This window comes from Vibrio sp. Vb0937 (assembly GCF_033338855.1).
Genome location: NZ_JAWOTK010000001.1, coordinates 342,627 through 400,297 on the forward strand (window position 1 = coordinate 342,627; position 57,671 = coordinate 400,297).

57 protein-coding genes (2 of these 57 cut by a window edge) are annotated in these 57,671 nt (G+C 44.6%); 33 read left to right on the forward strand and 24 right to left on the reverse strand.

The features are described 5' to 3' along the window. The 6 genes in view from R7P67_RS01540 to fliD are tightly spaced (at most 32 nt apart) and all read right to left on the reverse strand, a layout consistent with a single transcriptional unit that may run on beyond the window. Window positions 1-338, reverse strand: the beginning of a protein-coding gene (locus R7P67_RS01540) for a FliA/WhiG family RNA polymerase sigma factor (RefSeq protein ID WP_005375008.1). It extends 391 nt beyond the left edge of the window; only the first 338 of its 729 coding nucleotides appear in the window; its start codon is at window positions 336-338; the stop codon falls past the left edge of the window. Window positions 339-350: 12 nt separating this feature from the next. Then, window positions 351-851 carry a flagellar basal body-associated protein FliL gene (fliL, locus tag R7P67_RS01545; RefSeq protein WP_005375011.1) on the reverse strand — a complete coding sequence of 167 codons (501 nt, stop codon included), beginning with the start codon at window positions 849-851 and terminating at the stop codon, window positions 351-353. Window positions 852-873: 22 nt separating this feature from the next. Further along, window positions 874-1,947, reverse strand: coding sequence for a flagellar hook-length control protein FliK (locus R7P67_RS01550; RefSeq protein ID WP_318085860.1), 1,074 nt, complete (start codon window positions 1,945-1,947; stop codon window positions 874-876). Beyond that, entirely contained in the window at window positions 1,944-2,264 is a 321-nt protein-coding gene (locus tag R7P67_RS01555; RefSeq protein WP_005375013.1) for a hypothetical protein, read from the reverse strand. Before R7P67_RS01555 ends, R7P67_RS01550 begins: the two co-directional genes overlap by 4 nt. Beyond that, entirely contained in the window at window positions 2,248-2,634 is a 387-nt protein-coding gene (gene fliS / locus R7P67_RS01560) for a flagellar export chaperone FliS (protein WP_005375014.1), read from the reverse strand. Before fliS ends, R7P67_RS01555 begins: the two co-directional genes overlap by 17 nt. Before the next feature lie 32 nt (window positions 2,635-2,666). Further along, window positions 2,667-4,013: a flagellar filament capping protein FliD gene (gene fliD, locus R7P67_RS01565; protein WP_031781075.1), complete on the reverse strand. Its 1,347-nt coding sequence runs from the start codon at window positions 4,011-4,013 to the stop codon at window positions 2,667-2,669. A 416-nt stretch (window positions 4,014-4,429) separates the two neighbouring features. On the opposite strand from fliD, the gene R7P67_RS01570 reads away from it, so the two are divergent. Next, window positions 4,430-4,717, forward strand: a complete 288-nt coding sequence (locus R7P67_RS01570) for a hypothetical protein (RefSeq protein ID WP_005375016.1) — start codon at window positions 4,430-4,432, stop codon at window positions 4,715-4,717. A gap of 70 nt (window positions 4,718-4,787) precedes the next feature. On the opposite strand, the gene lafA is transcribed toward R7P67_RS01570, so the two are convergent. The 9 genes from lafA to R7P67_RS01615 all read right to left on the reverse strand — a co-directional run bounded on the left by lafA (window position 4,788) and on the right by R7P67_RS01615 (window position 12,997). Beyond that, a complete protein-coding gene (lafA, locus tag R7P67_RS01575) occupies window positions 4,788-5,639 on the reverse strand; it encodes a lateral flagellin LafA (protein WP_005375019.1) in 852 nt (283 codons plus the stop codon). Between the two features lie 301 nt (window positions 5,640-5,940). Continuing rightward, window positions 5,941-6,711: an EAL domain-containing protein gene (locus R7P67_RS01580; RefSeq protein WP_017633491.1), complete on the reverse strand. Its 771-nt coding sequence runs from the start codon at window positions 6,709-6,711 to the stop codon at window positions 5,941-5,943. Window positions 6,712-6,730: 19 nt separating this feature from the next. Continuing rightward, window positions 6,731-8,821, reverse strand: a complete 2,091-nt coding sequence (gene flhA, locus R7P67_RS01585) for a flagellar biosynthesis protein FlhA (protein WP_005375024.1) — start codon at window positions 8,819-8,821, stop codon at window positions 6,731-6,733. A 31-nt stretch (window positions 8,822-8,852) separates the two neighbouring features. Next, window positions 8,853-9,980 carry a flagellar biosynthesis protein FlhB gene (flhB, locus tag R7P67_RS01590; RefSeq protein ID WP_005375025.1) on the reverse strand — a complete coding sequence of 376 codons (1,128 nt, stop codon included), beginning with the start codon at window positions 9,978-9,980 and terminating at the stop codon, window positions 8,853-8,855. Then, window positions 9,977-10,753, reverse strand: a complete 777-nt coding sequence (gene fliR / locus R7P67_RS01595; RefSeq protein ID WP_005375027.1) for a flagellar biosynthetic protein FliR — start codon at window positions 10,751-10,753, stop codon at window positions 9,977-9,979. The genes flhB and fliR overlap by 4 nt, the downstream gene beginning before the upstream one ends. Further along, a complete protein-coding gene (gene fliQ / locus R7P67_RS01600; RefSeq protein WP_005375036.1) occupies window positions 10,753-11,022 on the reverse strand; it encodes a flagellar biosynthesis protein FliQ in 270 nt (89 codons plus the stop codon). The genes fliR and fliQ overlap by 1 nt, the downstream gene beginning before the upstream one ends. 12 nt (window positions 11,023-11,034) lie before the next feature. Further along, window positions 11,035-11,793 (reverse strand): flagellar type III secretion system pore protein FliP, encoded by a 759-nt coding sequence (gene fliP, locus R7P67_RS01605; RefSeq protein WP_005375037.1) that lies wholly within the window; start codon window positions 11,791-11,793, stop codon window positions 11,035-11,037. A 17-nt stretch (window positions 11,794-11,810) separates the two neighbouring features. Then, window positions 11,811-12,182, reverse strand: coding sequence for a flagellar motor switch protein FliN (gene fliN / locus R7P67_RS01610; RefSeq protein WP_005375038.1), 372 nt, complete (start codon window positions 12,180-12,182; stop codon window positions 11,811-11,813). Beyond that, a complete protein-coding gene (locus R7P67_RS01615) occupies window positions 12,179-12,997 on the reverse strand; it encodes a FliM/FliN family flagellar motor switch protein (RefSeq protein WP_005375039.1) in 819 nt (272 codons plus the stop codon). Before R7P67_RS01615 ends, fliN begins: the two co-directional genes overlap by 4 nt. 379 nt (window positions 12,998-13,376) lie before the next feature. On the opposite strand from R7P67_RS01615, the gene R7P67_RS01620 reads away from it, so the two are divergent. The 8 genes from R7P67_RS01620 to fliJ are packed head-to-tail and all read left to right on the forward strand — an operon-like array spanning window position 13,377 to window position 21,400. Continuing rightward, window positions 13,377-14,396: an OmpA family protein gene (locus R7P67_RS01620; RefSeq protein WP_213964058.1), complete on the forward strand. Its 1,020-nt coding sequence runs from the start codon at window positions 13,377-13,379 to the stop codon at window positions 14,394-14,396. Then, window positions 14,396-15,727 carry a sigma-54 interaction domain-containing protein gene (locus R7P67_RS01625; RefSeq protein WP_031778880.1) on the forward strand — a complete coding sequence of 444 codons (1,332 nt, stop codon included), beginning with the start codon at window positions 14,396-14,398 and terminating at the stop codon, window positions 15,725-15,727. The genes R7P67_RS01620 and R7P67_RS01625 overlap by 1 nt, the downstream gene beginning before the upstream one ends. 15 nt (window positions 15,728-15,742) lie before the next feature. Continuing rightward, on the forward strand, window positions 15,743-16,099 hold the full coding sequence (fliE, locus tag R7P67_RS01630; protein ID WP_213986945.1) for a flagellar hook-basal body complex protein FliE: 357 nt from the start codon (window positions 15,743-15,745) through the stop codon (window positions 16,097-16,099). A gap of 3 nt (window positions 16,100-16,102) precedes the next feature. Then, the gene (fliF, locus tag R7P67_RS01635; protein WP_005384024.1) at window positions 16,103-17,854 is read left to right on the forward strand and encodes a flagellar basal-body MS-ring/collar protein FliF; all 1,752 of its coding nucleotides are present in this window, start codon (window positions 16,103-16,105) and stop codon (window positions 17,852-17,854) included. After that, window positions 17,823-18,836, forward strand: coding sequence for a flagellar motor switch protein FliG (locus R7P67_RS01640; protein ID WP_213875863.1), 1,014 nt, complete (start codon window positions 17,823-17,825; stop codon window positions 18,834-18,836). Before fliF ends, R7P67_RS01640 begins: the two co-directional genes overlap by 32 nt. 4 nt (window positions 18,837-18,840) lie before the next feature. After that, window positions 18,841-19,596, forward strand: a complete 756-nt coding sequence (gene fliH, locus R7P67_RS01645; RefSeq protein WP_005375050.1) for a flagellar assembly protein FliH — start codon at window positions 18,841-18,843, stop codon at window positions 19,594-19,596. Further along, entirely contained in the window at window positions 19,589-20,935 is a 1,347-nt protein-coding gene (gene fliI, locus R7P67_RS01650) for a flagellar protein export ATPase FliI (RefSeq protein ID WP_005375057.1), read from the forward strand. The genes fliH and fliI overlap by 8 nt, the downstream gene beginning before the upstream one ends. 24 nt (window positions 20,936-20,959) lie before the next feature. Beyond that, window positions 20,960-21,400: a flagellar export protein FliJ gene (gene fliJ / locus R7P67_RS01655; protein ID WP_005384016.1), complete on the forward strand. Its 441-nt coding sequence runs from the start codon at window positions 20,960-20,962 to the stop codon at window positions 21,398-21,400. Window positions 21,401-21,416: 16 nt separating this feature from the next. Here fliJ and R7P67_RS01660 read toward each other — a convergent pair whose 3' ends face one another. Continuing rightward, a complete protein-coding gene (locus R7P67_RS01660; protein ID WP_158155482.1) occupies window positions 21,417-22,475 on the reverse strand; it encodes a S1 family peptidase in 1,059 nt (352 codons plus the stop codon). Window positions 22,476-22,548: 73 nt separating this feature from the next. Beyond that, entirely contained in the window at window positions 22,549-23,442 is an 894-nt protein-coding gene (locus R7P67_RS01665) for a LysR substrate-binding domain-containing protein (RefSeq protein WP_262653268.1), read from the reverse strand. Window positions 23,443-23,570: 128 nt separating this feature from the next. Here R7P67_RS01665 and R7P67_RS01670 point away from each other — a divergent pair, with 128 nt between their 5' ends. The 6 genes from R7P67_RS01670 to R7P67_RS01695 all read left to right on the forward strand — a co-directional run bounded on the left by R7P67_RS01670 (window position 23,571) and on the right by R7P67_RS01695 (window position 28,856). Next, window positions 23,571-24,494: a DMT family transporter gene (locus R7P67_RS01670; RefSeq protein WP_053307934.1), complete on the forward strand. Its 924-nt coding sequence runs from the start codon at window positions 23,571-23,573 to the stop codon at window positions 24,492-24,494. A 99-nt stretch (window positions 24,495-24,593) separates the two neighbouring features. After that, window positions 24,594-25,040, forward strand: a complete 447-nt coding sequence (locus tag R7P67_RS01675) for an SRPBCC family protein (protein WP_005375065.1) — start codon at window positions 24,594-24,596, stop codon at window positions 25,038-25,040. A gap of 83 nt (window positions 25,041-25,123) precedes the next feature. Beyond that, window positions 25,124-25,876, forward strand: a complete 753-nt coding sequence (locus R7P67_RS01680) for a phosphatase (protein WP_005375066.1) — start codon at window positions 25,124-25,126, stop codon at window positions 25,874-25,876. Between the two features lie 156 nt (window positions 25,877-26,032). Continuing rightward, window positions 26,033-26,422: a cytochrome b562 gene (locus R7P67_RS01685; protein ID WP_021035869.1), complete on the forward strand. Its 390-nt coding sequence runs from the start codon at window positions 26,033-26,035 to the stop codon at window positions 26,420-26,422. A 219-nt stretch (window positions 26,423-26,641) separates the two neighbouring features. Next, complete coding sequence (locus R7P67_RS01690; protein ID WP_080276971.1) at window positions 26,642-27,001, forward strand: hypothetical protein; 360 nt, start codon at window positions 26,642-26,644, stop codon at window positions 26,999-27,001. A 415-nt stretch (window positions 27,002-27,416) separates the two neighbouring features. Then, on the forward strand, window positions 27,417-28,856 hold the full coding sequence (locus R7P67_RS01695; protein ID WP_262653270.1) for a PepSY-associated TM helix domain-containing protein: 1,440 nt from the start codon (window positions 27,417-27,419) through the stop codon (window positions 28,854-28,856). Window positions 28,857-28,907: 51 nt separating this feature from the next. Here R7P67_RS01695 and R7P67_RS01700 read toward each other — a convergent pair whose 3' ends face one another. The 3 genes from R7P67_RS01700 to R7P67_RS01710 form a co-directional block, all read right to left on the reverse strand. Then, window positions 28,908-29,291, reverse strand: a complete 384-nt coding sequence (locus R7P67_RS01700) for a VOC family protein (protein ID WP_054824245.1) — start codon at window positions 29,289-29,291, stop codon at window positions 28,908-28,910. A gap of 11 nt (window positions 29,292-29,302) precedes the next feature. After that, a complete protein-coding gene (locus R7P67_RS01705; protein ID WP_042601221.1) occupies window positions 29,303-30,232 on the reverse strand; it encodes a LysR family transcriptional regulator in 930 nt (309 codons plus the stop codon). Window positions 30,233-30,309: 77 nt separating this feature from the next. Continuing rightward, the gene (locus R7P67_RS01710) at window positions 30,310-30,783 is read right to left on the reverse strand and encodes a hypothetical protein (protein WP_239939114.1); all 474 of its coding nucleotides are present in this window, start codon (window positions 30,781-30,783) and stop codon (window positions 30,310-30,312) included. A 288-nt stretch (window positions 30,784-31,071) separates the two neighbouring features. Here R7P67_RS01710 and R7P67_RS01715 point away from each other — a divergent pair, with 288 nt between their 5' ends. From R7P67_RS01715 to R7P67_RS01730, 4 genes are all read left to right on the forward strand, one after another. Next, a complete protein-coding gene (locus R7P67_RS01715; RefSeq protein ID WP_151515308.1) occupies window positions 31,072-31,755 on the forward strand; it encodes a spondin domain-containing protein in 684 nt (227 codons plus the stop codon). Window positions 31,756-31,764: 9 nt separating this feature from the next. After that, window positions 31,765-32,460 carry a spondin domain-containing protein gene (locus R7P67_RS01720; protein WP_005443001.1) on the forward strand — a complete coding sequence of 232 codons (696 nt, stop codon included), beginning with the start codon at window positions 31,765-31,767 and terminating at the stop codon, window positions 32,458-32,460. Window positions 32,461-32,606: 146 nt separating this feature from the next. Continuing rightward, window positions 32,607-33,338 (forward strand): response regulator transcription factor, encoded by a 732-nt coding sequence (locus R7P67_RS01725; RefSeq protein ID WP_239939113.1) that lies wholly within the window; start codon window positions 32,607-32,609, stop codon window positions 33,336-33,338. A gap of 103 nt (window positions 33,339-33,441) precedes the next feature. After that, complete coding sequence (locus tag R7P67_RS01730) at window positions 33,442-34,815, forward strand: sensor histidine kinase (RefSeq protein ID WP_064354929.1); 1,374 nt, start codon at window positions 33,442-33,444, stop codon at window positions 34,813-34,815. Between the two features lie 27 nt (window positions 34,816-34,842). Here R7P67_RS01730 and R7P67_RS01735 read toward each other — a convergent pair whose 3' ends face one another. Further along, entirely contained in the window at window positions 34,843-35,358 is a 516-nt protein-coding gene (locus R7P67_RS01735; RefSeq protein ID WP_213903429.1) for a superoxide dismutase family protein, read from the reverse strand. Window positions 35,359-35,899: 541 nt separating this feature from the next. Between R7P67_RS01735 and R7P67_RS01740 the strand changes: the two genes are divergently transcribed. The 11 genes from R7P67_RS01740 to R7P67_RS01790 all read left to right on the forward strand — a co-directional run bounded on the left by R7P67_RS01740 (window position 35,900) and on the right by R7P67_RS01790 (window position 49,613). Further along, window positions 35,900-37,309, forward strand: a complete 1,410-nt coding sequence (locus R7P67_RS01740) for an aminotransferase class V-fold PLP-dependent enzyme (RefSeq protein WP_213962325.1) — start codon at window positions 35,900-35,902, stop codon at window positions 37,307-37,309. 62 nt (window positions 37,310-37,371) lie between these two features. Next, window positions 37,372-38,304: a transporter substrate-binding domain-containing protein gene (locus R7P67_RS01745; protein WP_005375093.1), complete on the forward strand. Its 933-nt coding sequence runs from the start codon at window positions 37,372-37,374 to the stop codon at window positions 38,302-38,304. Then, window positions 38,301-40,631 carry a putative bifunctional diguanylate cyclase/phosphodiesterase gene (locus tag R7P67_RS01750; RefSeq protein WP_318085861.1) on the forward strand — a complete coding sequence of 777 codons (2,331 nt, stop codon included), beginning with the start codon at window positions 38,301-38,303 and terminating at the stop codon, window positions 40,629-40,631. Before R7P67_RS01745 ends, R7P67_RS01750 begins: the two co-directional genes overlap by 4 nt. Before the next feature lie 212 nt (window positions 40,632-40,843). Next, complete coding sequence (locus R7P67_RS01755; RefSeq protein ID WP_005375095.1) at window positions 40,844-42,037, forward strand: glycine C-acetyltransferase; 1,194 nt, start codon at window positions 40,844-40,846, stop codon at window positions 42,035-42,037. Between the two features lie 44 nt (window positions 42,038-42,081). Beyond that, the gene (gene tdh / locus R7P67_RS01760; RefSeq protein ID WP_005383983.1) at window positions 42,082-43,113 is read left to right on the forward strand and encodes an L-threonine 3-dehydrogenase; all 1,032 of its coding nucleotides are present in this window, start codon (window positions 42,082-42,084) and stop codon (window positions 43,111-43,113) included. 389 nt (window positions 43,114-43,502) lie between these two features. Further along, the gene (locus R7P67_RS01765; protein WP_005375099.1) at window positions 43,503-44,048 is read left to right on the forward strand and encodes a spore coat U domain-containing protein; all 546 of its coding nucleotides are present in this window, start codon (window positions 43,503-43,505) and stop codon (window positions 44,046-44,048) included. A 39-nt stretch (window positions 44,049-44,087) separates the two neighbouring features. Beyond that, on the forward strand, window positions 44,088-44,585 hold the full coding sequence (locus R7P67_RS01770) for a spore coat U domain-containing protein (protein WP_175413522.1): 498 nt from the start codon (window positions 44,088-44,090) through the stop codon (window positions 44,583-44,585). A 20-nt stretch (window positions 44,586-44,605) separates the two neighbouring features. Continuing rightward, complete coding sequence (locus R7P67_RS01775) at window positions 44,606-45,361, forward strand: molecular chaperone (RefSeq protein WP_025768578.1); 756 nt, start codon at window positions 44,606-44,608, stop codon at window positions 45,359-45,361. Further along, window positions 45,361-47,787 carry a fimbria/pilus outer membrane usher protein gene (locus tag R7P67_RS01780; RefSeq protein ID WP_372434491.1) on the forward strand — a complete coding sequence of 809 codons (2,427 nt, stop codon included), beginning with the start codon at window positions 45,361-45,363 and terminating at the stop codon, window positions 47,785-47,787. The genes R7P67_RS01775 and R7P67_RS01780 overlap by 1 nt, the downstream gene beginning before the upstream one ends. Next, the gene (locus R7P67_RS01785) at window positions 47,784-48,752 is read left to right on the forward strand and encodes a spore coat U domain-containing protein (RefSeq protein WP_137283031.1); all 969 of its coding nucleotides are present in this window, start codon (window positions 47,784-47,786) and stop codon (window positions 48,750-48,752) included. The genes R7P67_RS01780 and R7P67_RS01785 overlap by 4 nt, the downstream gene beginning before the upstream one ends. Window positions 48,753-48,893: 141 nt before the next feature. Then, window positions 48,894-49,613 (forward strand): carbonic anhydrase, encoded by a 720-nt coding sequence (locus tag R7P67_RS01790; RefSeq protein WP_054702580.1) that lies wholly within the window; start codon window positions 48,894-48,896, stop codon window positions 49,611-49,613. A gap of 72 nt (window positions 49,614-49,685) precedes the next feature. Here R7P67_RS01790 and R7P67_RS01795 read toward each other — a convergent pair whose 3' ends face one another. Continuing rightward, window positions 49,686-50,789: a mechanosensitive ion channel family protein gene (locus tag R7P67_RS01795; protein WP_005375107.1), complete on the reverse strand. Its 1,104-nt coding sequence runs from the start codon at window positions 50,787-50,789 to the stop codon at window positions 49,686-49,688. A gap of 301 nt (window positions 50,790-51,090) precedes the next feature. Here R7P67_RS01795 and R7P67_RS01800 point away from each other — a divergent pair, with 301 nt between their 5' ends. Continuing rightward, window positions 51,091-51,438, forward strand: coding sequence for a helix-turn-helix domain-containing protein (locus R7P67_RS01800; RefSeq protein WP_005375109.1), 348 nt, complete (start codon window positions 51,091-51,093; stop codon window positions 51,436-51,438). 90 nt (window positions 51,439-51,528) lie between these two features. Here the strand turns inward: R7P67_RS01800 and lldD are convergent, their stop codons facing one another. Next, on the reverse strand, window positions 51,529-52,668 hold the full coding sequence (gene lldD / locus R7P67_RS01805; RefSeq protein WP_005383962.1) for an FMN-dependent L-lactate dehydrogenase LldD: 1,140 nt from the start codon (window positions 52,666-52,668) through the stop codon (window positions 51,529-51,531). Between the two features lie 315 nt (window positions 52,669-52,983). Beyond that, window positions 52,984-54,675: an L-lactate permease gene (locus tag R7P67_RS01810; RefSeq protein ID WP_005375111.1), complete on the reverse strand. Its 1,692-nt coding sequence runs from the start codon at window positions 54,673-54,675 to the stop codon at window positions 52,984-52,986. A 162-nt stretch (window positions 54,676-54,837) separates the two neighbouring features. Between R7P67_RS01810 and R7P67_RS01815 the strand changes: the two genes are divergently transcribed. Together R7P67_RS01815 and R7P67_RS01820 are read left to right on the forward strand one after the other, a co-directional pair. Beyond that, the gene (locus R7P67_RS01815) at window positions 54,838-55,737 is read left to right on the forward strand and encodes a LysR family transcriptional regulator (protein ID WP_005375112.1); all 900 of its coding nucleotides are present in this window, start codon (window positions 54,838-54,840) and stop codon (window positions 55,735-55,737) included. Window positions 55,738-55,857: 120 nt separating this feature from the next. Beyond that, window positions 55,858-57,671, forward strand: the 5' portion of a protein-coding gene (locus tag R7P67_RS01820) for a prolyl oligopeptidase family serine peptidase (RefSeq protein ID WP_238967412.1). It continues 220 nt past the right edge of the window; only the first 1,814 of its 2,034 coding nucleotides appear in the window; the start codon lies at window positions 55,858-55,860; its stop codon lies off the right edge, out of view.

Genomic DNA, 57,671 nt, shown 5'->3' on the forward strand with positions numbered 1-57,671 from the left:
TTGAGCTCGTGGGCTTGTTGACGAGTCTTACGTGAACGCCAATCTAGTCGGCGTAATTCGTCTAAAATAGCTCCCCGAACTCGACAAACGGCGAAAGCAGGAAAGTGAGGATCGTCAACATCGCCATATCGGCGTCCAGCCTCGACTAGAGCGATAAGGCCTATCTGCTGCATATCTTCAATACTACAGTGAGAAGTGGCATGAACGCGCAGCTGGTTAACTACGCGTTTTACCATGACCTGATGACGTTGTAGCAATGCGTTTTCATCAATTGGTCGTGACGGTGTTGTCACTTCCTCTTCTGTGGTGTAAGTGTCTTGTACATTCATGTCTAACATGGTTGTGCTCCGTTATTGCACAACATATTTAGTCAACAAAACATCGTCGATTTCTCGGACGATGTCTGTTTTAGCAAAAGCGAGTAGAAGCGTTTGCTTTACTTCGTCTTGCAGAATATCGATGGCACCCGCTTGCTGTAACTGATCAAACGTTTTGTCGCTAAACAGTTTTAATAGAGAGTTTTGTACCATAGGCATGTATTCATCGATCTCTTTGATACGCTCTGGACGGCGTGTCTCAATTGCCAGTTCTAGCATCACAAAGTGAGTCTGTTTCTTGCCTTTAACGGTCAAAACGACTTTGTCCAAAGGATGGAAGCTAGGACCTTTACTTGTCGGTTGTTCTGTGACCAAAAAAGACAGTGGAGAGTCTTCGATCAGTGAACCAGAGTCAGGTGACTCTTGAGCGTGTTTGTTTAAGTACCAGATTCCGCCCATAATTGTGACGGCCGAAACGAGGGCACTGGTGATGATCATGGCGATAAACAGGGCGATCATTTGTTGTTTGGTCATAACCTTTTTCCTCGAAGATTCACTAAGCTTGAGTGCTTAGCCAGTGTTCTGAATAGTTAGTTGTTGTCGTGGTTTGGAATGCACCAGATTCTCGTGCGGCGAAAATATTGGCGTCTTCTTCGTTTGCATGTGGGTCATTTCGACCTTGGTTTTGATCAGAGCCAACATTGACATCGACATGAACGAAGTTTTGCTCTTGTAACTCAGTACGCAATCGTTCCGAAACTTGCATTAAAGCTTCTCGTGTTGCTGCGGCATTGGCGTTGATGTGGACACTCAATCGGTCACCTTCAACACGTACAAGTAAATCCAATTTCCCTAAGTCTGGTGGGTCTAGGCGGATTTTTGCTTCTTGTACATTTTGTTGAGCTTGGAGCGTCACGCGATCATGTAATACTTGCATCATTTGCTCCCCCCACTTTCCGGCAGTGGTATCAACACGCACCGCTGCCCACTCAGAGCCTTGAGCTTGAACATGACTCGTCGCAACCGGTGAATGTGCAGATTGTGTTGTAGGAGCTTGTGCTTGAAGTAGAGATGCGGTTGGTTGCCCTTGAACAGGTTGATTCAAAAGAGTTTGAAACTCAGCACCGGAGATAGGCAAACGCGAACTCGATGAAGTCGGCAGACTTTGCTTCACATCTTGTTTTGATGATGTGTTTAACATAGCGTTAGACGAATCTTGAGTAACAGACTTAACTTCGCTCGCAGTCATTAAAGATGACGCTTTTCCTAGTTTCTCAGCCTGCTTCTCTGCCATGGTAATCATACCCTGGGTTAAAGCTTGAGCTTGCGCTGCAAGATCAGTCGATTCTGTTAACCCTGGTGTACTGGTCAAGTTGGCATCCGGATCTGAAGCTGAGCGGTCATCAGTCTCAAAACCATGACTTTGTACTTTGTTTGCGTTGTTCAAAGTAGAGGCCGTAAGGTGAAAACTCGGTACCGCTGACGCAGAGTTAAAGTCTTGCTCACCATTCTGCTTGTTCCCTGATTTAAAACCATGAGAAAAGCCGTGTACCGAGTTCGCTTGCTTGATGTGACCCTCATTGTTAGCTGGCGAATTACCCGAGTGCTGAGTTGAAGAAGGTATGATCATTGAGTTAGCTCCATGGTCATTGCTAATTGATAGGCCATAGCGCGTTCTTGATGGTCATTGACCATGTTCATCTCTTTTTTCAACTCGTTGGTCGACTTCTCTAATACTGCGAAGGCATTAGCGTGCACTGTTTTCGCTCGCTGGATTTCAGGTGCAAGCTTAGGATCTTTCAAAAAAGGCTTGTGACTGATCAAAAGCTCTCGCAACTGCAAGTCGTACCGCTTGAGCGCATGCCAATCGGCCGTTTTTGCGGCGAACTGGATGAGCTGAGATAAATGACGGAATCGCTCTGGCGATACTTTATGCTTGTTGTCCAAAATTCATCCAACCTTCACGAATGTTACCCATTACACGCTCAACGTTAACCAAGCGATTTGCATCGTTTTGCACGCTAGCGTAATAAAGTTCGACTTGGCAGAAGTCATAAAGCTGGCGTAGGTTTTCCGCAATTTCACCGCCGTTTTCATCATCTAGAGCACTTGTTAGTCCAATCAAGATGTTCATGCATTTGTTGATTCCATTCCCTTTCTCGGCCAAACGATTTGCGGCTAGGTGGCCGCGAATACGTTCAACTTCATCGAGTAGGCCATCGATTAACATGATGACTAATTGGTGTGGATTTGCTGCTGCCGCTTGAGCGTCGAGATCGACTTGTTGGTACGAATCGTAACCAGAATCCATAAGCATGAATATTTCTCCTAAATTTGGAACCAAATGTCTTATTTTTGAGCATTAAACATGGACATGGTTTGGTTCATTTGGGTCATAATTGAATTCATTTGAGTGAATTGTTTGAGATAGCGGTTGTACGACATTTCGTACTTACGCTCTAAATTGGTTTGTTTATCTTTGATTCGGTCTAAGCTTGACTGTATTGCGTCTTTACGCGTGCTGAAGGTACCTGATGAGAACTTCAAGAAAGGCTCTACCATCGCGTCAAGAGAATCTAGCAAAGCGTCATCCCCATTAAACAACGCCTCTAAGCCTGCGCTATTTGTTTGTTGAGCTTCTTTGAACTTTTCTTGATCAACTTTCATTTTACCGTTGCGGTCTAGGCTCACGCCGATTTCGCTTAGGCGCATACCATTGTGTTCACCTCGGATTAACCCCGTTAACTGACTCTCAATAGAACGCAATGTCGAGTCGCTAGCGAGCACGCCGCGTTTCTGATCTTCACCGCCAATTTGGGTGTACTGATCGATAGTCGAAACAAGGGCATTGTAGGTTTCCACAAACTTATCTAGTTGTTCTTTAGTGCCTTCGCTATCAGCTCCGATTTTTAAGCCGATTGGCGAATCTCCCGCGGCTTGCGGTTTAGATACGGTAATGTCAACACCGTCGATGACACCTTCAAAAGTATTACTTGCGTTGGTTAGTTTCAGGCCTGAGTCTTTTGCACCTAGCCACATAACCGCATCTTGCGGAGCGTTAATTTGCTTGAGGTTGGTGAAGGCGTCTTCAAACCACGCTTGGCCAGTACCCGTTGCAGATACGTTGATCTTATTTTCGACACCAGTCTCAGTGCTCGATAGCATAAAGTGTGTTTGACCATTCGAGCGAACTAGAGTGGCGTTAACGCCAGGGTTATCCGTGTGATTGTTAATCGCACTGGCTAAATCACTGATCGTTGCAGTGCCGTCACCATTAACATCAACGGAGGACAAGTCTAGAGTCATTGTTTCACCGTTGATGGTGAATTCTAAAGATCCAGTTGTTGGTACTTCTGTCGTCGCCTCAAGGTCTGCAGGCATTCCTGTAGATACTTGATGCGCCGTTGCCACTTTTTCTACAAAAATCTGATAGTTACCCGTTAGCGCTTTAGCATCCGCGTTTGCAGTAAAGTTACCTTCTTGAGAGAGTGTCGCACTGTTTTTGATGATGCTGTTTGTGCTGTTATTCATCTCTTTCATTGCAGTACGAAAATCACGTAGTGCGCTTTCAACTTTATTAAAAGCTGACAGTTGTGACTGGTACACATTAGCTTGCGCTTGGTAACGGTTTTTGAATGGGTTTGTGTCCAATTGTGCGAATTGGGTTGCCATTTTTACTGGGTCTAAAGAACTCATGAGGTGTGCTCCTCTCATCTCTTATTGGCTTGAATACTTTGAATGCTACGCCTTAGTTTAATTATCAGTGGCAAGATGCGTGCCGTATATTAAATTCAATTAAAACAAAGGTTTAAAGCTATTTTGTTTTCTTGGGAGGAAGTGGTGTTTCCACCTTGTTTGTTCCGCCTTCCTCCATGGAAAAAGTAATTTCCTTATAAGAAAAGGCGACCTAAACAAAGAAAATATTTAATTGTATTGACGGTTCTAATTAGGAGAGATGTTTTAATTAGACGTTATATTCAGCCTTTACTTCAGCTTGATTCAGATAATTCTTACAGAGTGCATTAATTGCGTTCTGATATTATTTTTGATAGTGCGATGTGCAAGTGTTCTCACTAAAAATTAAATTTTTTACGTTTCAAAGAATGTCAGTTATGAATGAATTTGCGTTGCGATTGATGAAATGTGCTCGTGCATATGAAGAGTTCATTAACAAAAAACTATTAAGTAAACAGAGCATCAATTCTGATGAGATAGCTAGTATCTTAAAGGAAGCTAAGTTCAATTTTCCTGAACTTAGAGATAGTAAAATAGGAAGCAAATTAGAGACGATAGAATTAGAACTGTTTAATAAGGTTTTATTTAATATTATGTTGAAATTCGGATTCAGAGTGCCTGAATCTCACAAAGATAATACGAGCTCTATTTATATTCGTAGATAAAAATAAAGCCTTCCATAGGAAGGCTTTATAATTAAGACGATTTAAATTAAGCGCACTATTAACTAAGTAATTAGCGTAGTAGTGACATTGCCATGCTTGGAAGCTGGTTAGTTTGAGACAGAACAGTTGTACCTGCTTGCATCAACATTTGGTTCTTAGTCATGTTTGAAGACTCTACTGCAAAGTCTGTATCCATGATACGACCTTTAGATGCTGTAACGTTTTCTACCATGTTACCAAGGTTAGCCATAGTGTGCTCAAGACGGTTGATGTTCGCACCGAAGTCTGCACGAGAGCTACCAATTTTTTCTACTAGACCGTCAGCGCCGCTGATTTTGTCTAGTGCTGCTTTTGCTTTAGTCGCGTCATCGATACCATCTGTAATTGCTGCATCAGCAAGGATAGTAGTGATTTCACCGATACCTGCGCTTGCGCTTACAGTCAATGTTTCAGCAGAAGATGCACCGATTTGGAATGTTACGTCACCTGCACCGAAGCCGCCGCCTTTAAGAAGGTTTTGACCACCGAACTTAGTGTTGTCTACGATGTTGTTTAGTTCTGCAGTAAGCTGTGTGAACTCTTTGTTAAGAGACGCACGGTCTGTTGCACTGTTTGAACCGTTCAACGATTGTGTAGCAAGGTCGTTCATACGGTAAACGATGTTTGTCATTTCATCCATCGCACCTTCAGCAGTTTGCATCATAGAGATGCCGTCTTGTGCGTTACGCATTGCTACTGACATGCCGCGTGTTTGCGCTTCTAGACGGTTAGCAATTTGAAGACCAGCAGCGTCATCAGCAGCTGAGTTCACACGGTAGCCTGTGCTTAGACGTTCCATTGCTGTGTTTAGAAGTCCGCTTGTTGTGTTCATTGTGTTTTGAGTTACAAGCGAAGCGTAGTTAGTGTGCATTGATAAAGCCATCTTAGTCTCCTTAGTTAGTCACTATATCTTTCAGGCCTCGGGATATTCCCTTGTCACTAACTAGAGGCGGTCGGTCGGCTTTAATGATTAATTTGAAAATTAAAAAATTTCTAAAAAAGATAAAAATTGATGATTTTTAGTGATTTGTATTCCATGAAAACCGAGAAAATCATCATATAAGCCTAAATTTTTTAGTTAAGTTAAAGAAACTATTGCCCAATGATCTTGTGGTTATCCGTTATAAATAAAAAAACAGCACGAATAAATCGTGCTGTTTTAAATATAAATGGTTGAGTTTCAACTATTCCTCATCAAAAGACTGAAAGGAGAGAGAGGTTGGGATATCGCTGAAATAACCAAAATAATAACTGGCACCCAATAAACGATAGCGGTTAAGTTCCGTTTGACTCGCTACACGTCCGGCAACCCAAGTATATTTATGCTTTCTTAAGAACTTAGCAATAGGTAGGAAAGCGTGTCTTTCTTCTTTATCCTCTAGTGTGACTGACAATTTGATCATATCGGGACTAAAGTCTGCGACGCGCTCGAAGTTCACTTGCGATGTCGCGACTTCAAACCAAAGTGAATATGCATTCTCTTTTAACTTTTTGGTGAGTGTGGCGACTTTATCACTATCACATAACGTTTCATCAGCTTGAAGAGAAGGAATCACGTGTTGAAAAGCAGAAGAGTGGAATTGAATCGTCTGTTCGAGAAAATAAACCCCAGGCTCCCAAAGTAATGCATCCACGCGAATCGGCACGACAACATTACTAATCAAGTCGTGATGAAAGGCTTCTAACTGAAATTGTGTTTGTCTTAGTGCAAGGTAAAGGCTGAACAAATCCAGGCAGTACTGCATTTGTTCAGAGAGTTTGAATTGATAGACACTTTGTTCTCCACGCATACCAAATCTCAACGTCAGGTGTTGGAATTCTACTTCCCCTGATTGAGCTTCCCTAATTGCTTGGCATGCGTGTTGGACATCATTGTGTTTTAAAGCATCAAAGACTAATTGATCGTCATCCGTGACGATGTGTTGTACTGCGAGACCAACCAAATGTTCGTACATCGCATGTGTTGAAATAAGATTAACCAAGGTTTCCTACCACATTGATTTGTTTGTTTTCTGGGATTTCGTTGTAAGACAATACTGCCAGCCCTTGTGTAAATGTGCGAGCGTAACGCGCTAGAAGAGGGCGCAGCTGTGGCATAACGAGAAGGATCGGAGGTAGCCCCTGTTGTTTAAGCTGTTGTCTGATCAGTGGTAAGTTTTGTTGGAACTGACCAAGAATGTTTGGCTCAATTGGGAAGCTATCTAGTGTTACCGTACCAGAAGATTGTGCTTGTTGCAGTGAAGTTAGTAGCATTTGTTCTAGCTCATCAGACAGTGCGTAGACATTTAACTCGTTCTTTTGTCCTGCAATTAAGTTAACAAGCGTACGCTTTAGTGCACAGCGCACATCAGATGCAAGTAGGATCGGGTCCTTTGTATTTTCCGCGGATTCCAACATTGTGTTGGCAATCGTGCGAATATCTTTTAGCGGAACTTGGTCCAATAAAAGCTGACGATATACTTTCAGCTGCTGCGCTGGATTAAGTGCTGCTGCTAATGCTTCTGCTAGTTTCGGGGCTTGTTGTGTCAAACGCTGGGTTATTGCTTCCACATCGTCGTGCGTAAACAATTCTGCAAGGTTTGTCTTCATGATTTTACTAATATGAGTGGCAATAACAGTGCCATCATCGACAACTTGGTAACCCATATTAAGTGCTTTTGCTTTATCTTGATGCTCAATCCACACAGCTGGCAACTGATAAGCAGGATCGCTACCCAAAATGCCATCTACCTCACCGTAAGTTTCGCCAACCGCTATCGCCATTAAACGCTCTGGTTCAATAAAACCTTGCTCAATGACTTCGCCATTTAGAGAAATTGTGTATTGGTTTGGCTTGAGGCTTAGGTTGTCACGAATACGAACTTCAGGTAATAAAAAGCCAACTTGTTCAGAAAGGTTTCGACGCACACCGCGGATACGTTGTGATAAAGGAGCCCCTTGTTCTTTGTTGACTAGATGGACGAGTCGGTAACCAAGCGCAAGTGATAATGTTTGGACGTGAGGAATATCATCCCATGTCAGCGGTGTATCATCGTCTTGCATCGCTTGTGAAAGTGCTTCGACCTCTTCAATCTGGGAGTCTTGCACTGGCTTCTTGGTTTGACGCCACCCTGCGAACGCTAATGCGCCAGCAAACGCAAAAAAGGCTAGGTGTGGCATACCCGGTACCATACCGATTACCGCCATAATACCTGCGACAGTAAATAGCGTTGCAGGAGTTGCCAGTAATTGCTTTTGCATGGTTTCCGACATGCCATTATCGCTATCATTAATTCGCGTAACGATAATCGCGGCAGCCGTTGCCAATAGTAGTGAAGGAATTTGAGCAACTAGACCATCACCGATTGTGAGTAGGGCATAAGTTTTAAAGGCGTCAGACGCAGCGAGTCCATGCTCGAAGACACCAATACTAATACCACCAATGATATTGATAAACAGAATCAACAAACCTGCGATGGCATCGCCACGCACAAACTTTGATGCACCATCCATCGAACCATGAAAATCGGCTTCGTTGGCGACTTCTTTACGGCGTAAGCGAGCCGTTTCCTGATCGATAAGGCCAGCGTTTAAGTCGGCATCAATTGCCATTTGTTTGCCTGGTAAAGCATCCAACGTAAAGCGGGCTGAAACCTCAGAAATACGTTCACCACCTTTGGTGATTACGACGAAGTTGATGATCATCAAGATGACGAACACCACCATACCAACGACGTAGTTACCGCCAATGACGACTTCACCGAATGCTTGAATGACCTTACCCGCTGCGTCACCACCATTATGTCCTTCTAAGAGTACAATTCGCGTAGAAGCCACGTTCAATGTGAGACGTAATAATGTTGCGACCAGCAAAATAGTTGGAAAAACAGAAAAATCTAATGGTCGCTTTGCGGTTGTGCTGACCAGTAATACTAGGATTGCTAAGACGATATTAAAGGTAAACAGCGCATCCAGTAGCAGAGGAGGCAAAGGAAGAATCACCATTGCTAATATCATTAGCAAGACGATTGGAATGCCAACGTAGCCTTTGGTTGATGTTTGAAGTTGTTTTAACCGGTTAAGCATACTTTCGTGTCCTTGGATAAACGCGGGTTAATCAGTGCTGCAAATGTTTTGGAATCGAAAAATGAGGTAAAGGAATTGGCTCTTTTCCCTCACCTTTACGAAAGGCTTTCAATTGCAAAACGTAAGTAAGAATATGTGCCACTGCGATGTACAGTTGGCTTGGGATTGCTTGTTCAATCGCCGTCGTGTGATAAATCGAACGGGTAAGTGGCGGGGAGTTAATGATTTCCACTTTGTTTTCTCGGGCGATACGTTGAATGTGCATAGCAGTTTCGTCTACGCCTTTTGCGACGACAAAGGGCGCGTCAGAAAGCGAAGGCTCGTATTTCAGTGCGACTGCGTAGTGCGTTGGGTTTGTGATGATCACGTCAGCCGTCGGCACCATTTTATCGATCTTACGGCGCGCAAACTGTTGCTGTATTTGACGAATACGTTGCTTTACTTCCGGACGACCTTCATTATTTTTAAATTCCTCTTTCAATTCTTGTTTCGTCATGCGGAGTTCTTTTAGGTGTTCCCAACGCTGATAAGGAATGTCGATAACCCCAAATAACAACAATGCAAAGCCCATTAAGAGTAAGCCTTCAAACAGAATTGACATTACTAGAGAAAAACCTTGGCTGAGCGGGAGATTTTGCATGCCAAGTAATGGCTGTAAGTGGTTGTCTAAGTAGCCATATAAGATGCCGAAGATGACGGCTACTTTGAACGTCGACTTTAAGAGCTCAACCACCGAACGTGTCGAAAAAATGCGCTTTATCCCGCTCAAAGGATTAATTTTGCTCAGCTTTGGCATCACGTTCGCTGGACGGAACATCCAGCCGCCTAGCACAAGGCTACTACCACAGGTCACGATAATAATGACGGTAAACAATGGTAATAGCATGTCGATGATGACCGCTAAACTTTGTCCCAATTGCTCGACAAGTTGTTTAGGATTTTCTAGGTCGGCTCGCGTCAGCATCATGTTGTAGCGAAAGATCCCCGACATGCTTTCCCAAATACTATTAAGCTGAGAGTAAAAGTAGAGCGCCACCGCTAGAAATATAACCGCAGTAGTAAACTCTTTCGCGCGAGGAATTTGTCCTTCCTGGCGGGCTTTCTTTACCTTCTGCGGTGAGGCTTTTTCAGTTTTGTCTTGAGAAGATTGATCGCTCATGCTCCCCCCAACATAAAGTTACTCAAGTGTCTAATGGTGTCGTGAACGAGCGCCGTGTAGCGACCAGGAACACCAGAAACTGAGATTAATACGCTGAATAGACCCAGCAGCATCGTCATAGGAAAACCTAACGCATAGACATTAAGTGATGGTGCGGCTCGGTTCATTACACCAAAACTGATGTTGGCTAGAAGCATGGAAACAATAGCGGGCAAAGCCAAAGCGAGTGAAGAGGCAAACATCCAACCGAAAATATTGACAACACCTTGCAGAGAAAGCGATGTGATACCAGATCCGACTGGCCAAACAACAAAGCTTTGAATCACGATATCTATGACGAGTAAGTGTCCTTCTAGCGCAAGAAACAACAAGGTTGAGAAAATCAGAAATATGCGTCCCAAAATGGCGACAGAAAGCCCGTTAATAGGATCATTCATCATCGCCATACCTAAGCCCATTTGCAGAGAAATCACCTGACCAAGCATGGTGAAAACGTTAAAGAGCATGTGCAAAATTAACCCAAACATTACCCCCCAAATAGCTTGCTCAAAAGCAAGGAACAGGGAAGTCATAGAGAATAACTCGACTTGTGGCATGGGTGGCATTAACGGTCCAGTAATGACAACGATCGAGAGGGCCAGTAAAGTACGAACCCAAACAGGAATAATCGCATCACCAAAGAAAGGCATTGAAATAAATACGGCTCCCACACGAAAAAACGGCCACCAGAGTTGACCGAGTATCGCCGAGAGCTCTGCAAATGTGATGGCCATTAGCCAATCATCCCTGGTATGTTGTGGAACAAGAAATCAAACAGTTCCATGATCTTACGGAGCATCCAGTGACCTGCAAAAATCACCATTAATAAGGTAACGAGCAAACGTGGCAAAAAGCTGAGTGTTTGCTCGTTGATTTGTGTGGCAGCCTGAAATACGGCGATACACAAACCGACAATTAAGCCTGGAACAACCAATACGGCAACCATCAAAATGATCAGCCATACTGCATCGGAAAATAACGTTACGGTTAGTTCTGGGGTCATAACTGCTCCTAGTTAACCGAAGCTGGCAGATAAGGTGCCAACTGTCATTGCCCAACCATCCACGAGTACAAATACCACCAACTTAAAGGGAAGTGAGACAATTAAAGGTGATAGCATCATCATACCCATTGCCATCAGGACACTGGCGACAACCAAGTCGATGACCAAAAACGGGATGAAAAGCATAAAACCAATTTGGAAGGCGGTTTTTAGTTCACTAATGACAAATGCAGGCAAGACAACGGCAAATGAAATATCCTCAACGTTTTGGTCGAGAGGCTCATTGGCAATACGTAACATTTGTTCAAGAGAGCTTTGGTGCGTCTGTGCCAGCATGAACTCTCTCACTGGTTTCTCTGCAACAGAAAAAGCCTGTATTAGCGTGATTTCGCCGTTGTCGTATGGCTGAAACGCATTTTCATAAATATCGCTCCAGACAGGGCGCATAATCAGCAACGTCAATGCGAGAGCGATCCCGACCAACACTCTGTTAGGTGGGCTTTGTTGAAGACCAAGAGCTTGGCGCAAAATCGCAAGGACAACGACAATTCGAGTAAAGCTCGTCGCCATCAAAATAAATGCTGGAAGAAAACTGAGCGCCGTCATCAACAACAGAATTTGCAGTTTAACGCTGTATTCTTGTTGTGTGTCGCCATCAGAAACGGACAAGATAGTTAAGCCGTTGTCAGCCGCCATTGTTGGGAAAGCAAACAAAAGTGACACCAATACCAAAAGAGGTAACCAACGGTGCCAAGCGCTCAGATTTTTCATTGTGTGCCTACCTAAGATTATTGACCAACGCCACTCAATGCAGAGTCATGTACATCGATCAGACGAAGTCCATACTTATCATTGACAACGACAACTTCAGCGTGGCCCATAAGAGAACCGTTTACTTTCACGTCTAAAGGCTCGCCATTGAGCTTTTCCAACTCGATAACCGTGCCTTCACCTGCTTTCATTAAGTCCCCAAGTGGGATCTCCTTACTCGCAACTTCCAGCGTGACTGTGACAGGAATGCTTTTGAAAAAGCTAAGGTCACGTTCCGCAGTGGCTGGTTCTTGTTGGAGCGTATCTTCGGCTTCAAAGTCTTCTAATTGAAAATCATCAAAGTTCAGTTCTTCTGCGTCGAATGCATTAGTTTCTAGCGCTTCGCTCATCGCTGCGGTTCCTTATCAGGGTTAAAGATCAAAACAAGTTGGCCGTCTTGCTCGGCAATACGACCTGTAAATAGAGATTGGTTGCCAATGCTTACTGGAACCGTGTTAAGAAGCTCAATAGGTAAAATATCGTTGGGTTGTAAGCCAACCACATCACTTAAAGGCATCTTCTTTTTACTTAGAACAACGTTCAGTCGAACGGGGGTCGTCTCTAAAGAACGACAGAAAGGTTGAAACAAATCGGTATCAGGCTGCAGTTCAAGCTGCTCGATTAGCGTTTGAATAAGATGACCATCTAGCTTGAGATGAATTGAGCCTTGATGATCGTCAAACGCAATGTTTAATTGAACGTTAATGCCAATACCTCTAGGGGTCTCATACTCACCCGTGTCCCACATTTCACCAGGAGCAAGCCAACCGATGATGATTCGACTGATGCGCTCTTGTAAACGTAAGTCACTGGCCGTCAGAGTAGCGGCTGAACGCTCTGCACTTGCACCATAAAATCTATCAGCCAACTTTATTAGCGTGTGAGGGTTACCATGGATGAATACCATGCCGCCTTCCTGATGTTGATAGGTCGACGTTTGCTCTTTGTCCATCTCAACCGATGTAAAGCGGTGCAAGTCTACTGAGGTTAAGCTAGCTTCCACTTTTCCTGTGCTGAGCCAATTTTGTAATTCAGTCGTAAGGTTTGAGCAAGATTCTGAAATTAAATTATCGAGCTTCTCACGAATGATATGAATAGGTTTGCCTAATAATTCTACATCAAGTAGTTGACTATCAGAAATAGGCTCGCTAACTCTATTTTCCATTTATATTTTACCGTGCGTTAACAATCGAAAGTGTTTTAACTTAATGGCGTGTAGTCTACACAGAAATTTTAATGATCTTTTAGCTCCAAACTCTAAGATTGTGACTTTAGTTCACATGTTGCTTTGTTCATATAGTCATAATCTTTTAATGAAATTTAAAAAGAGTTAGTTTTCTTTATAAATCGCTTAATAAATAAAATAACAATGTTGAGCGTTTTAGTTGTTATAGATTTTTTAAATTGCCTTTATGGCGTAACAACAACTTCAAATAAATAAATTATAAGATACTGTTTTTTATGCTTAAAGCTTCCATTGGAGGCTAAGCGTGCTCTCTTGAGCGTTTTGTAACCAATTTTAATATTCAGAATAGGTAATTAAAATGATTAGCTATGCCAGTTCTCTCGGCTTGGTGGCATATTTAATTAAACGGTTTAAGTCATGGGAATGTAAGATATACATGAATCATGTCCGTTTGATAATTTGTAACACAATTATTGTTATCAGTTTTATTTTTTCAAAAGTGTCATATTCAGAAGAAGTCTTAACAATCCCTATGGACCTCTCTAAATGGACATATGAGGGAAATAAATTCAAATGCAACTTGTTGCAATCAAATAATGACTATGGGAAGTTTTATTTCCTAGCGGAACCTAATAATAAATTCTATTTTATTTCCGATATAGAATATGAAAACAATAAATGGAAAACGATTGCTTTAACAACTCAAAATGCTCCTTGGAGTAATGAGCTTTATAGAAAAGAATTTGGCTCCCTTGAATTTACTAAGCCGTCTCAGCGTTTCATCTTTAATAAAGGCGCTGAAGAATTCATGGATTCAATTGCTTTGGGTAGTTGGGTGACGCTGTCACTTAAAGGAAGTAATGCTTCCTCTGTTTCAGAGATTGTGATTCCTACTCTTCAAATTCAAAACGCATTGAAATCATTTAATGCGTGTCGCGCGCGATTGCCTAAATTGTCTTTTTCAGAGGCAAGGGATATGGCGCTCTCATTTGAGTTTGGTCAGAAGACGTTAAGTCGTGGACAGAAAGCAACACTAGAAGCGCTGTATAGCTATGTATCTGTGGATGATCGAGTGACCAAAATCCTCATCGACGGTCACACCGATAACGTTGGTTCAAGTTTAACGAACCTTTCTGTGTCACGTACTCGAGCAGAGCAAGTCACCAACGCTTTGATTGAGCTTGGGGTCGACGAGTCGATGATCGAAACACGAGCTCATGGTTCGCGTTACCCAATTGCCAGCAATAACTCGGTTAATGGCCAAGCAAAAAACCGACGTGTCACCCTGCGTTTAGTGAGAGACAACGAGTATACGGCTACGAAACACTACCCAGATCTACAATCACAAAATCAACAAACGAAAGTTAAGGTTCAATGATGACGAAAACGAAAATTTTGTTGGTTGAGCCAAATGAAGCTCTTGCTCAACCAGTATTGGATGTGTTGCAAAATGCAGGTTACACCGCGAAACACACTCGTACTGGTCGAGGCGCTTTGCTTGAAGAGCGAGCAGAAATCACTTTAGTGAGCTCTACGCTGCCGGATATGTGTGTTCGTGAGTTTGTCGCGTGTCACCAAAAGCAGCGAAATTCGGGTGTTGTTATTGCGATTGTCGACCAAGAACAAGGCATCTTGGCTGCTGAGACGATGAAAGCGGGCGCTACTGATTATCTATTACGCCCATTTGAATCTAATCAGTTGGTTAATCTGCTTAAACGTGTTGAAGCGTTAGGTAAGCCAATGGCCAACATTGTTGCGGAGTCTTGGAGAAGCAAACAAGTTCTGCAATTGGCGCATCGTGCAGCATGTACTAACGCGAGTGTGCTTATTACAGGTGAATCGGGAACGGGTAAAGAAGTGCTGGCGCGATATGTGCATGAGCACTCTCCGCGTATCAATGGTCCATTTGTGGCGGTTAACTGTGCCGCCATTCCAGAGTCAATGTTAGAGGCTGTGCTATTCGGTCATGTAAAAGGCGCGTTCACCGGAGCGACAAATTCTCAAAGCGGTAAGTTTGAAGAAGCAAATGGCGGGACGATTCTGCTTGACGAGATTGGTGAAATGTCACCTGCGGTTCAAGCTAAATTGTTACGCGTCCTCCAAGAGCGTGAAGTAGAACGTGTTGGTAGCCATAAAGCCGTTCAGCTCGATATTCGTGTTATTGCGGCAACCAACAAAGACTTACGTGAGGAAGTTCAAAAAGGCACGTTCCGTGAAGATCTTTATTATCGATTAGATGTGCTGCCTCTGCACTGGCCGCCTTTGCGTGAAAGAAAAGAGGACATTCTACCGATTAGCCAATTCTTTATTGAAAAGTATCAAGATAGCAGCCGCTGTCACCTATCCCAAGATGCGATTAGTGCGCTGAGTCAGTATCACTGGCCGGGCAATATTCGTGAGTTGGAAAATGTCATTCAACGCGCTTTGGTCATGCGTCATGGTGATTACATTACAGCCCATGACCTGATGCTGCCTATTGAGCTTGTCGCGTCAGTTCCTACAGCAGAGCCAACTTCAAGTTTTGGTCATGTAGAAGCGAAGAAGCAAGCTGAATATCAGTTTATTTTGGAAAAGTTACGTCAGTTTGGTGGAAACCGAACGAAAACCGCAAACGCGCTTGGAGTCTCTACTCGAGCGCTACGCTACAAGCTCGCAGCAATGCGAGAACATGGTATTGATTTACAGTCGGCACTAGGCTCGGCTGCCTAATAGGAGAAAAAATAGATGGCAAGTCAACCTACTCATGCGGTCTCGGCAGAGCAACTTATGTTGTCAAAAATGCAGGCGATGCAGGCACAAGTGCAGCCGCCAGAGTTTATCGTGAGTGCAAATCCTTTAGATCAACAATCACTAAACGCACCTTTATCGTTCTCACAAGCGATGACAAATGTGTTGGATGCAGTGAATCAACATCAATCAGTGGCTAGTCAAAAAATGACGGCCGTAGAAACAGGAAAAAGTGATGACCTAGTTGGTGCAATGGTCGCGAGCCAAAAAGCCAGCTTGTCCTTTAATGCTTTGATGCAAGTGCGCAACAAAGTCGTGACCTCATTTGAAGATATTATGAAGATGCCGGTGTAATTCATGTCAGAACTAACCCCCCAAGTCGCCGGAAACACAGCTATGGCTACCGGCACAGCACAGACATTTTCTACTGCCAACGGCATGGACGATGTGACAACGAAGCTGAAGCAAATCTGGTCTAGCAGTCAGAGAAACTTAGTGCTATCTGCGGTGTTAGCTGCGATTGTTGCAGCGATTATTGTGGTTGCACTATGGAGTTCCTCGCAGAGCTTTCGTCCGCTATATAGCCAACAAGAGCGTTTTGATATCGGCGAAATTGTGTCGGTATTAGAAAGCGAAGGCGTAAGCTACCGCATGCAAGAGCAAAATGGACAAGTTCTTGTACCAGAAGGTGAGGTTGCGAAGGTGCGCATGTTGCTTGCATCAAAAGGTGTTAAAGCTAAGCTGCCGACAGGTTTGGATTCGCTCAAGGAAGATAGCTCTCTTGGTACGAGCCAATTTATGGAAACGGCGCGTTATCGTCATGGTTTAGAAGGTGAGTTAGTACGTACTATCATGTCTTTGAACTCAGTAGCGAACGCGCGTGTTCATTTAGCAATACCTCGTCAAACTCTATTCGTCCGCCAAAACAGTGAGAATCCTTCAGCATCTGTCATGCTTGAGCTCAAACCTGGTGAAGACTTAAAGCCTGAACAAGTTGAAGCGATCATTAACCTAGTGGTCGGCAGTGTCACGGCAATGAAGCCAGAATTTGTTTCTGTCATTGACCAGTATGGCCGTCTTCTTAGTGCGGATGTCGCTTCTGCGGAAGCTGGTAAAGTAAATGCGAAATATCTTGAATACCAGAAGAGTGTTGAAAAACAGATCATCCAACGCGCAGCAGATATGCTTACGCCGATTGTGGGGCCGAGTAACTTCCGAGTACAAGTCGCTGCCGATCTGGACTTTAGCCAAGTTGAAGAAACACAAGAAATTTTGGATAACGCACCGGTTGTGCGTAATGAGCACACCATTCATAACAACTCGGTTGATCAAATTGCGTTGGGTGTTCCTGGTTCTCTAAGTAACCAACCGCCAGTGACAGGATCTGGTGAAGTGGAAACGAACGACAGCCAAAACACGAATGCGCGATCTGAAGTGAATCGTCAATATGCTGTAGGGAGCAGTGTTCGTCGTACTCAATACCAACAAGGCCAAATAGAAAAGCTTAGTGTATCGGTTCTGTTGAACTCCAAAGCTTCGCCAGATGGTGTGGCGTGGAGTGAAGCCGATAAAGAGCAAATCTCAAACATGATCATGGATGCTGTTGGTATCTCTGCCACACGTGGTGACAGCTTAAGTTTAATGAGTTTCAACTTCACCCCAATTGAAATTGATGCTCCTCCTGCACTGCCGTGGTGGCAAGACCCTACAGTACAGCAGCCAATACGCTACGTTATTGGTGGCTTGTTAGGCTTGGCGATGATCTTCTTCGTACTGCGTCCATTAATCATGCACCTAACTGGCGTTGATAAACCTGTGCCTGAGCTAAATTTTGCTGAGCCTCAGGAAGAACCTGACTACGAAAACTTGCAAACGCGTGAAGAACGCGAGCATGAAGAAGTACTTGATCGCCGCCTATCTGAAAAAGGCATCTCAGCCTCTTCAGGTTTAGATGTAAACAGCGACATGCTACCACCAGCAGGTTCGCCATTAGAAATTCAATTGAAACACCTACAGCTTATTGCTAATGAAGAGCCAGAGCGCGTAGCCGAAATACTGAAACAATGGGTAAACATCAATGAACACAGTTCTATCAAAGCAGACGCTTAGTTATGTTGAACAAACCGCGCTCGTGCTATTAGGCATGGGCGAGGATGCCGCAGCAAAGGTTTTGCAACACTTTAGCCGTGATGAAACCCAGCGTGTGACTCGTGCAATGGCGAAGTTAAATGGCATTAAGAGCGATTCTGCTCGTGGTGTTATTCAAGCTTTCTTCGAAGATTTCCGTGAGCACAGCGGTATTCGAGGAGCCTCTAAGGAATACCTATCTAATACATTGCGTAAAGCGTTGGGTAACGATTTGGCAAAAGGGTTATTGAATACGCTATATGGCGATGAAATTCGCAACAATATGCAGCGCTTACAGTGGGTGGAAGCAGAAACTCTCGCTCGTTTCATTGTGAACGAGCACCCACAAATGCAAGCAATTTTTCTAGCGTATTTGCCAGCGGACAGCTCTTCAGCGGTATTGAAGCACTTGCCACAAGATTACCATGACGAAATCTTGTTCCGTATTGCTCAATTGCAAGATATCGATCATCAAGTTGCCATTGATTTGCATGAACTCGTTGAGCGTTGCATCGAAAAAGTATCCGCAAGTCAAAGCACGCCGTTATCAGGTGTTAAGCAAGCAGCAGATATCATTAACCGCTTTGAAGGTGACCGTGGTTCATTGATGGAAATGCTGAAGTTGCATGATGAAGATGTTGTTAATGCAATCGAAGAAAACATGTTCGACTTTATGGTTCTTGGCCGACAACGCGAAGAAACCATGGACATGTTGGTGCAGCAAATCCCGCTAGAGTTGTGGGCAGTCGCGCTAAAAGGTTCCGATATTACCTTACAGCAAGCTATTAAGCGTTCAATGCCGCAACGTATGGTGAAAGCGCTAGAAGATGACATGGACGCACGCGGCGCTGTTGCGTTAAGTCGAGTTCAAAAAGCACGTCAAGACATCATGCAAATGGTACGTGAGCTGGATGAATCTGGTGAAGTTCAGCTGCTTCTCTATGAAGAGCCAACGGTGGAGTAAGGTCATGCTAGAGACAAAATCAAGTACTATGCGATTGCCTCCGAGCGGGTATCGTTTACACCGTTTTCCGCCTTTAGCGCAACCTAAGACTATCGAAGACGAATTCGGGCTAGATAACCAAGGCTGGCAAGAACCTCAAATAGATATCCAACAGCAACTTGAAGAAGGTTTTCAACAAGGTTTGCAACAAGGACATGAGGAAGGCTTACGCCAAGGTATCGAACAGGGCAAGCAACAAGGTCTGTTGGAAGGCCAAAAAGAAGGTTTCCAAAAAGGCTTTGTTTCCGGTGAGCAGTCTGGAAAGCAAGGCTTTTTGGAGGCGGCGAAGCCTGTCAATGAACTTTTTCACGCCCTTTCTCGTTGGCAAGATGAAAAAGAACAGCAACAACGCCATATGATTTGTGAACTGGTACAAAAGGTAGCTCAGCAAGTGATTCGTGCCGAGCTCACTTTAATGCCTCAGCAGATCCTAGCTTTGGTGGACGAGACATTGTCTGCCATGCCTGGTAAAGCGGAAACAGTAACTGTGCATTTAAATCCGCAAGATTTAGAGCGCATTACTCACATCAATGCTGATTTGCCGCAATCTTGGAAACTGGTCCCTAATACGGAGCTTCCTATTGGTGGCTGTCAGTTAGTGACTGATGACGCAGAAGCGGATGCGAGCTGCGACTCTCGTTTGGAAGCCTGTATGGACAATGTAAAGCAACACCTTTTGGATGAAGTCAGTATTCCACAGGTAGAGTCTGAGCATGAGTAATACCCTAAGCCATGAACTATTAAGTGAGCGTTTGAGCGAAGCCTTGGCTTCGCTTGATTCAATCCCTGTTGCTCGCGTAACAGGGCGATTGATAAAAGTAAACGGCTTAATGTTACAAGCCGTAGGGTGTCGGTTTAAGCTTGAGCAGCGTTGTCTCGTAGAAACCGCGGAAGGCGATATGATCGAAGCGCAAGTTGTGGGCTTTGAACACACTATTGCTTACCTCATGCCTATCCGCCGTTTAGGCGGTCTGTTTGCAGGTGCAAAAGTCATCCCTCTTGATGGTGACAGTACCGTACAGCTAAGCTCTCAGTGGTTAGGACGCGTACTGAATGGTTTAGGTGAGCCGTTAGATGATGGGGCACCGCTTAAGGGGGGAGATCGAGTTTCACTTGAACCAAAACCGATTAACCCACTGAAGCGACGCCCAGTTGATACACCACTCAATGTAGGCGTGCGAGCGATTAATGGACTATTGACGGTAGGCAAAGGCCAACGTATTGGTTTGATGGCTGGCAGTGGCGTCGGTAAAAGTGTGTTAATGGGGATGATCACCAAAAACACGGAGGCCGATGTAATTGTGGTCGGGCTTATCGGTGAGCGAGGCAGAGAAGTACGTGAGTTCATCGAGAGAAACTTAACCCCAGAAGCGCGCAAGAAAGCGATCATTATCGCGGCTCCTGCTGATGAATCCCCGCTAATGAGGTTAAGAGCGACACTACTTTGTCATCGCGTTTCAGAGTATTTCCGAGACCAAGGCAAAGACGTTCTACTTCTGATGGATTCTCTAACCCGATACGCCATGGCACAGCGCGAAATCGCTCTTTCGCTCGGTGAGCCTCCAGCTTCTCGTGGTTATCCGCCTTCTGTCTTCAGCGTGTTACCTCAACTCCTAGAGCGAGCGGGTAACAGTGAAAATCAACATGGTAGCTTAACGGCAATTTATACCGTATTGGCAGAAGGGGACGACCAACAAGATCCTGTCGTGGATTCCGCGCGCGCCATCTTAGATGGGCATGTCGTTTTATCGCGTCAACTGGCTGAGCAAGGGCATTATCCCGCGATAGATATCAACGCGTCTATTAGCCGTTGTATGAATACTTGTACGCAGGACGCACACAGCACGATTGCGAATAACTTCCGTCAAATGTACTCCAACTACCTTCAGGTTAAAGAGTTACTGCCATTAGGGGGGTATCAACCAGGACAAGATCCTGAGTTAGATCAATCTGTTGCTATGTATCCAAACTTGCGTGCATATCTACAACAAGCTGCCAATGAGTCTGTAGATTACCCAACCAGTTTGACCGAGCTCGCGCAGCTTTTTCAAAGTGCTTAATCAAATGGGAGTGACAAGGCTGAAATGAAATCCAAGTTAAAAGCCGTAGGCAAGTTACAGCAAATGGAAGAAAAACAGCGTGATCGTGTGGGTCAACAACTTGATGCCATGCGTCAGCGTCACTCCCATCTTTCAATGCAATTGGAACAGTTATCGGCGTTGAAAGGCCACGCTGGACAATCAACCCGAACCGGCCCGACGCTGACGAGCGCGGCTTTGATGAACTTTAATCGTGTTGACCAAATGCTACAAAGAATGCTTCGTCACCACGAGCAAGAGCAAGCCGTTATGCAAGCGGAATGTGCATCTGTACAGAAAACACTAGAACACAAGCACGCACGCGTTCAAGGGTTAGAAAAAGTGCTTGAGCGTTGGCGTACTAAGCAGAACTATGAAAAAGCGAAAAAAGAGCAAAAGATGATTGAAGACATCATTAACTCTCGCGTTAAGCGCAAGATATTATGATGTCTTGTTGACGCAACTAGGAGCGCGAATCATTTCTGCGGTGTCTTAGCCAACCAAACCAGCCTCCAAGCATGATCAACCCTGATCCGAGAGCACCGCCGCCGCCGCTGCCGTTATCGTCAAAGCCCGACGTGTTAGTATCTTCTGGTTCAAAGCCGGAATCGCCTTCACTATGATAATCTTCTGTACTTGCTAAGAGGGGGTTATAACGAGTTTTCACTCCCGAACTGGTTTGGGCTTCAATCCACGTTGTATAATTTAGAACCTCAGTAAACACACTCGGAATCGCAGCAGATTCACAAACAGAAGAACCATAGCTAACAATACCGATTTGCTGATACATGCCATTATTGTCTTGATAAGTGAGAGGACCGCCTGAGTCACCGCGGCAGATACCAGTGTAGCTTCGCTCAGGAAATCCATTCGCGCACAAACTTTCCTGAGCATTAAACCCTGTTACCAGCGAAGCGCATTGGGTGTCGGTAAGGGGTTTTACTTCTGCCCAGCGTAAATAGTTTGGCCCGTTTTCATCACTAGTCGAGGTCTGACCTAAACCGAATATCTGATAAACCGTCTTGCTGCTGTAGTCTCCAAAGTCTTGCGGTAAAGTGATGGATTGAACGTTATCGGTAATAGGGCGAGTCAATTCAAGGACAGCGATGTCATTAATCCATAAATCGCTAGGCACATAATCAGGATGAATCGTGATAGAGCGAACATCTTTGAATTCTTCAACAAACACGTCATTCATCGTAGGGTTTTTGACTAGCACTCGTAGATCGTTGATTGTCCACCCGTCAGTGAAAACGCTTGGTTCTACGCAGTGAGCCGCAGTTAAAATGAAACGGTCGTTTACAATGGTTCCCCCACAAATATTGGCAAACTGATTAGCGCCAGTTTTATGTAGAATAAGACGTGCAAAAAAAGGAAGTTGGTTTTGGGTCGCCTGCTGCCCTCCAATAATTGCCGTGGAGATCCCTTGTTCTGAAAGGCGGTTATCATTTTCTGCTTCTGCGGTCGCACTCAAAGATACTGCAAAACAGAGTGCGCTTAGCCATATTTGATACTGCTTCATAAACCATCCTTGGATGAAAAGTGCTCCTCTAACTTTATACTAGTTTTTCAGTGAATGTGCTTAACAAAAGTTTCTAATAGTTGAATGATTGTTGTAGCCAAGATCGCAACAGATGAAACGATTCAAGCTTTAGCTTGTGTGGCGGGCATACAAAGTAAAGCTGTTGATGAGGATTAATGACGGGTTCACCCAGCTCGATTAGCTGACCATATTTGATGTCATCCTTCACAAACAAGCGATGAGTGACCAATAACCCCAAACGACGAGTTGTGGCCTGGACGGCTTGTATCGACATGTTAAAAGTGATTGGTTTTTTATTTTTAGGTCGCTGGATACCCGTCGCGTCCTGCCACACGTTCCAGTCATTTTTTCTTCGCTCGTTAGTAACTTCAATGATGGGATATTGCTTTAAGAGTTGAGTGATGTTTGAGTCCTTTGTCTTCGCTATCAATTCAGGACTGCACACCAAAACCAGTTCATCTTCACTGAGCTTTTCGCAGTAGTAATCCTGCCATTCTTCGGGATTTCCATGCACCAAGGCCGCGTCGATACCTTCTTGTTCTAAATTGAATCTGCCAGACAGGTTTGATAAACGAACGTCTAATTGAGGAGCAAACCCTTGTAAATCTGACATTCGAGGAATCCACCAGTGAAGAGCCAATGAATTCACCATATTGAGCGTAACACGCTGCAAGTTCTGATCTTGGATGAGTGCTTCCGTTGCATCGACAATTTGCTCTAAAGCGGGTGCCACCTTCCTGTAATACTTTTTACCGTCCGCGTTGAGTTGAACTTGTCTGCCTATGCGATCAAATAGAGGCTTGTTGACTTGACTCTCCAGCGATTTAATTGCCTGACTTACGGCTGAGTGGCTCACACTTAATATCTGTGCTGCTTCTGTCATGCTGCCAGACTCAGCTACTGCAACAAATACGTAGATGGACTTTAAGGGGACTAGTTTCCGCATAATTTAAAAACCGTAGCTGGTGATAGATAAGTTAAACTGTAAGTTTTTCTTACATCAATGGTTAATATTACTCGCTATTTACGATAAGTGATGTCTTTTAAAATGCTCCATATATTAAGGAGTATTGAATGAATGCTGTAAATAAATCTATCCTTTTCATGTTGATGTCTACGTTAAGCTTATCTGTTACTGGACTGTTAGCAAAGCAGTTGTCAGGCGAACTTTCCGTCACACTATTTAGCTTCTTACGTTTTTTGGTGCCTGCGCTTATCTTGCTTATCTTACTTCGTGTGAAAAACCTTACCTTTCCTAAAGCGGGTACGCTAAAGCCTATTTTATTGCGTGCTCTTTGTATCGGTTTGTCACAACTTTGCTTTATCGCGTCATTACAAACGTTAACGCTCGTTGAAGGGGTTGTGTTGTTTGCTACTGGCCCATTATTTATTCCCTTGGTTGAAAAGCTGTTCATGAGGGGGCGCATTCGTGTTTCAACATTGGCGGCTTTAGCAATGGCGTTCACTGGTGTGGTTATGTTGGCGGGCGGTGGAAGTGAGATTACTTGGCGAGCGGATTTATTGCTCGGCTTGGCTGGTGGACTCTTCAATTCTGGTTCTCAGCTTACGTTATATAAAGTGAGTAAAACAAATATGTCGCCGCTAGAAATCAACTTTTGGGCGTTTGGTTTTGCTGCCGTATTTCTGTTGCCGCTAACTTTGTTTAATGACTTCGACGCGTTACTTAATATGAGTGTTATGGCGCCTGAGATTTCTTCAAATACGCTGTGGATCGGTATGATGTCTCTGATGATCATTAACACCCAAGTTTTTCGCTCCAAAGCATATAAACTGGCAAGCAGTGGCTCTCAACTTGCGCCACTCATTTTTACTAACTTATTGTTCACTGCGGTTTGGCAGAGCCTGTTTTTTGAAGACCGAATGAGTCAAAGTCAAATTGTTGGGATGAGTTTAATAGTGCTCGCAATCATACTGAACACATGTTGGGTTCGCTTTACGGCGCATCGCAGTGGCGGTTTACAAGCGAGAACTTCTTAGTCTGTCGGAAAATGAAGGGGGCAGGTAGATAAATTGGTCGTGTGGTTTGATTTTTCCTGAGTATGGGCTAGCGTCAAGAAAGGTTCAGGGAGAGAAATCATGCTTACGCTAAATTATTACGTCGAAATTTCGGCGACACCGCAACGAGTGTGGGAAGTGCTAACCGATGTTGAGTTGTATAAACGTTGGGCACAAGCATTTTCACCGCAGTCTCAATTTGAAGGAGCTTGGGAAGAAGGAGGTGGCATCACTTTTTTTGATCCAGATATGGGCGGGACAAGGGCGATCATAGATACGGTGCTACCGCTTCAAAAACTTGAATTTCATCATGTTGCCATTTTTAATCCGGATAATCGTCAACAACTCGATGCTGACCTAGCATCTAGGTGGATCGGATCGCGAGAGATCTACCAGATCGATACCAACAACGATCGTTTACTACTCAATGTTACCATTCATACTCACAATGACTTTGTTTCCATGTTTAATCACGGATGGGAAAAAGCCTTACCCTTGATAAAAGCCATTAGTGAAGAGCAAGCTTAGGGTTCTTGCTTATCTTGGGCTGACGATGCGTTGCCTGAAGGTATACAATAGCACGCAAGATAGCGCACCTTAGAGAGTGGATGATGGAATTTAAAGTTGATACCCATACACATACGTACGCCAGTGGTCACGCGTACAGTACCTTGATTGAAAATGCAAAGTTGGCAAAAGAGAACGGGCTGGATATGTTCTGCACGACCGATCACGCAGAATCAATGCCGGGTGCGCCTCATTACTGGTTCTTCTCTAACCAGAAAATTCTGCCTCGCTTTCTTGAAGGCGTTGCGATTATTCGCGGCGTTGAATCTAACATTATGAATACCGAAGGCGACATTGATATTCCGCTGAGTGTAGACCGCAACTTAGATTGGGTGATCGCGAGTTTTCATGAACCCGTTTTTCGTCCTGCAAACAAGCAAACTCACACGGAAGCACTTGTTAATGTCATTCAGAGTGGTCGTATTGATGCGCTCGGTCATCTTGGTAATCCAAATTTCGACTTTGATTTTCAGACCGTTTTAGCGTGCGCGAAAGAGCACAATGTCGCGATTGAAATTAATAACACCACGCTGAAAGGCAACAGCCGAGTAGGCAGCGTAGACCGTTGCCACGAGATTGCACAAATCGGGAAAGATCTCGGTGTTTTCTTCACCACGGGCAGTGACGCGCATTTCTGTCACGATGTTGGTAATCTGGATTTGGTTGGAGAGTTAATGGACAAAGTGGGTATTGATAGCAAGAAAGTGATTACTCACACCGCTCAGCAGTTTTTGTCTTTCTTAGCTTTGAGAGGCCGTAAACCAATTGCAGAATATGACAGCATTCTCAACGCATAAACTTGATTACATTTAAGGTATGCACCCGACGCCAGATTGCTTTACACTGCGACCCGGAAATACTCAACTAAGCTAGTTTTTCGCCTCTTATGGCGTAGGTTATTTGGGTGAATAAAGCCGACACAGAATTCGGCACTATAAATGGAGAAGTGAAAAATGTTACGTCCTTTAGTCCTAGGGTGTGCGATTGCGTTTGGCTCAACATACGCAATGGCAGAAGCGGTTGATTTAAAACAAAACATGAAACAGATGAAGATGGAATTCAAACAGGCGGCGGAAGCGTCTGATGTTGAAACCATGAAATCTGCGATTGATAGCTTGCAAGCGATTGTTGAACAATCTAAGCGTGGTAATTACCCACCAGAGAAGTTTGATACTTACTTAGAAGGCTTTAACAAGCTGACGGTAACGCTAGATAAGATTGAAGCGGATCTTGATGCGGGCAAGCTACAAGAAGCAAAAGCTCAACTGCGTGAAATCGATAGTCTTCGTGAAGAGTACCACGACAAGCGCAATCCAAGCATTTGGAGCAAGTTGTTCGGCTAATTATCTACTGAGCGGAGCATTTGCTCGTGGCAGTGGGTTACGCGTTATCTCTAAGTAATGAATGAACACATTATCAGCCTGCCATTTCGGCGGGCTTTTTTGCGCCTGTCAATCGATGCATTCAAGAAAACCTGTGAGGTAGCAACCACTTATTGATACTGTTTTTTGAGCTATCACTCAAAATTGGTTACGCTGTGTGAAATTTGTTAAGTCACCGTTATGCGTAGATTAATTCCTTTTTACCGCTCGATGTTATTTGCTAGTGCTCTCAGTTGGGTGCTAGTGACACTGATGCCTGTTATCAATGCTCATGGTAACAGCATGGGCGTGTGGGCGACGCTATGTACGCTTAACGGATTTGAGTTGGTCCAAATAGAAGAGGGCGACAATTCGGTCAGCCACAAAGGCAAGCCTTGTCCGTTTAGCCACTTCTCGACTTTTCATCACGATACACTTCCAACGACACCGATACTTTCAAGACAGAGCTTGGTGACTTCTGACAGCTACGCTTATTTGGCTCTAAGTGTGCGATTTGAAACACCAGTTCCTAGAGCGCCGCCAGTTTCCCTTTTCTCATAACAAAAACAATTACACGATACCCAAGTAACCTCGAGATGCTTGGTTTAGCGAGAATGACTTGGTTTGTAGACGCGGCGGCGATTTAAAGGTCTAGTGGGTCTAAATCAAGATATCGACAACAAAGTATACAAGCCAAGACAACTCGCCCTTCGGGAGCGTGTCATTGCTCCGATTGCTGCTTCAAACAACTTGGAAAGAGTTGTCTATTACACAGCGTTGTTTTCTTTGCACTCGAATCAATGACAACGCTCTGAATCCAGCATCTTGCAGTCACTTGGGTATATAGCCAACAACACTGCCACTTCGAGCAGTGGTACTCCCAAATCTAAGTCAATTAGCGCCGCATACGAATGTGTATGTGCAGGATGCGTTTGACTGAATTTGGGTGTTCAACAATGAAAAAAGGAAAATACACATGTTGAGAAACTCGGCAAAGCCTCAACTCAAGGAAGCCTCACGCTTAAAATCCATCTACTTTATGACGTGGCGATGGCACTTTTACGCAGGTTTGTTCGTCATTCCATTTATGCTCATGCTTTCCCTCACGGGGTTGGTGATGTTGTTTGATGACGAAATCGAATTGGCTCGATACGAAGCGACATTACAAGTTTCACCACAAGAGCAAATGGTTCCCGTCTCTGTACAATTAGAAACCGTAAAGCAGGCCTACCCCGATTTTAATGTCACTCAATTTGTACCTGCTAAAACGGCCGATATTGCCAACCGCTTCTCGATTCAAAACCAAGAAGGCAGCTCACTGATTGTTGCAGTAAATCCTTATACAGGAGACGTACAAGGCACCATTAATCGTGGTGATAGCATCTATGAACTGATGAACAGCATTCACGGTACGTTGCTCATCGGAGACTTAGGCGACCGTTTAATTGAAATCGCCGCCAGTTTAGGCATTTTACTGTTGGTGTCTGGTTTGTACCTGTGGTTACCAAGAGACAACGCAAGCCGTGCTGGCTTTTTGAAAATTCGTTTTGGCAGTGGAACTCGTATTTTGATGCGAGATCTGCATGCGAATTTAGGTGGTGTGCTATCAATTGTTCTGTTGTTCTTTTTGATTTCAGGTCTGTCTTGGGCTGGGATATGGGGCGCGAAAATGGTGCAAGCTTGGAATACCTTCCCAACCTATTACACATGGGGTGAGAAACCAGAGTCGACACTGACACACAAAGACCTGAATCATGGTGCATCAGAAGAGATGCCATGGAACTTAGAGCTTGCTGCTGTGCCTGAATCGAAAGACAAACCCGCTCATGATCATGCCAATATGAAGGAAGATATGGCATACGCAGGCAACCATGATGCGCTCTCCATTGATGATATTGTCCTCAAAGCTGAAATGATGGGCTTCACTGGCTATAAGCTGTTTTTGCCACGCTCTGAGACGGGCGTTTACACTGTTGCAGCTAACTCCATGGGTGGCGATATCTCCGACCCAAGACAAGATCGCACCAGCCACTTTGACCAATATTCCGGTCGTTTGCTGGTGGATGTAACGTGGCAAGATTACAGCCTATTTGCCAAGTTCATGGCGGCAGGTGTGTCACTGCATCAAGGTGATGTCAGTGTGCTTAACAAAGTACTCAACGTAGCGTTCTGTTTGGCGTTCATCTTAATCTCAATCACAGGTGTGGTGATGTGGTGGATTCGTAGACCAAGTCGCAGTGCCGTATTGGGCGCGCCACCTAAGTTTCAGCAAGACGGCATTTGGAAACTTGGTTTAGTAACGTTGGTGATATTGTGTCTGGCGTTTCCGATGGGCGGTTTAGCGATTGTTACGGTTCTCGCACTGGATTGGCTGTTGTTCAACCGCGTTGAGAAGCTGAAAACAGCGTTGAATTAGTAACAGACAAAGAATGGAATAGTAAAAGAGCCAGCGACGTGCTGGCTCTTTTTATTTCTGGTAAATCTCCAGTGGCAAGCCATCTGGATCTTGGAAGAAGGTAAATGCTTTGCCTGTGAATTCGTCAATACGAATTGGCTCAACTTCAACGTCATTCGATTCTAGGTAGGCTTTCACCTGTTCAACATCATCAACCAAAAACGCGAGATGTCGCAGCCCTTGTGCTTCAGGAAAGCTCGGTCTCTCTGGTGCGCTCGGAAAGCTAAACAGTTCCACTTGGCTACCGTCAGGTAAAGCGAGGTCAAGCTTGTAGGAGTCTCTGGCTTCACGATAGTTTTCAGCAATGACTTTCAATCCCAACACTTCAGTGTAAAAGCGTTTTGACCTTGGGTAGTCGCTGCAAATGATCGCGACGTGATGAATGGCATTAAACATGGTTAGCCTCTTCAAGCATGGTTAGTATCCTCGGAGACTAAATGCTCCTTAACGAAGTCGATAAACACACGCAGACGAGCGGGCATGTATTTGGTTTGCGCATACTGCATCGCGATAGCGCCATGGTAGTTACTCTTGATCATCCAATCCGGCAGAACCTCCACCACTTCTCCTTGCTCTAACGCGTCTTTGATCACGAAGTCATGGAAGATCCCAATTCCCAAGCCAGACTTAACCCCGTTTAAGCGCATTTGAGAATGGTTGACGGCGTAGCGTCCACTCACGGCAATGGAGTGGAACGCTTCTTCTTTAAAGAATGACCAGATGTTGTCTTTGTCGTTCTCGGCAAGATAAATGCAGTCGTGTTGCTCAAGCTCGGTTGGGTGCTCAGGCATACCGTGTTTAGTGAGATAATCTGGAGAGGCACACAAAACAAGGTTGGTCTTGCTGATCTCTTTGAGTACCAGATTTTCATCGGGTTTGTCGGTGAGCTTAAATGCGACATCAATACCTTGGCGGAAAAGATCAATCTCACCATCTGCTGCACGCAGCTTAAGCTGTATATTTGGATAACGTTCTAGGAATGGCAACACAAACGGTTGAAGCACCGAATTAAGAAATGCTTCAGGGGCTGCCACTGTGAGTGCGCCTGTTGGCTCGGCATGATCTTCCGCTGATAGCTCAACGGCTTGCTGCGCGGCATTCACCATTGCGATGCTTTGGTCGTAAACCTTTTGCCCAGCTTGAGTAATGATCAACTTACGAGTCGTGCGCTCAAACAGTTTCACCGAGAGGGCTTGCTCTAATCGTGTGATCAACTTACTTAAAGCCGATGGCGTTACGCCGAGTTGTTTAGCAGCAGCGGTAAAACTGCCTTCGTTTACCACCAAGATAAACGAAGCAAGATCAGGAAGTAGGGCTATGAGTTTTGGATTAACCATAATTGTTCAGTTCTGCGCAGCGGAATAACGATATTGTCTGGTACGGTTTCACGAGGTTCAAGTGTCACCGTCTCGCTTTAACGATATTTTGCCAAAAATGCTTTGAGTGCAGGCAAGCCAGATTCACCAGTATGGTATTGCTGCCAACAGTGATAAATGGCCGTTTCGTGGTCTGTAATCAACTCGATAGCATCTCGCTCAGCGATTGAATACTGCTGTGAAGCTTTCACTTCTTCATGCCACTCTCGATACTTAACCTCATAAGGTTCTACCCACTTTAGAAGAGTCGCCACCAACTCTTGCCATGGTAAACCAATCCACTTGGTTGCATCTGCCAAGCCTTTATCAAACATCTCTTGGTGTCGACTTTCTATATCCATGCCATTTGTCAGCAGTACAGGTTTGAGCTTTTCTGCGGTGAGTTCTTCCACTTCAATCAAGGTTTGCCACAGCGTTTGTTGTTCACTTTGGGCGTAATGGCTCAAGTAGTGGTTGAAAAAAGCGATGCCGTAGATTTCGCCATAGTAGGCAGACAGAACGTTATGAATCATGGTGAGAATCGTGATTTAAACAGGGAATACCGCATTGTAGGAGGGGAAAGCGCGAAGTGTAAACACCTGATTAAGAGTAAAAAAGTGCTGCTGACAGAATTCGAACAGAACTTGTGAGAATTTTATGAGAATTCGATGAAGTTGCTGATAGATTTGCTCGTCATTCTTAGAGGCAAGAACGCAAAACGTTCGAAACGTAATGCTTAACCTACTCAAGTCACGAACAAAGAAGTAAAGCCGTATACATGGGCTTGGGTAGTTCAACCCTCATTAAAGGATGGAATCACAATGAAAAAACGTACCCAACTCGGACTCGTCATGACTTCAGTCGCTATGGCACTAGGCTCTGCATCAGTGAATGCGGCGGAATTGGAAATCACCGTGACAAACGCAACCAAAGGCATCTACTTTACGCCACTTATTGTCGCTGCACATGGTTCTGATCTTCAAATGTTCAGAACGGGTCAAGCAGCAACGCCAGAACTAGAAGCAATGGCAGAAGGCGGTGATATCTCTGGTCTTGCTAGTGTGATTGGTAACGCTGGTGGTGCGGTGGTTGAGAATCCTGCTGGTGGCATTTTGAATCCGGGTGTTGCAACCACCTTCACCTTGGACAGTGGCGACCACGGTTATCTTTCTTTGAGCGCGATGCTGCTGCCAACCAATGACGGTTTCGTCGGTCTAGATAGCTGGAAGATTCCAACGGAAGCGGGTACATACCGAGCAACGCTAAGAAGTTACGATGCTGGTACAGAAGCGAACGATGAGCTTGCGTCTAGCATGCCAAACCCACCTTTCATTACCTTTGGTACTGGCGGCACAGGCGTTGAAGCAACGGTAACTAACGACAAAGTTCACGTGCATCCGGGTAACCTTGGTGATAGCGACCCATCTGGCGGCATCAGTGACCTAGACAGCAGTAGCCATCGTTGGTTAAACCCAGTCGCAACCATCACAATCGTTGTGAAGTAAGGGGGATGTATGAAATACAGAATCTTACTAGTAGCAGCTTCAGTCGGCTTGCTCGCCGGTTGTCCAAGCGATGATGATAATGACGTAGTGAAATCGTACCGCTACACCGTCAACGTGGCGAACTTGACTGCGAATCAACCTATGTCTCCGCTCGCGGTACTCACTCACAATGGTGACTACCAACTGTTTGAAATTGGACAAGCGGCATCTGTTGAACTTGAGCATCTTGCCGAAGGCGGTAGTAACGCTGAGCTGATTGAGTTGATGAACAGCAATGACAGTGTTTACCAAGGTATTTCGGGCAATGGATTGGTGTTGCCTGGCGCATCGGACGAAGTCACCATCACGGTTGACCCTAGTCGTTACGGTTACTTGTCTGTGGCGTCTATGTTTGTGAATACCAATGATGCCTTTGTTGGCGAAACGGGGTTATCGCTCAAATCGCTCGCAGTAGGTGAAAGCTATGAGATGAGCATGAACGTTTGGGATTCCGGTACAGAGCTAAACGATGAACTTGCTGCAACCATTCCGGGCCCAGCAGGTGGCGGTGAGGGTTTCAATGCCGCTCGTAATGACAGCAGTGACGTTGTTGCATTCCATGCGGGTGTTGTTAGCCAAGATGATGGATTAGCAAACTCAGCACTCTCTGCGAACCATCGTTTCTTGAACCCAGGTGCGAAAGTCACCATCACTCGAGTCGAGTAACACAGGCTCCGATGACGTCTCCTTTCCAAAGCGCTTGTAGCCGAGCGCTTTATCCCTCATGGCGTCATCGGAACCTTTTTTGAAAGAATTTCTAATTTGTTCCGGTCATGTGCAAAGTGAGGATACTCGAAGGCAAGGAAAGGACCATGGAACAACAGGTAATCAATTTAGTCGCGAACATCTTGTTGGTGGAAGATGACGATGATTTGGCAGAACTGGTTCAGATGCATCTCAAGTTTCAAGGACACCAAGTATCGCGAGCCACAAATGTCGCCGATGCTAAAGCGCAATATCAGCAACAACCCTTTGATTTATTGATCCTTGACCGAGGTTTACCAGATGGTGATGGTCTAGATATCTGCCATTATTTGCGTCAGCAACAAGATTGGAGCCCAGTGCTCATGCTGACAGCCAGAGACGGTGAAATGGACAAGGTTGACGGTTTAGAAGCGGGTGTTGATGACTACATCACTAAGCCATTTAGCGTATTAGAATTCCAAGCACGAGTGCGAAACGTGCTGCGCAGAGTCAGCCAAACCGCTGAAGCAAAGGTGGCAGATGAAGTCCTCGATGACGCGATGGATTTTGGCCCGCTGAGAATCATTCCGGAGTTGCACCAAGTATCCTTAAACGACAAGGATGTCACGCTCACCGCGACAGAGTTTACTTTGCTGCAGTTTCTCGCGACTCGTCCGGGCAGAGTCTACAGTAAAGATGAATTGCTCGATCACGTTTGGAACACGAGTCATTCTGGTTATCACCATACGGTGTGTAGCACCATAAACCGTTTACGCAGCAAGTTGTCTTTGTCTGATTCTGATCATCACTTCATTCAAACCGTGTGGGGTGTTGGGTATAAGTTTCAGCCAAGACACTAATGCACGGAAGTAAGCCAAGACAGTAAGTCGGCAGTTGTTTTCACCGTCATTTTTCAATCATCACGGGTGTTTCAAAAACATCGCTGTTTAAGGAGGCGATAGGATGAGCTTCAAATCTCGCTTGGTAGTATTTACTAGCTTGTGGTTCTGCCTCGCGGCGGTGGTGATTGCACTAACTTACAATTGGCAAAAAGAAACCATTGAGCTACGCACTAAGCAAAGCCTACATAAAGAGCTGGCAAGCCATATGCGTGACGATAATCCGCTGATGATCGGGACGGATTACAACCCTAAAGCACTTAAGTCGATCTTTCACACGCTCATGCTGATTGGCCCTGATTTTGAAATCTACTTCCTCGATAGCCAAGGCAATATCACCACCCATGCAGCACCAGAAGGAGCGGAGATCATGGGAGCGGTGGATCTCAATCCCATTAAGCAATTCTTAAATGACCAGCCTTTTCCTATTTTGGGTGAAGACCCACGTAATCGTGGTGAACACAAAGTCTTTTCTGTCGCAGCGATAGAGGAATTAGGCTCTACGGTCGGTTATCTCTATGTGGTGATTGGTAGTACCCGACATGACGCCATTGCCAATGCTCAAGTCGATACTCCTTACATCGCGCTGGCAGGATTGGTCTTAGTGTCCATTTTAGGCTTTGCTCTTGGAGCTTATGTACTGGTCAAACGTAGCCTATTGAACCCAATTGAGCGCGTGACCAAGCAACTTCAACAGCAAGCTGAACATGATTTCCGCCTGCAACCTGATTTTACTCACCAAGTGCCAGAGCTTGTGCCGATTGCGCACTCTTATCAGATGATGGCGAAGCACATTCAGCAGCAGTTTTTACAGTTGGAGTATCAATCGTCTCATCGTCGTCAAAGCTTGTTGCAGCTTAGTCATGATTTAAAAACGCCGTTATCGAGCGTGCTGGGCTATTTGGAAACGTGGCGTTTGCAACATCCGGAATCCGATCCTTTGATTGACGTTGCTTTTCGAAATTGTGAGAAGCTCTCAACTCAATTGCATTCTTTGTTAGACGCCGCGCGCAAAGAAGCTCCAATGCCAAACTACGAGTACCGCCCCGTAGATCTTGGCGCGTTGATGGCAGAATGTGCCGAAACGATGCAGAGCCAGTTTTCTCGTAAAGAAGTGGTGTTGAAAGTGGATATCGATAGCGAAATCCAAACCGTGGGTGACAAGGGGCTATTGGAGCGGTTGGTATTGAACCTGCTTGAAAATGCATTGCGCCACAGCCCAATCGGCTCGGAAGTGCATTGCCAAGCACATTTGAGTGAGGATAAGTCGCGTATCCACTTTACCTTCGTCAATCACATCGAGGAAGAAGCGGAGGGCGGTTCTTTGGGGATCGGGACGAAGATTGTTCAATCGATCTTAATGCTTCACCACAGCTACCTTGAGACCAATGCAACCTCCTCTCAGTATCAACAGAAGTTCACACTTCTCGCAATCTAAAGAGAAGTGTGAGACATAAGTTAATGTTTATTCAATAACACCACATACGACGCGAGCGCCGCCACCACCTAGCTTACTTGGGTGATCGGAGTGATTGTCACCACCTGCATGGATCATTAACGCTCGACCTTTTAAATCCGATAATTTTAGGCGAGGCGCGACAACGGGCTGATTGGTATTGCCGTCCATGTCCACATAGAGTGGAGGCAAGTCGCCTAAATGATTGTCATCGGTCCAAGGATAGCCATGCTTCCCTGTGTTGTTAGGATCATAATGGCCACCTGCTGCGCCGCCTAATACGGTTTTGTCATCCTTTTCTATGCTATCGCAAGATGGATTAGTGTGAACATGGAAACCGTGCACACCTGCTGACAAACCTGATAATTGAGGCGTAAAAACAACGCCATAATCACTTTGTGAAATCTCAATGGTACCAGCGCTCTCATTGGTGTTGAGAGCAGTCATTTCTACCGTTTTTGCTAGCGCGTTAGGGGCGGCGACAAGAGCGGATGCAACTGAAATGCATAGCAATCCTTTTAACATGGGACCTCCTTCTTTTATGGTGTACGCTCAAGCACATATTAGTGAAAACCTGTTTTACTTATGCCTGTTGAGCGGTGAGTTTATGTCATAGAGTGATGTGTATCACTTTATGGTCTTAAACTGATATCTCGATCCGAAATCAGCTTTCTTTTATTTAGTCTTAACATGTTGAGATCGTTAAGATATAAAAAGAATAGACGCCAATCTTAAAATAGCCTGAATATTTTTAAATTAACGCAAAGTTAAATTTTTAATGACTTTATAACAAAGCTCATAATTGTTTTATAAAGAATTTGGTGGAATTGTCCGCAATAAAGAATAGTCAAATTAACGAATATATTAATGTGAACATTGTTGTTTATAGATTTGTGGTCAAACTGTTGCTTATATCATCAAATAAGATAAAAAATTGGAACTAAAGTCACTTAATGGCAGAGGAAAAAATTAAACTCTGATTGTAATGGGTAATAATGTTTTAGTAACAGATAGTTACGCACTTAAAATTAATAATATGGCTAATTTCCGACAAGGATTGAAAAAGATGAAAGACAAGGAATCTATTCAGACTAATAGCAGCCGCCGTAATTTTCTGAAAGGCGCAACAGGAGCTGTTGTTGCTGGTGTGAGTGCTTCCGCTTTCTCAGGCGTAGCTCAAGCACGAGAACAGAAAATTGATTGGAGCGGCCGCGGGCTAGGTAGAAAACACGATAAGCGCTTCTGGCGTAAAGTGCGAAGACAGTTCGTTTTGGACAAACGAACCACTTACATGAACATTGGTACAACAGGTTCAATGCCAAAACATGTTCTTGAAGATTACGAGCATAACAACAAGCTGGTGGCTAAATATCCTTGGGATATGAAAGGCAAATTTGGCTCTTGGCCTTATGTTTCAGAGATGGTTAAAGACGTCGCACCAGGTTTTGGTGCTAACCCAGAAGAGATCATTCTCAGCCGCAACACTACTGATGGCTTATGCTCGATCATTAATGGCTTACACTTTGAACCAGGTGATGTGATTCTAACGACACACCATGAACATATTGCTGCAACATCACCTATGAACGTAGCGAAACATCGTTTTGGTGTGGATGTGGTAGAAATTCAACTACCAGTATTTACTGGTACTGAAAACGTTTCTGAGCAAGATTACATTCAAGCGTTCCGAGACGCGCTTGATACGAATCAAAACGTTCGCCTAATTGTTTTCTCTCATATCACATACAAAACAGGAACCGCGCTACCAGCAAAAGCCATTTGTGCTTTAGCAAAAGAGTATGGTGTACCTACTCTTGTTGATGGCGCGCATACAGTCGGTATGTTTGACCTTGATTTCCACGATATGGATTGTGATTTCTATGCAGGATCTGGTCATAAGTGGCAGTGTGGTCCGGGCGCGACAGGTATTCTGTATGTTCGTGATAACGGTAACCGTTTGAATGAGTATTGGAGTGACCGAGAGAACCCGTTATGGTTGATCAACTCCTCACTTTCTCATGCTGATTACCTGGGTAAACAGCTGCAAATGCAATACATTGGTAACGATAACTATCCTGCGAAACAAGCACTAGTTGATAGTTGCAAAATGTGGGATGAGATTGGTCGAGACCGTATCGAAGAGCGAGTTGTAAGCCTTGGTAGTTTATGTAAAACCTTGCTTCAAGAGTACTTACCACAAGCCAAAATGTATTCACCAAACGTGGAAGGCTTAACCAGTGGCTTAACGACGGTTAACCCGTTCTCCGATGTAACTAATGAAGAGATACTGACGGAATTCCGAGATCGTTTACGTGAAGAGTATGGTTACATCATCCGTACGACTAGCTTTAAGCTGCATAAGGATGATGACTTTGATACTTACGCGCTGCGTATCTCTACGCATTTGTTCCATGACGAACAAGATGTGGAAGGGCTCGTAGTGGCGATGACGAATTTGTATTACTCGTCGTTCTAACATCGTTGTTTATCACTCAAGCGCCCATTATTGGGCGCTTTGTGAAAGGTAAGGATATTATTATGTCAGTCATAACATTCAAAAGAACTTTAGCGACGGTGGCGCTCATGGTTACCTCTGTTGCGTCGTCTGCCGCTTGGTCAGACGATTTACAACAAATCCGTGAACGCGGTGTACTGCGTCACATTGGTGTCCCGTACGCTAACTTTGTCTCCTATATTGAACAAGGTGAAGTGGAAACTTTGACTGGCTTAGATGTAGAGATAATAAAAGGTTTTGCCAAGTCGTTAGGTGTTCAGTACCAGTATGTTCCAGCACAGTGGAGCGACGTGGTTGGTAAGTTGACAGGGCAAAATGTGCAATATCACAACAAGCAGGCTGTTGTCGGAGAAAGTGTTCCAATTGAAGGCGATTTGATCGCAAATGGCGTTACTATTCTTGATTGGCGCTCTGAGGTTGTCGATTTTTCACAAGATTATTTTCCTTCAGGTGTATGGTTGGTTTCCAGATCCGACTCTAGTCTGAGCCCGATTAAACCAAGTGGGTCGGTCGATGAAGATGTTAAAAACGTCAAGCAGCTGATCGATGGTCGCGAAGTGTTAGCTTTAGAACATTCTTGCTTGGATCCTAACCTTTATGACTTATATGACACAGGTGCAAAAGTTATATTACCTGATGGGGCGCGTCTCCTTAATGAGATGGTTCCAGCGATAATGAAAAATGATGCGGAAAGCACATTATTAGATGTTGCGGATACGCTAATTGCCCTCGAAAAATGGCCGGGTGAAATAAAAGTCATTGGCCCTATATCTGAAAATCAAAAAATGGCTGTTGCATTCCGTAAAAATTCCCCTGAATTACGCAAAGCATTTGATCGTTATTTAGACTCGATAAAAAAAGACGGTTCATACGAAAAACTAGTAAAAAAATACTATCCATCTATTTACTACTTTTATAACGATTACTTTATAGAAGATAAAAAGAAAGTCCGATGAATAAGGCCGTTAAAAAAATTTCCAGTAAAAGATTTATTACAATAAGCGCAATATTAGTTTCAATTTACTTAGCTATGCTTATTATTGTGACTAGCGTAGGTCAAAATAAGTTAAAAGAATCTCAATACAGAGAACTAGATTTAAAAGTAAAAAGTTATGCAAGCACACTCGATAATTTATTTACCATAGCGAGTGAAGATGTTGATAATCTAGCTACAGATAAAACAATACAAACATTCTTTGGTAATTTAGCTTCTGGCATGTCAATGGAGTATGGGTTAGGTGCAAGTTTAATTAATTTAAAGCGTCGCTTCGATGAGAAGATAGACAGTAAGCTAATTAATAGCAGCCAAATCTATAAGAAGCTCACGCTGGTAGGCAGTGATGGAGTCACCATTGTCACCACTGGATCTGAAAACCTTGCCGAGCACAAAATGGACATACAAACCTTAATGACTCAACACGGGCATCCCGAAGAGGTTTGTGCGACGCGATACAATGATGACGTTCGCATTCAAGTCATTAAGCAAGTTAAGTTCTCCGGAAAGCCTGTTGCCTTTTTAATTGCCGATCTTAATAAGAATATTGTTATTGACCAACTTACTAACCAAGAACATGAAGATAGTTATAGCCGAATGGTGCTAAAAATAAAAGACGTGGAAATGGTTGTATGGGATACCATAAATAAAACACCTTCTCACAATAAGGATGAGAACTATTTCGTTTCTGAGGCTGTAGACGGAAAAATTTACTTTGAAGTTCCTGTGGATAAACATCACTTCAAATTGATGGCGTGGTTCGAGCCTTTGAGTGAACGAGATATATTTACATCACGGCTCTTTATTATTGGTTTGAGTATTCTGGCCGTTATGATCGTCATTGCTTTATGTTATGCATTCATCACGAACAATAATAGGATTGAATTGAAAATTAAGCTTGAGGAAGAAAAAAAGCGTAAAGATATTCTTTCTCAACAGAATAAAAAATTAACGAACGAAATTGAACGTCGAAAAGCGTCTGAAAAAGAACTCGCCTTCCAAGCTAAATATGACACATTAACCAATTTACCTAATCGTAGTTATGGTTCCGAGCGATTGGCTTTGGAGTTAATTAGGGCATCGCGTAGTGGGTCTAAAGTTTTGGTGATGTTCATCGACTTAGACCACTTTAAGCAGATTAACGATTCAATGGGACACTTTGTTGGGGATGAAATCCTTAAACTCAGTGCTCAGCGACTGTATCAAGTCGCAAGAAAAACAGACTTATTGGCGAGAATTGGTGGGGATGAGTTTTTACTCGTCATCCCAGACTTGCCTGATAATGATACTGCAAAGCGAGTTGCTTCAAGTGTACTTTCGGCGTTTAACGATCCGTTTGTTTGGAACAACCATGAATTCTTCTTGAGTAGCAGCGTTGGAATGTCTGTGTTCCCGGATGACGGAGACAACGCTGAGCAGCTCCTTGCATGTGCTGATATGGCAATGTATCGGGCGAAACAAGATGGGCGTGATGGCTTTTGTTTTTATAACCATAATATGAACCAAGATTTGCAACGCTATTTGGATCTGGAAAATCGTCTGAGAAGTGCGATCTCCAATCAGTTATTAGAGCTGTATTATCAGCCAATTATTGAGCTGAGTAGTGGTAAAATCGTAGGTGCAGAAGCGCTAATGCGTTGGAATGATGACAAGTACGGATTTGTAAACCCTGAAGAGTTTATCTCTATTGCAGAGAAAAATGGTTTAATTCATCAAATTGGTGAGTTTGCTATTCAACAAGCGTGTCGACAAGCGGCACAATGGCAAAGTCTGACTCCGTTGTTTGTTTCTGTAAACTTTTCTAGTGTTCAATTTAGGTACTGCGAGCGCTTACTTACGTTTATTAAACACAGCCTTGAGGAGTCTGGTCTTCCGTCAGATAAGTTCGATATTGAAGTGACAGAAAGTCTCCTCTTCAATCACGATTCTGAGCTATTAGACATGCTTAATAACTTACGAGCGTTAGGCACTAAACTTACTATTGATGATTTTGGTACTGGTTATTCTGCGCTGAGTTACTTGCAGAAGTTTCCGTTCGACCGCTTAAAAATTGATCGTAGCTTTATGCAAAATATGTTCGAGAACGACTCAGACCGCGAGCTTGTGAACGTAATCATAGCAATGGCAAAAGCGCTGGATCTTAAGATCGTCGCAGAAGGCATCGAAGAACAGCGTCATGTAGATTACCTGAAAAACCTAAACTGTGAGTTCGGACAAGGTTTCCACTATAGCCGACCATTACCTGCTAAGGACTTTGAAGCACTTTTGGCTAAGCCTACCTGGCTATAATTCCTTTTATAACAACATCATAGAAAAGCATTAATCGAATTTGTGCCTAGGATTCATTAATGCTTTTCCACCTTAAGGTATAATCCTTCCTCCTTCCTTGAATTACACTACAATTAATTGATGAGTGATAGCCCGTGACGCCCGTCACATAAAGGCTCAACCTAATTCTAAACGAGTAAATACTCGCCAAAATAACTAGGAAGGAATTTCAAATGTCTTCTGCATTCTACCAACAGATTCAGCAGCAAATCGAAGAAGTAAAGGCGGAAGGCCTTTACAAATCAGAGCGTGTCATTACGTCTCAACAGCAAGCGGCTGTTAAAATCTCTACTGGTGAAGAAGTACTAAACTTCTGTGCGAACAACTACCTTGGCCTTGCCAACCACCCGGCACTTATCGAAGCGGGTAAAGCAGGCATGGACGAGCACGGCTTTGGTATGGCTTCAGTACGTTTTATCTGTGGTACGCAAGACATCCACAAAGAGCTTGAGCAGAAGCTTTCTAAGTTCCTAGGTAAAGAAGATACGATTCTTTACACATCATGTTTCGACGCAAACGCGGGCCTATTTGAAACTATTCTAGGCAAAGAAGACGCAATCATCTCTGACGCTTTAAACCACGCGTCAATCATCGACGGTGTTCGTCTATGTAAAGCGATGCGTTTCCGCTACTCAAACAACAACATGGAAGAGCTAGAGCAACAACTGATCGCTGCGAAAGAAGCAGGTGCTCGCCACATTCTTATCGTAACGGACGGTGTGTTCTCAATGGACGGCGTAGTAGCAAACCTTCCGGCTATCTGTGACCTAGCAGAGAAGTACGGCGCATTGACGATGGTTGATGACTCTCACGCTGTTGGCTTCATGGGCAAAACAGGTGCAGGTACGCACGAGCACCACAACGTGGTTGACCGTATCGACATCATCACTGGTACGCTAGGCAAAGCAATGGGCGGCGCTTCAGGCGGTTACACATCTGGTAAAGCGGAAGTGATTGACTGGCTACGTCAGCGTTCTCGTCCATACCTATTCTCTAACTCTGTTGCACCAGCAATCGTAAGCGCTTCTATCCGCGTTCTAGATCTACTAGAAGAGAGCGGTGACCTACGTGATCGTCTATGGGAAAACGCAGCACACTTCCGTACTCGTATGGAAGACGCGGGTTTCACAATGGGTGGTGCTGACCACGCAATCATCCCAATCATGCTTGGCGACGCAAAAGTAGCAGCAGAATTTGCAGAGCGTGCGCTGGAGAAAGGCATCTACGTAATCGGCTTCTCATTCCCTGTAGTACCAAAAGGTCAAGCACGTATCCGTACTCAAATGTCTGCGGCGCACTCTCGCGAGCAACTAGACCGTGCAATCGACGCGTTCATCCAAGTTGGTAAGGACATGGGTCTTATTTAAGATTCTAGGCCTTAGACAATAGGGCCTTTAATTAAGGTTACATTATGAAAATTAAAGCATTATCAAAGCTAAAGCCTGAAGAAGGCATCTGGATGACTGAGGTTGATAAACCTGAAGTTGGCCATAACGACATTCTGATCAAAATTAAGAAAACCGCTATCTGTGGTACAGACGTACACATCTACAATTGGGACGAATGGTCACAAAAGACAATTCCAGTGCCTATGGTTGTCGGTCACGAATACGTGGGTGAAGTGGTTGCGATTGGTCAGGAAGTTCGTGGCTTTGAAATCGGTGACCGCGTATCTGGCGAAGGTCACATCACGTGTGGTCATTGTCGTAACTGTCGTGGCGGCCGTACTCACCTATGTCGTAACACGATTGGTGTGGGCGTTAACCGCGAAGGTGCATTCGCAGAATACCTAGTGATCCCAGCGTTCAACGCGTTCAAGATCCCTGAAGGCATCTCTGACGATCTAGCGTCTATCTTTGACCCGTTTGGTAACGCAGTACACACAGCACTTTCTTTCGACCTAGTAGGCGAAGACGTGCTTATCACAGGTGCTGGCCCAATCGGTATCATGGCAGCAGCGGTTGCTAAACACGTTGGTGCTCGCCACGTAGTGATCACAGACGTGAACGAATACCGTCTAGAACTTGCTCGTAAGATGGGTGTAACACGCGCAGTAAACGTGGCTGAAGAGAAGCTAGAAGACGTAATGGCTGAGCTAGGCATGACAGAAGGCTTCGACGTTGGTCTAGAAATGTCTGGTAACCCAGCAGCATTCAACTCAATGCTAACCACAATGAACCACGGTGGTCGCATTGCACTACTAGGTATTCCACCGTCAGACATGGGTATCGACTGGAACCAAGTTATCTTCAAAGGCTTGGTGATCAAAGGTATCTACGGTCGCGAAATGTTCGAAACTTGGTACAAGATGGCTTCACTGATCCAATCTGGTCTGGATCTATCGCCAATCATCACGCACCACTACAAGATTGATGACTTCCAAGAAGGCTTCGATGTAATGCGCAGCGGTATGTCAGGCAAAGTTATTCTTGATTGGGAATAACTTATTCAAGTAAGAAATGCGCTCCTTTTTGGGGCGCATTTTTGTTTCATGAAGATTCTTGTTTCGGGAAGAAATGGTCGCCAATCTTTTCTAAACTTCTCGTGTCGTTCTGCTACTTTTTTTAGATTTTTTCCACTCAACTTCACCCTACCTTCTAACTCATTGTCGATTCTGTATTTGGAATAAGATAATAACCATTTGTTTTTAGTGGTTATTTTTTAGCATTACATGCTTAAAAATCGTCACTTTTAAGTTTAATATTTTTATTTGCTGTTCGTCTTTATCCTTATCCTGCTTCTTTTTATTGTTTTACATTTTATATGCATTTGGTTTGTCATAATTGAGCTATAACTAATAAAAAGGTTACCGATATACAGTGGAATGTAAAAATGGAGCTTTATATGAAAAGATTTTATCTGATGATGCCTCTGCTCTTAACCTCATTTAGTTGGCAAGCGAGTGGAGCGTCAGTGAGCGGTACGATTGATGTTTCAATTAACCTTGTACAAGGTTGTGTGATTAATGGAAATAATGCGGTAGATGCAGCTTCTGGCGTTGGCTTTGGCTCACTCGCCTTTGGAGACGTGCCTGCAATCTTCAGTGAACAAGATGGTGTGGTAAATGGTGGTAGTGCGACGGGTATTGAAGTGCTTTGTAGTAACGGTGTGACACCGACGTTTACATTGGGCACCGGATTGTATGATGCAAGTGCGACCGTTGGTACCTACGCGATGTCAAATGGCGCGCAATTTATTGATTATACGTTGTTTACCGACTCAGACCGAAGCACACAAATTATACAAGGCGGGACGGTAGCTCTGTCTGAATTTACTAGTGCAACATCGCAAACTATTGAGCTTTTTGCGAAAGCTTACGGTACGAGCAGCATTGCCGGTACATACTCCGATACCATCAGTGTGACGCTAAGCTGGTAAATCGTGACGCTGGTTGTTAGGAGCTTTTCACTTGTCGCGATGAGTTTGTGTTCTTTAACTGTGCTGGCTGATGCGACACAAACTTTTCAGGTGTCTGCCATCGTAGATACAGGTTGTTTGATTAACGGCTCAGTACAAGAAGAAAGCCCAACCCAAGCCGGGCAAATAGGTACGTTAGATTTTGGTGAGCATTCTTCAGTTTACGCGACGGAAGTACAAGGCAGCATCACTTACAGTTCATCACTCACATTAAGTTGTACTCCGGGTATTACGATGAATGTTTCCGTAAATGGCGGGATGAATGCATCGGATGGTGTACGTAAGCTAAAGCACAGTGAAGAAGCGACAACGGTAGATTACTTTTTGTTCCAGGATCTAAATTACACGCAGGTGCTTGATATTGACACGCAATATTCCGTCGATACTGAGCAAGACCCAGATAATATTCAGTTTCCTATCTGGGCAAAGGCGACAATAAATGGGAATGAAATGGCTGGAATTTATATGGATACGCTTACGCTGACATTAGAGTGGTAAGTGAACTTTGGAGGGGTGAAATGGAATTCATACTCAAAAAACTATTATTAATAACCTTCCTTTTTGTTTTTTTCTCAAATGCCAACGCTAACTCATTATTAATTTGGCCGATTTACCCCAAAATATCAGAGGAGAGTAATGCAACATCACTTTGGATGGTAAATAAAGGCAGTGTTGATTCTTATTTACAGGTGAGAATTTTTAAGTGGGAACAAAACGAAGGAGAAGATAGTTATTCAAGTCAAAGCCAGTTAATTGCAACTCCTCCGTTTGTCAAAATTGAACCAGGTGAAAAGCAGTTAATCCGCATCATCAACCAAGATGAGGCCTCTGCGGGTAAGGAGTATGCATACCGAGTGATCATAGATGAATTACCGCCAACTCAAAACCCTCAAACAGAATTGACGGAAAATGAACTCGCTGTCAAAGTCCGAATGCGTTACTCGATACCTTTGTTTATTTACGGGAAAGGGCTGACTGATACTCAAAAACCAAACCGTGACAGTGAATTATGGGGTGATTTACAGGCACAGTTTATTAAGAAAAATAATCAGCGTTTTGTTCACATTAAAAATTCAGGAAAACACCATGTTCGCTTAGTGAATTTACAGTTGAATCTACCAAATAAAGATCCTGTCGTTATTTCCGATGGACTAGCTGGCTATATTCTTCCTGAACAGTATAAGGTTTGGTCTATTCCCCATAGTAATGTCAGACCCTTGAGTTTGAGCGCGAATATTGGAGGTAAACGTTACCAAATACCATTGAAGCAATAATGAATAGATTTAATACAATGAATGCTTTCTTTTGGTTGGTATTACTTAGCGTAACGTGGAGCAGTATTGGTCTTTGTGCAAATTCAGCAAACCACTTCTCTGAGCTACCGAGTCCTGAAAATTTCTCTTTAGAAAAGTTTGAGAATATCAGCCTCAATCTGGAGTTGGTGATCAATCAAAGAGCAACAGGGCTTGTTGCGAAAGTTGAGCGAGTTGGCGATCAGTTCTTTTTGCTCCGGGAGGACCTCATTTCAGTTGGGGTTACCGCCAAGTCGTTGCCTGGAACCGAAGAGAGACTTGAGGTTACGTCTATCCCAGGTGTTAACGTGCGTTACTTGCAATCGTCATTGCAACTTGCAATTGACGTACCGCCTAATTGGTTACCGATGCAGAACTTATCAGCGCAGGATATGGGGCGATTTTCCCCGGCTCAGTTTGGGCGTGGTGGCCTGCTTAACTACAACGTATTTGGTGTGTACGAGAACGAAAGCCGACAAAAGGAGGTTTCTATCAATCATGAAGTCAGAGCCTTTTCTGAGTTTGGCGTTTTTTCTACTACCGGGATATTTAAATCTAACTTTCATCGCGATGTTCAGTCCCAGCAAAGCAGCCAGTACACTCGTTTTGATACGAGTTACGAGTACGTCAATCAAGAGAAGCGAATTCGTATGGAGGTAGGGGACTATATTGTTCGCCCTTTATCTTGGAGCCAACCAGTAAGACTGGCGGGTATTCAGTTGTCGCATGATTTCTCTATGCGTCCGGATGTCGTGACGACGCCGTTACCTGCATTTTACGGTGAGGTCACAGCGCCCACTACGTTAGATTTGTTTATCAATGGCTTTAAAACTGACTCAATGAATGTTGGGCCCGGTCCTTTCATTATTAACGATATTCCAATGCTCTCTGGTGCTGGGGAAGCAACGGTAATTGCAACGGATGCTCAAGGTAAGCAAACGGTCATGACCAGCCCATTTTTTCTCTCTTCCGATCTACTCAAGACCGGATTTACATCTTACAGTGCGAGTATTGGTGCGATCAGAGAAAATTTCGGTAATGCATCTAACGACTATGGAGACGGTGGCGTGGTTACCGCTCTGCGTCATGGCATGACTGATTGGTTAACACTAGAAGCTCAAGCTGAAGCAAAAGACGACCTGATCGTTGCGGGGCTGGGCTTTGTCACCAATGCTTTCAACTTGGGTACGGTGGATGCCTCGTTTCGTGTGAGTAATTTTCAGGATCAATCTACCTCATATGCGCTAGGTTATAGTTATCAGTCTCGGCTGTTTAGCTTCGCTGCTCGAACTCAAGTAGAACAAGTCGACTTTTATACCTTATCTCATTTACCAAATTACGAAATGCTCGATGAAGGCAAGGACGCTTCACTCGCGTCGCGTCATCTATCACAAATCAATATGGGAGTCCGTTTGGGAGATTGGGGCTCACTTTCTGGTGGATACTTTGATATTCAACAATCCGACTCAGATTCACGTACCCTAAACCTTACTTATAGCTACGCTCTGCCTTTTAATATCAATATGTCCCTTTCTTACAACCATAGTATTGGTGGTCAGAGTGTTACGTTGGCGCAATTCTCTCTACCTTTCAGTTCTTTGGGGGGAAGTTCGGGGCTAACGCTGAAAAGAGAGGACGATGGCGATGTTAGAGGGCGAGTGGGTTACAGCCGCCTTGCGCCAATACGAGGTGGGTGGGGCGTCAATTTAGCGCATGATATTAACGAAGACCCAGAAAACCGTAAACAGGCCGATTTGACCTACCGTGCGTCATGGGCGCAGTTCAGAGCTGGGTTAAATGGCACCAGTGGCGACTATGATTATTTTGCGGAAATGGCAGGTTCGGTCTCTACGTTGGATGGAGAAATATTCCCGGCGAATGAAGTGTATGACAGCTTCGCGGTGGTGAGCACCAGTGGTTTTGAAGGTATTCCGGTTAAATATGAAAATCAAATTGTCGGAGTGACAGACGATGAAGGTTACCTACTTGTTCCTTGGGCTACGGCGTATTACACCGCCAAATATGAAATCGATCCACTTAATTTACCAGCCAATGCTGCGTTTTCTGCGACAGAGCAGTTTGCTTCGATACATTCGGGCTACGGCTACCTGTTAGAGTTCCCAATAGAGCTACAAATTGCACTGAGCATGACGGTGGTAGACGAAAATCATTTGTTCCTTCCGATTGGTACATATGGCCGCTCAGAAACGGGCTTAACAAGCCAAATTGGTTGGGATGGTTTTACGTACTTTGAAGGCGTTGACCCAGGCCGCTATATTCAGTTTTATCCTCAAGGACAGTCGCCATGTAAAGTGTTTATTGAGGGGTTGTATCAGCGTGACAGTCAAAAAATACAAACATTGCCTGAGCAGGTTTGTATCAAAGCCGAAGAAGAGACCGCACTATGATTTTGCGCAGCTGGTTTGCTAGCCTACTTCTCTTTTTCTCGTGCTCGACAATGGCTTGTCAGCTCACGGCGGCAGCACCTTTAATCTTGTTTGGCAATGTTTCTTCGTTTACTGTTTCAAGCTCTCAGCAGCAAAGCTCAGCTCAGCCTCATGCGGGGATTACGTGTGACTTTTCTACACTTGTGTCTTTGTTAAGTGGCGACTACGTATCAGCAACGTTTAACAGTATAAATAATGGTTTGCTATTAAATGAGGATGATCCGAGTTCGGAGCTCAGCTATCAGATTTTTGGCGATCCAGGTCTTTCACAAGAGTATGTATTCGGCCAAACTTACAATTTTTTTGAAATCGGGTTACTCGATTTACTCGGGTTGTTTGGCACTCAAGCCGAGTTTCCGCTCTATGCTCGGACGGGAGTGGGTAGTAATCTTTCCGCTGGGACTTATAAAGACCAAATCACCGTAACCTGGATTTGGGATTACTGTAAGGGTATCGGGGTTCTAGGGGTATGCATTGGCCGCGCCAATGGCAGCGCTCAAAGCGTGATTACGGTTGAGTTGGAAGTGACCCCTGATTGTATGATCACAGCGCCAGATATTGATTTTGGTTCGTCCCCATTAGTGGCCGGTTTTGAACCAGTCAGTCAGGTTATATCGTTAACTTGTACCAAGAATAGTTCCTTCTCCATTGGCTTGAATGACGGCCTAAATGCGTCCGGCGGTCAGCGGCGAATGATTTCTAGTGGTCACTATTTGGAGTATGAAATCTATAAGTCATCATCGATGGATCGCTGGGGAGGAACCAGTTCTGAACGTCGTGAACACAGTGACGTCGATACTGGCGGCTCCATTCCGGATGGTATCACTCCACAGAATTATAATTATCGCGCGCAGATACTAACCAGCCAAACGACCCCTCCTGCAGGTACTTACACCGATTCAATAATCGTTGACGTTCAATTTTGAGCATCATGTCAATTACATCATTAGAGGCTTCTATTCCAAAAATCTTTTGTAATCATAGTTTTCACTCTGTCACTGCTTAATTTTGTGAGATTAGTATGGCTTTATTCTCACGGAATTTAACTTTCAGAAATAAGGAAAATGATGAAGAAGTCACTAACAACATTAGGTTTGGCACTGGTATTTACAGGAACAGCTTATGCAGCAAGCTGGGGCTACGAGGGAAACCATGGGCCAGCTCATTGGGGTGAGTTTGCATCTGAGTGCGCAAAAGGTCAAAACCAGAGCCCAATCAACATTGAATCGGCGACCGAAGCGAAGCTAGAAAAATTGGATTTCGACTACGAAGGTAAGGCAATTTCACTGCTGAACAACGGTCACACTTTACAGACTGGTTTAGAAGGTAAAAACACACTCACCATTGATGGTAAAGAGTTTACGTTGAAACAGTTCCACTTCCATACGCCATCTGAAAACCATGTGGATGGTAAAGAATACCCACTAGAAGTACACTTTGTGCATGCCGACAAAGTAGGTCATCTAGCTGTTGTCGCGGTGTTCTTTAAACTGGGTGACGCGAACCCAGATCTAGCTAAGATGCTAGCTAACATTCCAACTAAAGATCAAGACGTTACCATCAAGGTTCCATTTGATGCTGATGCCCTTATCCCAAGTGATAAAGACTACTACCGCTTTAACGGCTCACTAACGACACCGCCATGCTCTGAAGGTGTACGTTGGTTGGTGATGAAAGAAGCACAAACTATTTCTCCTGAGCAGATAAAATCTTTTTCGGAAGTAATGGGGAAAAACAATCGCCCAATCCAACCGCTGAATGCACGTATGGTGTTAACGCAACAATAACCACTTCATGCGAAGAAAAATAAAAAGCCCGCTTAAACACAGCGGGCTTGATTATTTGGGTATTGGTGAGAACTAGAAGCCGTGATCTTCTTGCTCTTCCGCTTTTACCATTTGTATAGGATCAAGCTTAAGCGTCTGAGTAGGGAACGCGATATCTGCATCGTGCTCTTTAATGATGTTGATTACCTTAAGCAGTATGTCCTGCTTAACCTCATGGTATCTCACCCAATTCACGGTTTTAGTAAAGGTATAGATAAAGAAGTGCAACGATGATGGACCGAATGTATCGAAGTTGACGATAAGTGTTTGGCGTGCATCAATGTCTTTGTGATTTTTCAGCATTTCTTTTACCGCGGTGATAATTTGCGGCATTTTTTCAGCATCGTCGTAACGAAGTCCAATTTTTTCGTAGATACGTCGGTTCAGCATGCGAGATGGGTTTTCTACGACAATGCTGCTAAACACTGAGTTTGGCACATACAGTGGACGCTTATCGAAAGTTCGGATAATGGTCATACGCCAGCCAATGCGTTCTACCGTCCCCTCTATTTGTCGGTCTGGAGAACGGATCCAATCGCCAACTTTAAATGGACGATCGAAGTAGATCATAAGACCTCCAAAAAAGTTAGACAGCAAATCCTTCGCCGCTAAACCGACGATCAAGCCACCAACACCACCGAAGGTAAGTAGGCCCGATAGTGACAGACCAAATGCCTGCATTACGGTTAGAATTCCGACGGTAATAAAGAACAGGCGCGCGACCTTAGCTATCGCTTGTACTGTTGTTTCATCTCGGTTCTTTTGTTCGAGAACATGCTCTTCAACATTGGTAATGAGCCGCATAACGGTCCATACGAAGATGCTGATGATTAAAATCAGTTTCAGCGTACTTAACCAGTTTATTTTATCGTTGAGCTCGCTCTCCAATATGATGCCAATAGAGACGGTTGCTGGCCAACACCAAATGAGTGTGCTGACGGGCGCTTTTAGCGCATCAAGCAACATGTCATCCCAGTGGAAGGGCGTTTTCTCTACGAGCGCAGCGAGGCGAGAGCGGATCAGCCGCCAAGCTATCCAAGCTATAAAGCTAGCGAGCGTAATGAAAAGGACGCTTCCACTCCAATTTTGATGAGACGTTTCAATGTAGCTTTGTAATTCGGTAAACCACTGTGGCATATGTAACTTATTTCTAGTGAACCATGGAAGGAAAGGTAGCAGATATTACTCCTTCACCCCAGTGATTTCCTTTAAATCATTTACTTATGTCTAAACCGCCCGAGATGGACTTTTCCTTCCAATGACAAGATAGTTACCTTTACGTTTTGCTGAGCGACCGCCTCATGCATGTTCAGAGGTACGCTACCAATGATTGAGGGTTGATATTTGGACGATCAATTATAACTTCTCTGACTTATCGCTAACATTTATCTTAAGTAAGTGTGAGAGTGTATTGGCTCTTGAATTAGCGGAGGCAGATATGGAATTTACAGAGCTGGATCGAAACGCGCTCTACGACATCTGGATGTCACAAAAAGCCAAAATGCACATCACTCAAATGGAAATGGCGAAGCGCCTTGGTTTGAGTCTACACGAGTTTTCTGGCTTGTTACGTGGTAATTCTCCACTGACGCTAGGTTTTGTAAAACAGCTATGCGAGCAGCTACATGTACGTCCTGGTCAGGTGATTCCGTCTTTGACGGAGCGTGACCTATCTGCATCTGGTACCGTTTATTTACAAAATCGTGTGACGGTGGATGGCGATATCAGTAACGTGTTTATCGACGGAAACCAAGTCGTGATCGAGTACGTTCACCAAGTTAGCTAGCTTGCTCGTCAAATTATCGGGTTGAAGAGCAATAAAAAACGAGCCACTGTTGGCTCGTTTTTTCGTTTCTGTTTTGCTCGATTGCAAAGATTATGGGATTTTCACTAGCGAATCGCGTGAAAGATCCGCGATAGACTTAGCGCCAGTCAGCGTCATTGCTACACGCATTTCTTTATCGTACAGATCCAGTAGATTTTCAACGCCTGCTCCGCCTTGTGCTGCCAATGCGTACACAAATGAACGGCCAAGAAGCGTACAGTCTGCACCAAGTGCGAGCATACGAACGACATCAAGACCAGTACGAATACCAGAGTCTACGAAGATCTTAAGATCACCTTTTACCGCATCCGCAATGCTTGGTAGTGCTTTAGCACTTGAAAGTACGCCATCTAACTGACGGCCACCATGGTTAGATACCACAATGCCATCTGCGCCGAAACGTACCGCATCTTTCGCGTCTTCTTCATCTAGAATGCCTTTGATAACCATTGGGCCATCCCAAAAATCACGAATCCACTCAAGATCTTTCCAGGAGATAGAAGGGTCGAAGTTTGCGCCTAACCAGCCGATGTAATCTTCTAGCTTTGTTGGTTCGCCACGATAAGTTGAGATGTTACCTAAGTCGTGCGGTTTACCAAGTAGACCCACATCCAGCGCCCAGCTTGGGTGGCGCATCGCCTGGAATACACGACGCATGGCCGCGTTAGGGCCACTCATACCTGAGTGCATGTCACGGTAACGTGCGCCAGGAACTGGCATATCAACGGTAAACACCAGCGTTGTTACGCCTGCTGCTTTTGCACGCTCAAGTACGTTTTTCATAAAGCCACGATCTTTAAGCACGTAAAGCTGGAACCACATTGGACGTTCAATTGCAGGTGCGACTTCTTCAATCGGACAAACCGAAACAGTCGACATAGTAAATGGGATGCCTTTTTTCTCGGCTGCTTTTGCTGCTTGCACCTCGCCTCGGCGCGCGTACATACCAGTTAGACCAACAGGAGCTAGCGCGATTGGCATTGCCAGTTTCTCACCGAAGATCTCGGTTTCGAGGCTCAAATCTGTCATATCGCGTAGGACGCGTTGGCGAAGAGCGACATCACCTAAATCGTCAGTATTACGCTTCAGCGTGCGTTCGTCGTAAGAGCCGCCATCAATATAATGGAATAGAAACGGGGGAAGCTTGGCTTTCGCGGCAGCGCGGTAGTCAGTAGAAGCTGAGATAATCATAATGGTGTCCTAGCGGTTATTCTAAGCAAAGTTGTGGAGCAATTTGCTCTTTCGTTGAGTCTTCATCGCAAAGCAGTGAAGACATCAAAATGAGTATAGTTACCTATGGTTCACTTACGTTTGAATCGGTGATGTTGGTAACCCATTTACATAATTGGTTGAAAAATTTTATTAAATCACTCAATCAGTTATGCAAACTGGAAAGGGTGACACAGCTGTCGGGGGAATTGATGTAGCAAGCTAAATCAACATGTCGGGGTAGTAGTGCAGACAGCTGTGTCAAATTAGGCAGGGCTGTAAACCCTGCATTTCGCGTTACTTCATCAAGACATCTGTCATTTGGAAGCCATAAATCAGCACCAATCCAATAATGCCTGTCATTACAATGTAGTAGAACGTAGGGATAATCGTCTTACGCAATGTTGCGCCTTCACGACCAAGCAAACCTACCGTGGCTGATGCGGCAACAACGTTGTGAATCGCAATCATGTTACCTGCGGCAGCACCGACGGCCTGGAGTGATACAACAATCACACTCGAAATAGACAACGTTTGTGCCACTTCGAATTGGAACTGGCTGAACATCATATTTGATACCGTGTTTGAGCCAGCGATGAACGCACCCAGTGCACCAACGGTGGCACTCAGCGCTGGGAACGCAGAACCAACAAGGTCAGAGGCGAAGTTTGCGGTTGTGACGGGCATACTTGCTAGGTCAGCACCGTTGATGCCTGAGTTGATAAAGATACGAACCATCGGAATGGTAAATACCAAGACAAAACCCGCCCCAATCAGTGTTTTGCTTGACTCGCCAAACGCTTCACGCAATGGCTTTACACTACCGCTTTGTAACATTGCAGCAAGTAGTGCGACAAACACCAGAATGCCTCCAGGAAGGTATAACGGCTGAATCGCAGCGCTAACGCCAGTCTCACCAAGAATGTTGCTGAACGACAAACTTACGCTTTGTACAAAGCCTTTCAGCTCAGGGCTTACGCGGCTTGCGACGAGAATAACTGCCAGCATTACATATGGAACCCAAGCTTTTACGATGCTCATTGGCTTGCCCGGATTGTCGTTTAGATCGACTTTTAGCGAGCCTAACCACTCTGCAGGCCACTTGTCTTCGCTTTCGAAATCCCACTTAGTCTTTGGTACTAAGAAGCCTTTTTTCGCTGCGGTAACAACGATAGACAGACCAACCAAACCACCGATAAGTGAAGGGAACTCTGCACCTAAGAAAACACCGGTTAACGCGTATGGAACGGTGAAAGAGACACCAGCGAATAGTGCAAATGGTAGAATATCCAGACCTTCACTCCAGCTTCTGTTCTTGCCGAAGAAACGTGTTAACATCATCGCCATTAATACTGGGATCATCGTACCTACGACTGCGTGAATGACAGCAACGTGCGCTGTGATATCTTGCAGGTACATTTCCCACGTTGCACCTTGTGCGGCCAACGACTCACTGATGTTATGGGTGTCTAAACCTTTGTTTACACCTACGATGATAGGCGTGCCTACCGCGCCGAATGAAACAGGCGTTGACTGAATCATCATGCCCATAAGGACAGCGGCTAGCGCAGGAAAGCCGATTGCAACCAGTAGTGGTGCAGCGATTGCTGCCGGGGTACCGAACCCAGATGCGCCTTCAATGAACGAGCCAAAGCACCAAGCAATGATGATGGCTTGTACACGGCGGTCAGCCGAAATATCGGTAAATCCATTACGGATTGTGGTGATCGCTCCAGTGTGTTTTAAAGTGTTGAGCAAGAAGATGGCACCAAACACGATCCATAGAACAGAGACAGTAATGCCCAGTCCTTGGAATACGGAGGCCAGTACGCGATTGGCTGACATATCCCAAAACATTAGTGCGATAGCGACGGTTAGACCGAACGCAACAGGCATGGCTTTTTTAGCAGGCCAGTTGAGACCAACCAATAAGATGGCGGCAACAACAATTGGCGAAAATGCCACTAGGGCAAGTAGGGTTTCACTCATTTGTACATCCTTCGTACGCTGACTTCTCGAACGGTGTCAATCCGCTGTAGAGGTGACTTTTTGTTGTAATGGTTTTGTTAATTTGGCGTGAATTTACTCCTTTATTTTTTGTTGATATAGGGAAATAATGAAAATAATTAATTCCAAAAGTGACATAATGGTATGAGAGCAGACGACTTAATCCTATTTTCTCAAGTAATCGAACTTGGCAGCTTTAGTAAGGTTGCAGAGGCAAATAACCTTACAAATTCGGTAGTTAGCAAAAGAATGGCGAGGTTGGAGGAAGAAATAGGGGCTCAGCTATTATATCGAACAACGCGCAAATTAACCTTGACCGAGGCAGGTAAGGTGTTACTCCACAGTGCTAAAAATGTGAAGCAGGCCACTCAGGAGGCTATGGATGCTGTTGCAGGCTTTGGAGAGAATGTGAGCGGTCATATAAAAATGTCCGTGCCGTGTATCTCTGGAGATTTGATACTTGCTGATGCTGTTGCCGAATTTTGTAACCTTCATCCGGGTCTGACCGTGGACATGTCATTGGATAATCGCTTTGTCGATTTAGTGGCTGATGGTTACGATTTAGTCATTCGAACTGGCTACCTAGCCGACTCTAGTTTGATCGCACGACATATTCTCGATTCCCAATGGGTGGTATGCGCGTCACCTTCTTATATTGCGAAAAATGGGAAACCGATCGAGCCGATTGATCTCACCACGCACAATTGTCTGCAATACGCTTACCAAACCACAGGTGCAACGGATTGGGAGTTTAAAGGAGAAGATGGCAATTACATCGTCAAAGTATCGGGCTGCTTTTCTACTGATAACGCGACCGCATTACGTAAAGCCGCTCTGGGCGGCCATGGTATTGCTTACGTCCCGCGCTGCTTGGTGTATCACGATATTCGTAATGGTCAACTGGTGGATATTTTTCCTGAATTAGTAGGTAAAAAGTTGGGTATCTACGCGGTGTATCCTTTTACTCGTCAACCACCGAACAAAGTGAAGCTGCTTATTGAGCACATTCGTGACCGATACTTAACGATATCTCATTATTTCTAGGTTCTTCATAGATTTAAAACAATGTCGTTGAAATCAAAATTGGGTGCTCTAAGGTAATCACCGCTATAAAACGATTGAAGATAAACAACTTAACAAAAACAACGGAGTAACACGGACGTTATGCATTACCCAAAAACACGTAAAGATTCTGTCGTGGACACTTATTTTGGTCACGACATTGCCGACCCTTATCGCTGGTTAGAAGATGATCGAAGTGAAGAAACCGCACAATGGGTTTCGGGTCAAAATTCGGTCACGTTCGATTTCCTTGGTCAGATCCCGTACCGCCAACAAATCCGTGACTTAGTCGCGAACAGCCAAAACTACGAAAAATATTCCCAGCCATTTGTACGTGGTGACTACACCTACTTCTACAAAAACGACGGTTTGCAAAACCAAAGCGTATTGTATCGACGTAAAGGCGAGGGAGAAGCCGAGGTTTTCCTTGATCCAAATACTTTCTCCGAAGAGGGCACGACCTCTCTTGGCGAAGTCAGCTTCTCTAAAGACTACCGTTTGGTCGCGTATTCCATCTCGGAAGGGGGCAGTGATTGGCGTAAGATCTTTATCATTGATACGGAAACCAAAGAACAGTTAGAGCCTGAGATTGTTGATGCGAAGTTTACGTCGATTTCTTGGCTGGGCAGCAAAGGCTTCTATTACTCAAGCTACGATAAGCCGCAAGGCAGCGAGTTGTCTGCTCGAACTGAGCATCACAAGCTTTATTATCATGAACTTGGTACATCTCAATCTGAAGACAAAGTGATTTTTGGTGAGTTGGATACGCAAGTTCATCGTTATGTGTCTGGTACGACGACGACAGATGATCGCTTCCTCATTATCTCTGGCGCAGAATCTACATCGGGTAATCGTCTGTTTTATATCGATTTACAGTCTGAGTCCCAAGCGATTGTGACGCTTCGTGATACAACGCAAGGCGACACCTACTTAATTGATAGTCAAGACGAAACCTTGCTGCTTTACACCAACCTAGATGCGCCGAACGGCAAAGTTGTCAGCTACAACACTCAGACAGAACAATGGGCTGACGTGATTGCTGAACAAGAACAGCCGCTAGAAATCAGCAAAGGTGGCGGTTATCTGTTTGCGACTTATATGGTGGATGTGCTTTCTAAAGTGCAGCAGTTTAACTACCAAGGTGAGTGGATTCGAGATGTAGAACTGCCGGGAGAGGGCACGGCTTACGGTCTAGCGGGTAAAAAAGAAGAAACCACGCTGTATTACACCTTTACTAACTACGTGACACCACCGACGATCTTCTCATTTGATGTCGAATCTGGTGCATCGACGCTTTACCAAGAATCAAAAGCGCCGTTCGATCGCAATGAGTATGAGTCAAAACAGGTGTTCTACACCTCAAAAGATGGCACGCAAGTTCCAATGATCATCTCATATAAGAAGGGCATCTCGCTTGATGGCAGTGCGCCAACCATGCTGTATGGTTATGGCGGTTTTAACATCAGCCTCACTCCGATGTTTTCTGGCAATGTGGCCAACTGGCTAGAATTGGGTGGCATTTACGCTGTCGCCAACATGCGAGGCGGCGGTGAATATGGTAAAGCTTGGCACAATGCGGGCACTCAGCAGCAAAAGCAAAACGTGTTTGATGACTTTATTGCGGCAGCGGAATACCTAATTGAAAATGACTACACCAGCTCGGAGCGCCTAGCGATTCGTGGTGGTTCTAACGGTGGTTTGTTAGTTGGAGCGTGTATGACGCAACGTCCTGAACTATTCAAAGTTGCGCTGCCTGCGGTTGGTGTGCTTGATATGCTGCGTTACCACACATTTACGTCTGGTGAAGGCTGGAAGTACGACTACGGCACGTCAGAACAAAGTGAAGCGATGTTCCGATACTTACTTGGGTATTCACCTGTTCACAATGTAAAAGAAGGCGTGCAATACCCTGCTAC

Coding starts and splice junctions, on each gene's coding strand:
- R7P67_RS01660 (WP_158155482.1), bottom strand. CDS start 22,475: ATGAAGCAGTATCAAATATGGCTAAGCGCACTCTGTTTTGCAGTATCT.
- fliF (WP_005384024.1), top strand. CDS start 16,103: ATGTCAGAACTAACCCCCCAAGTCGCCGGAAACACAGCTATGGCTACC.
- R7P67_RS01775 (WP_025768578.1), top strand. CDS start 44,606: ATGGAATTCATACTCAAAAAACTATTATTAATAACCTTCCTTTTTGTT.
- R7P67_RS01570 (WP_005375016.1), top strand. CDS start 4,430: ATGAATGAATTTGCGTTGCGATTGATGAAATGTGCTCGTGCATATGAA.
- fliL (WP_005375011.1), bottom strand. CDS start 851: ATGACCAAACAACAAATGATCGCCCTGTTTATCGCCATGATCATCACC.
- R7P67_RS01715 (WP_151515308.1), top strand. CDS start 31,072: ATGAAAAAACGTACCCAACTCGGACTCGTCATGACTTCAGTCGCTATG.
- R7P67_RS01765 (WP_005375099.1), top strand. CDS start 43,503: ATGGAGCTTTATATGAAAAGATTTTATCTGATGATGCCTCTGCTCTTA.
- R7P67_RS01810 (WP_005375111.1), bottom strand. CDS start 54,675: ATGAGTGAAACCCTACTTGCCCTAGTGGCATTTTCGCCAATTGTTGTT.
- R7P67_RS01705 (WP_042601221.1), bottom strand. CDS start 30,232: ATGGTTAATCCAAAACTCATAGCCCTACTTCCTGATCTTGCTTCGTTT.
- fliH (WP_005375050.1), top strand. CDS start 18,841: ATGCTAGAGACAAAATCAAGTACTATGCGATTGCCTCCGAGCGGGTAT.
- R7P67_RS01770 (WP_175413522.1), top strand. CDS start 44,088: ATGAGTTTGTGTTCTTTAACTGTGCTGGCTGATGCGACACAAACTTTT.
- R7P67_RS01670 (WP_053307934.1), top strand. CDS start 23,571: ATGAATGCTGTAAATAAATCTATCCTTTTCATGTTGATGTCTACGTTA.
- R7P67_RS01620 (WP_213964058.1), top strand. CDS start 13,377: ATGATTAGCTATGCCAGTTCTCTCGGCTTGGTGGCATATTTAATTAAA.
- R7P67_RS01795 (WP_005375107.1), bottom strand. CDS start 50,789: ATGCCACAGTGGTTTACCGAATTACAAAGCTACATTGAAACGTCTCAT.
- R7P67_RS01625 (WP_031778880.1), top strand. CDS start 14,396: ATGACGAAAACGAAAATTTTGTTGGTTGAGCCAAATGAAGCTCTTGCT.
- fliQ (WP_005375036.1), bottom strand. CDS start 11,022: ATGACCCCAGAACTAACCGTAACGTTATTTTCCGATGCAGTATGGCTG.
- R7P67_RS01615 (WP_005375039.1), bottom strand. CDS start 12,997: ATGGAAAATAGAGTTAGCGAGCCTATTTCTGATAGTCAACTACTTGAT.
- R7P67_RS01695 (WP_262653270.1), top strand. CDS start 27,417: ATGTTGAGAAACTCGGCAAAGCCTCAACTCAAGGAAGCCTCACGCTTA.
- fliR (WP_005375027.1), bottom strand. CDS start 10,753: ATGGCCATCACATTTGCAGAGCTCTCGGCGATACTCGGTCAACTCTGG.
- R7P67_RS01750 (WP_318085861.1), top strand. CDS start 38,301: ATGAATAAGGCCGTTAAAAAAATTTCCAGTAAAAGATTTATTACAATA.
- fliI (WP_005375057.1), top strand. CDS start 19,589: ATGAGTAATACCCTAAGCCATGAACTATTAAGTGAGCGTTTGAGCGAA.
- R7P67_RS01675 (WP_005375065.1), top strand. CDS start 24,594: ATGCTTACGCTAAATTATTACGTCGAAATTTCGGCGACACCGCAACGA.
- R7P67_RS01755 (WP_005375095.1), top strand. CDS start 40,844: ATGTCTTCTGCATTCTACCAACAGATTCAGCAGCAAATCGAAGAAGTA.
- R7P67_RS01640 (WP_213875863.1), top strand. CDS start 17,823: ATGAACACAGTTCTATCAAAGCAGACGCTTAGTTATGTTGAACAAACC.
- R7P67_RS01710 (WP_239939114.1), bottom strand. CDS start 30,783: ATGATTCATAACGTTCTGTCTGCCTACTATGGCGAAATCTACGGCATC.
- R7P67_RS01815 (WP_005375112.1), top strand. CDS start 54,838: ATGAGAGCAGACGACTTAATCCTATTTTCTCAAGTAATCGAACTTGGC.
- lldD (WP_005383962.1), bottom strand. CDS start 52,668: ATGATTATCTCAGCTTCTACTGACTACCGCGCTGCCGCGAAAGCCAAG.
- R7P67_RS01580 (WP_017633491.1), bottom strand. CDS start 6,711: ATGTACGAACATTTGGTTGGTCTCGCAGTACAACACATCGTCACGGAT.
- fliN (WP_005375038.1), bottom strand. CDS start 12,182: ATGAGCGAAGCGCTAGAAACTAATGCATTCGACGCAGAAGAACTGAAC.
- R7P67_RS01720 (WP_005443001.1), top strand. CDS start 31,765: ATGAAATACAGAATCTTACTAGTAGCAGCTTCAGTCGGCTTGCTCGCC.
- R7P67_RS01740 (WP_213962325.1), top strand. CDS start 35,900: ATGAAAGACAAGGAATCTATTCAGACTAATAGCAGCCGCCGTAATTTT.
- flhB (WP_005375025.1), bottom strand. CDS start 9,980: ATGAGCGATCAATCTTCTCAAGACAAAACTGAAAAAGCCTCACCGCAG.
- R7P67_RS01790 (WP_054702580.1), top strand. CDS start 48,894: ATGAAGAAGTCACTAACAACATTAGGTTTGGCACTGGTATTTACAGGA.
- tdh (WP_005383983.1), top strand. CDS start 42,082: ATGAAAATTAAAGCATTATCAAAGCTAAAGCCTGAAGAAGGCATCTGG.
- R7P67_RS01730 (WP_064354929.1), top strand. CDS start 33,442: ATGAGCTTCAAATCTCGCTTGGTAGTATTTACTAGCTTGTGGTTCTGC.
- R7P67_RS01745 (WP_005375093.1), top strand. CDS start 37,372: ATGTCAGTCATAACATTCAAAAGAACTTTAGCGACGGTGGCGCTCATG.
- R7P67_RS01725 (WP_239939113.1), top strand. CDS start 32,607: ATGGAACAACAGGTAATCAATTTAGTCGCGAACATCTTGTTGGTGGAA.
- flhA (WP_005375024.1), bottom strand. CDS start 8,821: ATGCTTAACCGGTTAAAACAACTTCAAACATCAACCAAAGGCTACGTT.
- R7P67_RS01685 (WP_021035869.1), top strand. CDS start 26,033: ATGTTACGTCCTTTAGTCCTAGGGTGTGCGATTGCGTTTGGCTCAACA.
- R7P67_RS01735 (WP_213903429.1), bottom strand. CDS start 35,358: ATGTTAAAAGGATTGCTATGCATTTCAGTTGCATCCGCTCTTGTCGCC.
- R7P67_RS01665 (WP_262653268.1), bottom strand. CDS start 23,442: ATGCGGAAACTAGTCCCCTTAAAGTCCATCTACGTATTTGTTGCAGTA.
- fliS (WP_005375014.1), bottom strand. CDS start 2,634: ATGCTTATGGATTCTGGTTACGATTCGTACCAACAAGTCGATCTCGAC.
- fliP (WP_005375037.1), bottom strand. CDS start 11,793: ATGAAAAATCTGAGCGCTTGGCACCGTTGGTTACCTCTTTTGGTATTG.
- R7P67_RS01680 (WP_005375066.1), top strand. CDS start 25,124: ATGGAATTTAAAGTTGATACCCATACACATACGTACGCCAGTGGTCAC.
- lafA (WP_005375019.1), bottom strand. CDS start 5,639: ATGGCTTTATCAATGCACACTAACTACGCTTCGCTTGTAACTCAAAAC.
- fliD (WP_031781075.1), bottom strand. CDS start 4,013: ATGAGTTCTTTAGACCCAGTAAAAATGGCAACCCAATTCGCACAATTG.
- R7P67_RS01785 (WP_137283031.1), top strand. CDS start 47,784: ATGATTTTGCGCAGCTGGTTTGCTAGCCTACTTCTCTTTTTCTCGTGC.
- R7P67_RS01550 (WP_318085860.1), bottom strand. CDS start 1,947: ATGATCATACCTTCTTCAACTCAGCACTCGGGTAATTCGCCAGCTAAC.
- fliJ (WP_005384016.1), top strand. CDS start 20,960: ATGAAATCCAAGTTAAAAGCCGTAGGCAAGTTACAGCAAATGGAAGAA.
- R7P67_RS01690 (WP_080276971.1), top strand. CDS start 26,642: ATGCGTAGATTAATTCCTTTTTACCGCTCGATGTTATTTGCTAGTGCT.
- R7P67_RS01780 (WP_372434491.1), top strand. CDS start 45,361: ATGAATAGATTTAATACAATGAATGCTTTCTTTTGGTTGGTATTACTT.
- R7P67_RS01700 (WP_054824245.1), bottom strand. CDS start 29,291: ATGTTTAATGCCATTCATCACGTCGCGATCATTTGCAGCGACTACCCA.
- R7P67_RS01800 (WP_005375109.1), top strand. CDS start 51,091: ATGGAATTTACAGAGCTGGATCGAAACGCGCTCTACGACATCTGGATG.
- fliE (WP_213986945.1), top strand. CDS start 15,743: ATGGCAAGTCAACCTACTCATGCGGTCTCGGCAGAGCAACTTATGTTG.